Raw genomic sequence first — 49,198 nt, 5'->3', positions numbered from 1 at the left:
CTGGTCCTCGCCGGGGGCTCTGTCTATGGCCACGCCGTCCGCGGCGGCGAGGCCATAGACAGAGCCCCCGGCGAGGACCAGCGCGTCCACGGCCTCCACAAGCGTGTCAGGGGCCAGGGCGTCGGTCTCCCGCGTGCCCGGCCCGCCGCCGCGCACGTCCACGGCGCAGACCGCGCGCGCCTCCGGATAGAGGACGGTGACCCCGGTCCGGGCGCCGGCGTCTTCCGCCTGTCCGACCAGCAGGCCGGGCGTATCGGTAATCAGGTTTCTTGCGCCGGGCCGGGCCATACGGTTTCGCCCCTTTCATGACGGTGTCGCGCCGCTATGCTCGCCCTAAACCACAGGAGCCTTCAAGCATGATCCGTTTTTTCCTCTCCGCCGCTTTCCTCGCCGGCTGCGCCGCGCCGCAATCTGATGCTCAGGTCGCGGCCGATCCCGCGCCCGCGGAAACCATGGCGGACGGCGGCATGGTGGCCGCGGCAAACCCGCACGCGGTCGAGGCGGGTCTGGAAATTCTGCGCGCGGGCGGGGGCGCGGCTGACGCGGCGGTGGCCGTGCAGGCGGCGCTGGGACTGGTGGAGCCGCAAAGCTCGGGAATCGGCGGCGGGGGCTTCCTGGTCTATTTCGACGCCGCCACGCAGGACGTGACCGTCTATGACGGGCGGGAGCGCGCCCCGGCGGCGGCCACGGAGCGCCTCTTCTATGGCGAGGATGGCGAGTTGATGGGGTTCGTCGAGGCCTGGATGTCCGGCCGCGCGCCGGGCGTTCCGGGCGCGGTGGACGCCCTGCGTCTGGCGCAGGCCGATCATGGCCGGCTCGAATGGAGCGCCCTGTTCGATTATTCGGTCAAGCTGGCCGAGACCGGGTTCGAGGTTTCGCCGCGGCTGAACAATCTCCTCGTCCGTCTGGGCGAATTCGGGCCGCTGGACGAACGGCCGGGCACGGCCACGTATTTCTATGACGCGCGCGGCGAGGCGCGGCCTGTTGGCTATGTTCTGAAAAACCCCGACTATGCCTGGACGCTGCGGTCTATCGCCGACAATCCGCGCGCCCTGCTGGACAGCGATATTGCCGGAGACATCGTCACCGCCGCCCGGGGCGCGCCGCATGGCAGTCTGCTGACGGTGGAGGATCTGAACGCCTATGAGGCGCAGAAGGAAGACGCCGTCTGCCGCCCGTATCGGGTCTGGCTGGTCTGCTCCGCCCCGCCGCCGTCATCGGGCGGGGTGGCTATCAATTCGGCGCTGGAAATTCTGGAAAATTCCCCGATCCGCGAAAACGGGCCGGACACCGCCGCCGGCTGGCATTACCTGATCGAAGCGATGCGCCTGGCTTATGCGGATCGTGACCGCTATGTCGCCGATCCCGAATATGCCGACGTGCCGGTCGATGCGCTGCTGGACGAGGCCTATCTCGCCCGCCGCGCCGCGCTGGTCTCCGCTGACGCCGCGATCAAGGGCATGGAAGCGGGCGATCCTTTCGCCGGATCGGAGACCTATGGCGAGGACACGACCGAGCCGGCGCCCGGCACCAGCCATTTCGTGATTGTCGACGGCGCCGGGAACGTGGTTTCCATGACCACGACTGTGGAATCTGCCTTCGGCTCCCACATTTTCACCAATGGCTTCCTGCTCAATAACCAGCTCACCGATTTCGCGCGCGAGGCTTATGACGAGGAAGGCCGGCTGCTGGCCAATGCGCCGGCGGGCGGCAAGCGGCCGCGTTCCTCCATGTCGCCGGTCATCGTGCTGGATCGCGAAACCGGGGAGTTTGTTCTGGCGGCCGGGTCGCCCGGCGGCAATTCGATCATCGCCTATGTGCTGAAGACCGTGGTGGGCGTGCTGGACTGGGGCCTGACGCCGCAACAGGCGGCGGAGCTGCCCAATGTCATCGCGCGCGGGGAAACCGTGCGCATCGACGAAGGTTTTTCGCCGGAGATCGCAGAGGCGCTGCGCGCCATGGGACATCAGGTGGCGGAGCCTGAAGGCGAAATCTCGGGCATCCATGCAGTGATGAAAACCGATGACGGCCTGATCGGCGCCGCCGATCCGCGGCGCGAAGGTCAGGCCCGCACGCCTTAAGGCGCGGCGGGCGCGCGAACCGCGAAAACGCTGCCCGCCGGCCCGGTCGAGACCAGAACCACATCGCCGCCATTGGCGCGCGCCAGTTCGCGCGCGATGGACAGGCCCAGGCCCGCGCCGCCATTGGCGCCGGAGGCGCCGAACGGCCTGAACAGGGTCTTTTTCGCTTTCTCGGGCACGCCGCCGCCTTCATCGGCCAGCGTCACGACCCAGTCTCCGCCCTCCTGCGCTGCGCTGACCGTCATGACGGGCGTGCGGGCGCGCTCCATGGCGTGCAGGCCATTGCGTATCAGGTTCACCAGAATGCGGTGAAGATGATCGGGATCGAAACTGATCTGCGCGTCCTCAGGGATCTGGTTGCGCCAGACCATGTCCCGGTCGAACGCGCCGGCGTCCGACGCGGCGTCCTCCACGGAGGCTCTAAGCGCCAGGATGCCGGGGGAGGGCGTGCGCTCCTCTGCCTTGCCGTATTTCAGCGTGTCCTCGGTCAGAGAGACGCCGCGCGAGACGGAGCGGACAAGCCGCTCTCCCATTTTACGCACGCGGGGGTCTTCCTCATGCGCCAGCCGGTCCGAGACCAGTTGGGCGGAGGCGAGAATATTGCGGAAATCGTGAGAAATGCGCGCCACCGCCGCGCCAAGCGAGGCCAGCCTGTTGCGCTGGACCAGCGCATGGCGGAGGTCGGACTGCATGTCCGCGAAGGCGCGTTCGGCCTCGCCGATCTCGTCCCGGCGGGCGCTGGGGCGGGTGATAAGCCCGGCGTTCTGCGGGTCGTCGCGGAATCGCGTCATGGCCCGCGACAGCCGCCGGATCGGCCGTACCAGAATGAACAGAAGCGACAGATAGATCAGCGTGGCGGTAATCAGCGAGATCAGAACCGAAAGCCCCAGAATGCGCCAGGAATAGGCGATCAGCGCCTGTTTCAGCGGCTGGTGAAACAGCAGAACCTCGATGAATTCGGCGTCCGTGCCGCTGCGGGGGGCGGCCAGAATGCGCAAGGTCAGGTCTTCGGGCGCGGTCAGGGATCGCAGCGCGCCGCCCATGCCGTTCATCACGGTCTGGTCGCGCAGATCGACCGTTTCCAGCATTTCGGGCATGAAATCCTCGCGGCTGAGGATCAGCTCCCGCATGCCGTTGCGCTTGACCGCGATGGCCTGAACCTCGGCATACATCAGCAATTCGTCCGCCAGATCCTGCGTCACCATGCGGTCCGGCGCGGCCTCCACGGCCAGCGAGGCGGTGATCGCCGCCTGGGCGCGTTCATTCATCCAGTCCAGCCGGAAGGACGCGGCGGAGGGAAAATAGATCAGGATCTCCGCCAGCATCACGAAGGCGATGGTCAGGCCCAGCAGGCGGGCAGGCAGGCCCAGCCACAGGCGCGGCGGCTCCTGCAGGCGGTCCTGGTCCTGAGGGTCAGGGGAATCGGCGGCCTGTCTGTCCATGCCCGGTCCGTTTTTCGTGTGGCCGCGCAGCTTACTGGAAAACCGTAAGAAATCGAGCCAGACGCTTCGCCCACGGGCCGAACACCGCGTCCTCGTAATAGGCGCCGGCGGCGCGCTTGGCCGCCTCCCCACGCGTGGGATAGGCGGGCACGTATTCGGTGAGGGAGCGCACATTGCCGCCCGCTGCGATCACCGCCTGCACGGTCTGCAGCATGTCCGCCGCCCCTTCGCCCAGAATCGATGCGCCCAGGATTTCCCCGCCCTTGCCGACAACCAGTTTCACCCCGCCCTGGACGTCGCCTTCCGCAATGGCGCGGTCATTTTCGTCGAACGCCCATGAAACGGCGCGGACCTTGCCGCCATGTTCCTCGCGCGCTTCCTCTTCGGTCGGGCCAAACCATGCGAATTCCGGCTCCGTGTAGAGCGCGCGGGGGATGATGGCGCTTTCTGCCTTTGTTCGCTGCGCGAAATAGAAATTCCGGATCAGCACGCTGGCGTGCCAGCCGGCGGCGTGGGTCAGCATGTCCAGCCCGGCGGCGTCGCCGGCCGCGAAGACGCGCTTGTTCGTGGTGCACAGCTTGCCGTCCAGCACGAAACCGCGCCCGTCCGTTTCGATCCCCGCCGCTTCCAGTCCCAGATTTTTCGTGCGGATGCGGCGGCCTGTCGACACGAACAGGCGGTCGCCTTCGATAACGCCGGCGGCGTCGGTCTCGACCCGGATCGTATCGCCCTCGGCCGAAATGCATTCGGCTTTGGTCCGGCTGTGAATCGTTACGCCTTCCTCGCGCAGCCGGCCCAGCAGGGCGCCGGCCTGGTCCGGATCGGCGCCGGCCAGAGGCTCCTCCGCCTCGATCACCGTCACCTCGGCGCCCAGACGCCGGAACGCCTGCGACATTTCAAGACCCGCCGCGCCGCCGCCCAGAATAACAAGGTGGCGGGGCCGCTCGGTGATTTCGAACAGGGTCTCGTTGGTCAGATAGGGGGCCGTATCCAGCCCCTCGACCGGCGGAATGAAGGGATCGGCGCCGGTCGCCAGCACGAATCGTTTCGCTTTCACGCGGAAACTGTCCGATTCCATGCAGTCACTGGCCGTGAAGGCCGCGCGTTCCCGCACCACGGTCACGCCCATCTTCTCGAACCGTTCCTGCGAATCGTTGGGCGCAATGGCGGCGATGGCCTTGTGCACATGCGCCATGACTGCGGGGAAATCGATCTCCGGTTCGCCCGCTTTCACGCCCAGCGCGCCCGACCGCCGGATATCTTCCGCCCGCCTGGCGGCGGCCAGCAGCGCCTTGGACGGCACGCAACCGGTATTCAGGCACTCCCCGCCCATCTCGCCGGCCTCGAACAGCACGACCGACAGGCCAAGGCGCGCCGCGCCCGCGGCGACGGAGAGGCCCGCCGCGCCGGCGCCGACAACACAGAGATCAGCTTTGAGCGTTTTCTTTTCCATGGCGCTGGAGATAGGCCGAGCGCATGCGGAAAACCAAGAGGCCGCCGGTCAACAAACCGATCACAATTAGGGGAGCGAGAATGCCCGGACGCGCCAGAAGCGTCAGGTCGAGGTCTTCTCCCGCGGCGATGGCTTCGCCCGCGCCCGCGCCCAGCGCGACCAGCGTCAGCGTGGCCGGGACCAGGCCGATCAGCGAGGCGGCGAAATATTTCGGCAGCGGCACCCGCGCCAGCCCCGCCGCCATGTTCAGGAAGAAATAGGGGATCACCGGCAGGAAGCGGAAGGTCAGGATGGTCATGAAAGCGTTGTCCTCCAGCATCCCCATAACCTTCTTCAATTTCGGCCCGCCGCGTTCCTCGATGGTTCGGCCGACCGCCGTGCGCGCGGCGAAATAGGAGGGCAGGGTCCCCAGAACCGCGCCGGTCATGGCCAGCGCCGAGCCATAGAGAAAGCCGAAGAAGAACCCCGCGGCGGTGACCATCAGCGCCGCGCCGGGCGGCAGCGTGGCCGCAACGACCGCGTAGACCAGCACGAAAAGCACGGCCAGAATCACCGCCGTTCCGGGGCTGGATTGCCATGCGGCGATGGATTCCCGGTGCCCGCGCAGCGCATCCAGCGTCAGCTGGTCGCCCAGCCCCAGCGCCCAGGCCGCTATGCCCGCGCCCAGAAGGATGATAAGCGGCGCCAGGCGCCAGAGCAGATTACGCCCCATAAGGTGTTCTCTATCGCGTTGTTGTGCGGTTGAAGCCTTGACCCCGTGCGGGATGAGGGCTATCTGCCCCGCTTTCAGAAAACAAGCGGCGCAACACATTGAACCGCGGAGGCCAGAGCGATGAAACGTACTTTTCAGCCGAGCAAGATTGTTCGCAAACGCCGTCATGGATTCCGTGCGCGCATGGCCACCAAGGCCGGCCGTCTGGTTCTTGCCCGGCGCCGGGCCAAAGGCCGCAAGAAGCTGTCCGCCTGAGCGGAGAGCCTGCGCCTCTCGCCGCCTTGCCGCGGCTCACTTCCCGTAAGGAATTTCTCTATGTCGCGCGCGGATCGCGCGATGTCCGCCCCTGCGTGATGATCCAGGCGCGGCGCTCTGACGCTGCCGGCGAGGGCGCGCGCATGGGCTTTACCGCCACCAAGAAGATCGGCGGCGCGGTTATTCGCAACCGCGCAAAGCGCCGGCTGCGCGAAGCGGCGCGCGAACTCCTCCCTCAATATGGACTTGCCGGGTGCGACTATGTCTTTATCGCCCGCGGCAAAACGGCTGACTGCGACTGGTCAGCCTTGCTTGACGATTCGAGAAACGCATTGATAAGGCTCGCGCGAATTCTTTCGCGCGATCACAATTAGGGCTCCGTTCGAGGATTTCGGGCGCGAGCGGAGCGAACTTTCATGAACGACCAGAAGAATCTCATTGTCGCCGTCGGCCTGGCCGTCGTCATCCTCGTTATTTACCAGATTTTCGTTCTGGGGCCGCAATCCGACCAGCGCCGCGCGGCGCTGGAGGCGGAGCGCAGCGCGGCGAGCGAAAGCGCGCCCACCGTCTCCGCTGACGAGATACCCTCCGGTCCCGCCGCCATGCGCAGCGTCGAGGAGGTGAGGGCGGATTCAGAGCGCGTGGCGATTGATACGCCCAGCCTGCGCGGCTCGCTGTCGCTGTCCGGCGCGCGGATCGACGATCTCTATCTGAAGAACCACTACAACACCGTCGACGCCAAGGAAGAGCAGGACGCCAGCGAGCAGGTGGAGCTGCTGGTGCCGCGCGGCGCCGACCACGCCTTCTACACCTATCTCGGCTGGGCGACCGTGGAGGGCGGGCCGCAGGGCCTGCCGGGTCTGGATACGCCCTGGCGGCTGGTGGAGGGCGAAACCCTGACCCCGCAGACGCCGGTGACGCTGGAATATGAAAGCGGCGGCCTGAGCTTCCAGCGCGTGATCAGCGTGGACGAGAACTATATGTTCACCGTCCAGCAGCGCGTGACGAACAATTCCGGCTCCGCCGTGGTGCTCAGCCCCTATGGCCAAGTGCGCCGTCATGGCCTGCCGGCCAATTTCGCGCCCTTCTATATCCTGTTTGAAGGCGGGATTGGCTCGGTCGGCGGCGAGCTGAAAGAGAAAAAATACCAGAAGCTGGCCGACGGGACGACGGTTGCCGGCAAGGGTCAGAACGGCTGGGTCGGCATCACCGACAAATACTGGCTGGCCGCAGTGATCCCGCCGCAGGGCGAGACGTTCGATCTGGAGCTGGACGCAATCAGCCCGGCCGGCTCGGACATCTTCGAATCCAGCTACCGCATTCAGGCTTTCTCCCTGGCCCCGGGCCAGAGCCGCGATGTCACCTCGCGCATTTTCACCGGCGCCAAGGAATATGACATCCTCAACGAATATCAGGGGCAGGGCGTGGACCGCTTTGTCTGGGCCATCGACTGGGGCAATTTCTGGTTCCTGACCCGGCCCTTCTTCTGGAGCATCGACAATATCTACGACCTGGTCGGCAATTTCGGCGTCGCGATCCTGATTTTCGTGGTGCTGATCAAGCTGATCATGCTGTTCCCGGCCAACAAGGCCTATGCCTCCATGGCCCGGATGAAGGCGCTGCAGCCCAAGATGAAGGAGCTGCAGGAGCGCTATAAGGACGACCGGCAGAAGCTCAGCCAGGAAATGATGGCGATGTACCGGCGGGAGAAGGTGAACCCGGCCGGCGGTTGCCTGCCCATGCTGATCCAGATCCCGATCTTCTATGCGCTCTACAAGACGATTTTCGTCACGATCGAGATGCGCCACGCCCCGTTCTTTGGCTGGATCCGCGATCTTTCGGCGCCGGACCCGACCCAGATCGGCAATCTGTTCGGCCTTCTGCCCTATGACGCTTCCGCGATTCCGCTGATCGGGGGACCGATCCTGTCCATCGGCATCTGGCCGATCATCATGGGCCTGACGATGTGGGGCGTGCAGTCGCTGAACCCGCCGCCGGGCGACAAGATGCAGGCGCGGATTTTCGCCATGATGCCCATTATCTTCACCTTCATCCTGGCGCGTTTCGCCGCCGGTCTGGTGATCTACTGGGCGTGGAACAACCTGCTGACGCTGATCCAGCAATATTTCATCATGCGCCGCCACGGCGTGGAGACACAGGCCGACAAGCTGCTGGCCCGCCTCCGCGGCCGCAAAGCGGAGAATGAAGGCTGAACGCGCCCGCCTTCAAACCCGAATTCGAGCCCGCGCAGATGCAGGCGGGGGAGCGCCTGTTCGCGCGCCCGATCGATTTCGTGCGCGGCGTGACGCGGCTGGAAGACCTCCCGCATGAGGAATGGCCGGAAACCGCGTTTGCCGGGCGCTCCAATGTCGGCAAGTCCTCGCTGCTGAACGCGCTGACCAACCGCAAGAGTCTCGCCCGCACATCCGGCGATCCGGGGCGCACGCGGGAGCTGAACTTCTTTGACGCGGGCGGCGAGCTGTTCCTCGTTGACCTGCCGGGCTATGGCTATGCCCGCGCCCCGAAGACCGAAGTGAAGCGCTGGACGGCCCTGACCCGCGACTATCTGCGCGGCCGCCCGACTCTGAAACGCGTTTTCCTGCTGATAGACTCCCGCCACGGCATCAAGGCGGTGGATGAGTCGATCATGGATGTTCTGGACGAAGCGGCGGTCTCCTATCAGCTGGTGCTGACCAAGACCGACAAGCTCAAGCGCCCGGAAGTGGACAAGCGGCTGGCCGAGACCTCGGCGAAGATCGCCCGGCGCCCGGCCGCGCACCCCGTCATCCACGCCACCTCGTCCTCCAAGACGCTGGGCCTTGGCGAATTGCGCGCGGAGATCGCCGCGCTGGCGATCCAGTGATCCGTTCCGCGCTTCTCGCCCTGGCGCTGTCCGCGGCGGGCGGCGGCGCGGCGAATGCGTGGGACCTTTGCAACGAAACCAGCTTCATCCTTGAGGCCGCCGTCGCCTATCAGGACAGCGGCGCCATCATGACCGAGGGCTGGTACCGCATCCGCCCCGGCGAATGCGTGGAAGGCGGGCCGGAGGACGTCATCGGCCCGCGCTTTGTCTATGCCCGTTCGGCGCTGGCCCATCGCGGCGGCCGGCGCGAATGGCAGGGTCTGGAGGCGCTGTGCGCCGATAGCGGCGATTTCCTGCTGCCGGGCGACGCCAATTGCGAGGCGGAGGGGCTGGAAACCCTGTTCTTCAACGCCGTCAGCCCCGCCGCCGAGGATTCCACCTTCGTCGAGCCCGCAGATTATGGCGACAAGGCGGAGCTGGCGGGCTTCCAGCGGCTGGCCGGGGATGCGGGCGGCGATTTGAGCATGGAATCGCTTTCCGAGAGCCGCGCCGTGCGCGCCGCGGAAACCGTGCTGGCCAATGAGAAGGGCGCGCGTCCGGAGGACCGCGCCGCCTGGATGGACTGGCTGGAAACCGTTGCCCGCGAACAGCGCGAGGCGGAAGGCCTCAGCATCTGCAATCAGGCGGACCGGACCATCTGGACCGCCTATGGGCGCGAGGACGAGGATACGGGCCGTTCGCGCGGCTGGTGGTCCATCGCCCCCCGGGCCTGCGCCAAGGTGCTGGGCGAGCCGCTGCAGGCCGCCGGCAAGTATTTCATCTATGCCGGCCTTCCCGCGGACGACCCGGCGGCTGACGACCACATGCTGCTGTCCGCGACCGAGGCTTTCTGCCTGGCCCCCACCCGGTTTTCCATCAATGGCCGGGAGGAGTGCTCCGACCGCGGCTATGACGAGGGCCGCTTCATGCGCGTCGCCACGGGCGAAGACCGCGGCGTGACCATCACGCTTGGCCCCGGCGATTTCGAAGGCGCGGAGGAGCCGGAAGACCGCCCGGCGCTGCGCCGGTGAGCGCCCCCGATTTCAGCCATGTCGAGGCTTGGGTCTTCGATCTCGACAACACCCTCTATCCCAGCGAATGCGATCTGTTCGCCCAGATCGACGTGCGCATGCGCGACTGGGTGGCAGATTTCCTGAAAGTTTCGCCGGACGAGGCGCGCATTATCCAGAAGCGTTATTACGCCGATCACGGCACAACGCTGAAGGGCCTGATGGCCGTGCACGGCGCCGATCCGGGGCCGTACCTGGACTATGTGCACGAGATCGAGCTGGACGTGCTGGAGCATGACGCCCTGCTGGCCGAGCGCATCGCCGCGCTGCCCGGCGCGCGCGTCGTGTTCACCAACGGCTCGGTCCGCCATGCCGAACGCGTGCTGGAGAAGCGCGGTCTGGCCGATCTCTTCGACGCCATTTTCGACATTCAGGCCGCCGGTTTCGAGCCTAAACCCGCCCGCATCGCGTTCGACCGCATGGCGAAGGCCACCGGCGTAGCGCCGCGGCGCGCGGCGATGTTCGAGGATCTGGCCCGCAATCTGGAGCCCGCCGCCGAACTCGGCTTCACCACCGTTCTGGTGACTACGGGTAAGGACTGGAGCCATGAGCCGGAGGGCGCGCGCCCCGCCGCCGCGGGCGAGGCGCCGGACTTCGTCGACCACGTCACCGACGACCTGACTGCGTTTCTGGGCGATCTGAAGGTCAGGAAGGCGGCTTGACCGTTCGGCCCCCCTCGGCCAAACCCGCATCCATGACGCTCGACGACATCAAACCCGTAATCGAAGACGCCTGGGAACAGCGTTCGGACCTGAAACCGAACCAGCCCGGCGAAATCCCGACCGCCGTCAATTTCGCGCTCGCGCGCCTGGATTCGGGGGAGGCGCGCGTCGCCGAACCGGACGGGCAGGGCGGCTGGACCGTCAATGAATGGCTGAAGAAAGCCGTGCTGCTCAGCTTCCGCCTTTCGCCGATGCGCGTGATCAATGGCGGCGCGGGCGGCGGCGTCTGGTGGGACAAGGTCCCCTCCAAGTTCGAGACATGGGACGAGGCGCAGTTCAAGCACGCCGGCTTCCGCGCCGTGCCGGGCGCCATCGTGCGCCGCGGCGCGCATATCGCGCCGAACTGCGTGCTGATGCCCAGCTTCGTGAATATCGGCGCCTATGTGGATGAAGGCGCGATGATCGACACCTGGGCCAGCGTCGGCTCCTGCGCCCAGATCGGGAAGGGCGTGCATCTGTCCGGCGGGGCCGGCATCGGCGGCGTGCTGGAGCCGCTGCAGGCCTCCCCCACGATTATCGAGGACAATGTCTTCATCGGCGCCCGCTCGGAGGTCGCCGAAGGCGTGATTGTCCGCAAGGGCGCGGTGCTCTCCATGGGCGTCTTCATCAGCGCCTCCACGAAGATCGTCGACCGCGAGTCGGGCGAGATCTATCGCGGCGAGGTGCCGGAATATTCCGTCGTCGTGCCGGGCAGCCTGCCGGGCAAGGATGGCGGCCCGTCGCTCTCCTGCGCGGTTATCGTCAAGCGCGCCGACGAACAGACCCGCGCCAAGACTTCCGTGAACGAGCTGCTGCGCTCCTAATCGTAAGGCGTCCCGTCCTTGCGCGTGTAGCCGCCGGTTCCGCTATAGCGGCCGGGTTTGAACTTCATGTCGATGTCGGAATATTCGCCGTGATCGCTGTCATCGCGCGACCCGACGATCAGCAGGACGGCGTCGCGGTCCGACAGGTTCTTCAGGACATGGCCGTTCCGGACGCCCCCTGCCCATCCCGCGCAGTCGCCGGCTTTCAGAACCTGCTCGCCGTCATCCTCGACCAGCGTCACCTCGCCCTCCAGCACATAGGCGAACTCGTCTTCCTTCGCGTGCCAGTGGCGCTGGCTGGACCATACGCCGGGCTTCAGCGTGACCAGATTCACCCCGAACTGGGTCAGGTCCGCCGCCGCACCCAGCCGCACCCATTCCCGCCCCAGGCACGGTTCGTTGAAGGGCGCGGGATAGGTGGAGCCGCCGCCCGCGGGCGCTTTATCCAGGTCGATTTTGGGCATGAAGTCGCTCCCTTGCCGGCGGAAACCGCGATATGCACTGCAACAACGCGCCCGCATCATTTGAAACGCGGGGCGCGGGACGCCTATACCAGAGCCCGTGACCGATATGACACCCGAAATTCGCGACGCCCTCAAATCCGCCCTCGGCCCGAAAGGCTGGACGGAGGACCCGTCAGAGATCGCCCCCTATATCGAGGACTGGCGCGGCCGCTATCAGGGCGAAACCCCGATCATGCTGACCCCCGGCTCGACCGATGAGGTCGCGGCGGCGGTGAAAATCTGCGCGGAAAGCGGCGTCGCCATCACCCCGCAGGGCGGCAATACCGGCCTTGTCGGCGGCTCCACGCCGAAGGGGGAGGTTCTGCTGTCCCTGCGCCGGATGAACGCCATCCGCGAAACCGACCCGCTGAACGACGCCATCACGGTGGAGGCCGGCTGCGTGCTGACCGCCGTGCAGGACGCCGCCGAAGAGGCGGACCGGCTGTTCCCCTTGAGCCTTGGGGCGGAGGGCACGGCGACCATTGGCGGGCTGATTTCCACGAACGCCGGCGGCGTCGCCGTGCTGCGTTACGGCATGATGCGCGATCTGGTGCTGGGGATAGAGGCGGTGCTGCCCGACGGGCGCATCTGGAACGGCCTGCGCGCCCTGCGCAAGGATAATACCGGCTATGACCTGAAGCAGCTTTTCATCGGGGCGGAGGGCACGCTGGGCGTGGTTACCGCCGCCACGCTGAAAGTCTACCCGCGCCCCGCCGCCCGCGCCGTCGCCTTTGCGGGCGTGGGAAGCATAGGGGACGCGGTGAAGCTGCTGGGCATGGCCAAGAAGGCCTCGGGCGGCGCGGTCACGGGTTTCGAGCTGGTGCCCCGCAACGGCGTGGAGCTGGTGCTTCAGAAGATCGACGGCACGCGCGACCCCTTAAGCGAGCCGCATCCCTGGTATTGCCTTGTCGAGATGAGCTTCGGCCGCAAGGAAGGCGCGGAAGAGACCATGGAGGCGGCGCTGGCCGAGGCGTTCGAGGCGAGCGTGGTGCAGGACGCCGCCATCGCCAAGAACGAGACCGAAGCGCAGGATTTCTGGCGCATCCGCGAAACCCTGCCCGAAGCCGAGAAGGTGGAGGGCGGCTCCATCAAGCACGACATTTCCTCCGCCGTCTCCCTGATGCCGGAGCTTTATGAGCGCGCCGCCGAAAAGGTGAGGGCGGTCACGCCGGACGCCCGCCTGATCGTGTTCGGCCATGTCGGCGACGGCAACCTGCACTTCAATGTCCGCCCGCCGGAGGGCGAGGACGACAAGGCCTTCTTCGAGGAATATGGCGAGACGGTCCGCGCCGCCGTGCATGAAGCGGTGGGCGAGCTGAACGGCTCCATCTCCGCCGAGCATGGCATCGGCGTGATGAAGCGGGACGAGCTGCCCGCGCGCAAATCGCCGGTGGAGATGGACATGCTGCGCGCCGTGAAACGGTCTCTGGACCCGAAGAACATCATGAATCCGCGCGTCATGCTGACCGATTAGGCGGTCCGGTTTCACAATTCCCGCGCCCGCCCTATCTGGATGGGTGTTCAGAATCGGTCCGCAGATTGTAAGAAAAGACGCATGATCATTCTTCTCTCCCCCGCCAAGTCGCTCGATTTCTCCGCCCATGGCCTGAAAGTGAAGGCTTCGAAGCCGCCCTTTCCCGACCGCACGGCGCAAATCGCCAAGGCGGCGTCGAAGCTGACGCGCCCGAAGATCAAGAAGCTGATGAACCTGTCGGACGATCTGGCCGACCTGAACTATCAGCGTTTCCAGAGTTTCGAGGCGGACCGCGACGCCAATGCGCCCGCCGCCCTGACCTTCGCGGGCGACGTCTATCGCGGCCTTGATGCGCGGTCGCTGAACGCGGACGACATGACATGGGCGCAGGACCATGTGCGCATCCTGTCGGGGCTCTACGGCCTGCTGCGTCCGCTGGACGGCATTCAGCCCTACCGGCTGGAGATGGGCACGAAGCTGAAAATCGGCCGCAAGGCGAACCTCTATGAGTTCTGGGGCTCCGATATCGCCAAGGCGGTGAACGACGCCGCGAAAGACGACGTGATCGTGAACCTCGCCTCCAATGAATATTTCAAATCGGTGGACCGCAAGGCGTTGAAGGGCCGCGTCATCACGCCGGTCTTCAAGGAAATCACGGACAAGGGCGACCCCCGCGTCATGGCGTTCTATGCCAAGTATGCGCGCGGGGCGATGACCCGCTGGATCATCGAAAACCGTATCGACGACACGGCCTCCCTGACCAATTTCAAGGGCGAGGGCTACGCCTATGACAAGGCGCTCTCCAGCGATGACGAATGGGTGTTCACCCGGCCCAAGCCCGCGCCGAAGAACGGCTAGGGCAAGGCCCGCCCGCGCTCCACGCAGTCTTCAGGCGGAATGCCCGGCAAGCCGATCGCCAGATCGGCGCGGGCGGTGCGGTAGCGCGCGGTGCGCACGTTCTCTTCCCAGCGAATCTGGCCGGAATTGCGCAACGCCTGCTTCGCTTCCTCTTCCAGCCGCGCCGCCAGGGCGTCCGTCTCGCTGACGCCCGCGTCCAGCCATTTCTCCACTTCGCCGCGTTCGCGCGCCGCGATCATCAAACCGGCGCAGTAATACAGGTCATCGGCGGCGGTACGGCTGGGCGGTTTTTCGACCAGCCTGCCGTTCTCGTCGACCGCCGGGCCGCAAGCGGTCAGCAGGGCGAGGGCGGCCAGAAACGCTGTGCTCCATAATCTCATGGCAAATTCCTGCGGCGTCTTGAACCGCGGCGGTTTCGCATGGCGGCAATCTCGGTCATAGAGTAAGCCGCGCCGCACGGTTCAGGAATAACAAGGAGGCACATCGCCCATGTCAGCGTCCAGAAGTCTCGACGGCCAGACGGCCCTGATCACCGGATCGACCAGCGGCATCGGCCTCCAATTCGCGAAAGGCCTCGCCGAGTCGGGCGCGAACATTGTCCTGAACGGCCTTGGCGATGAAGCGGAAATCGAGAAGACGCGCGCGGAGCTTGCCAGCGAATGCGGCGTCGAGGTCCGCTATCACCCGGCCAATATGCTGGAGGCGGACGAGATCGCCGACATGGTCGCGTTCGCGAAATCGGAATTCGGGCGGCTGGACATCCTCGTCTGCAATGCCGGCATCCAGCATGTCGAGAAGATCGAGGATTTCCCGAAGGAGAAATGGGACGCGATCATCGCGATCAATCTGTCTTCCGCCTTCCACGCCATCAAGCACGCCATGCCGGTGATGAAGGCGCAGGGCCGGGGCCGGATCGTGAACCTGGCCAGCGTACACGGCCTGATCTCCTCGCCCTTCAAGTCCGCCTATGTCGCCGCCAAACACGGCATGGTCGGCCTGACCAAGACCGTGGCGCAGGAAGGCGGGGAGTTCGGGATCACCTGCAACGCCATCTGCCCCGGCTATGTAAAGACGCCGCTGGTCGAGGCGCAGATTCCGGACCAGGCCAAAAGCCGGGGGATCAGCGAGGAGGAGGTCGTCGAGAAAGTCTTCCTCGCCGACACCTTCACCAAGAAATTCACCGACTATGACCAGCTGGTTGGCCTGTTGCGCTATCTCGTCTCGGATGCGGGCGCGTCCACCACCGGCGTGGCGATTCCCGTCGATGGCGGCTGGCTGACGCACTAGGCCGGTGGCGGCGAACGGCCCCAGACCCGTCTGCCTCGCCCTGCAGGGCGGCGGCGCGCACGGAGCTTTCACCTGGGGCGTTCTGGACAAGCTGGCCGAGGATGGCCGCCTTGGCGTCGCCGCCATGTCGGCGACCAGCGCCGGCGCGGTCAATGCGGCGGCCTGGGCCAGCGGCTATCATGCCGAAGGGGCGGAGGGGGCGCGGGAGCGTATGCGCCGCGTCTGGGGGCAGATCGCCAGCACCTCCAACGTCTTCGCCCCCAACACCATGGGCGGGCCGTTCCAGCGCATGATGTTTGGCTGGATGGACGCCTTCACGCGCCTGACCAGCCCGTACAATCTCAATCCGCTGGGCCTGAACCCGCTGCGCGACATTCTGGAGGAAACGCTGGACGTGGAAGGCGCGCGGGCCTGCGCGGACCTGAAACTCTTCATCGCCGCCACCAATGTCAGCACCGGCAAGGCGCGCATCTTCCGCAAGGACGAACTGACGGTGGACGCCATCCTTGCCTCCGCCTGCCTGCCCTTCCTGTTTCAGGCGGTGGAGATTGACGGGGAGCATTACTGGGATGGCGGCTATACGGCGAACCCGGCGCTGTGGCCGTTCTTCTACGAAGACACGCCCAGCGACATCGTCATCGTCCATATCAACCCGATGAACCGGAATGAGGGACCGCCCACCACCGCCGCCGACATCGTCAACCGCGTCAACGAGATCACCTTCAACACCTCGCTCCAGGCGGAGCTGCGCGCCATAGATTTCGTGAAGAAGCTGCGCCGGGAGAAATGGCTCTCCGGCGACGTGGATAAGCGCTATCGCGACATGCGCATCCATTCCATCCGCGCGGACGCGGCGCTGTCCGGTCTGGGCGCGGACACCAAGTACCGCACCGACCGCGGCTTTATCGAGGATCTGTTCGCCCGCGGCCGCGACACCGCCGCGCACTGGCTGGACGAGTGTTTCGACCGTATCGGCAAGGAATCCAGCATCGATATCCGCTCGGAATATCTCGACCGCTGAACGCGGGCTTTCAGAAATCCTCCATGTCCGGAATGCGTCCGAAGGCGATCTTGGCGCCGGCATAGCCGCCCGGCGGTTCGGCGCGCGGACCGACGCTGAGAACACAGCTCTGATACCGCTTGTTCAGCTTGTCCATCGCCCCGGTCGCCGCCTCCCAGCGATGCCGCTGGCTGCGCGCCTCCGGCGGTTCGAACAGGTTTTCGATCCGCGCGTCGGCCGGGATGATCCGGTGCAGCATGACATGCACCTTCTTGATCCGCCGCGTCCGGTGCGGCCCCAGCGCCTCGGCGAACAGCCCGTCCAGCGCCCGCAACACGCTGTGATCGTCGGAGGCGGCGTCGAAATGCGCGTCCGCGCCCCAGCGTCCGGCTTCCTCGTCCTCCCATGTCAGGGACAGGCTCAGGGAGCGTGCGTAATAGCCCGCCCGGCGCATCCGCCGCGCCGCCTTGGCCGCCAGCAGCCGCGCGCAGGCCCGCGCCCGGCCCGGCCCGCGCCAGTCGGGCGTCAGGATGCGGCCATGGCCGAACATCATGCGCTGGGTGTCGGGAATTTCCACGTCGAACCCGCGCAGCTGCGCCCAGAAGCGTTCGCCGTTCACCGATCCCCACAGCGCCCGCGCATGCTTGGGCGAGAGGTTCCAGAGCGCCTCCACGCTGTCCACGCCGGCCGCCAGAAGCCGGCGCTGCATGCTTTTCGCGATGCCCGGAAGATCGGTCAGCTGCAGCGAGAATAACGGCCCCGGCAGATCCTGCGCCCGCAATATGACCAGACCGTCCGGCTTGTTCATCTCCGCGGCCACTTTCGCCAGGAACTGATTGGTGGAAAACCCGATGGAGCAAGTGACCGCCGGGCCGATATCGGCGGCCAGCCGCGCCTTCAGCGTGGCGGCCAGCCGTTCCGGCTCCCGCCGCTCCCAGCCCAGCAACGCGCACTCCACCTCGTCCACCGACCACACTTTCCGGATCGGCAGGATGGCGCCCACGCTGGCCAGAATGGCGTTGTGGACCATCACATAGCGGTCATGCCGCGCCGTGCGCAGCGCGATCCCGGGGCAGAGCTGGCGCGCCTCCCGCACGGAAACGCCGCGCGTGGCGCCCGCCGCCTTCGCTTCCTTGCTGGCCGCGATCAGGCTGGTGCCGTCCGTGTCCAGCGGGATCACGCCCACGGGGCGCCCGCGCAGGGCCGGATCGTCCTGCTGTTCGACGCTCGCAAAGAAGCTGTCGAAATCCATGTAGAGCCGTTCGAGCTGATCGGGCAGGCGCATGACAAATCCTCCGTCATGCAGAACAAAACAGGAACGAAAATGAGTCAAGCGATATGCGCCTTCCCGCTTGGACGCGGGGCGGCGGACGGGCTATATCTCGGGGGAAATCCAATCCATCCTTTGTTCGGGGGCTCTCATGGCCGCGATTTACGCCATCCTTCTCTTTGTTGCCGTTTTCGCAGTTCTCAACGTGATCCAGTCCGGCCGCATCGACTGATCGAACGGCGTCCGCCGGCATGTCTCTTCCCATCCTTTTCGCGCTGTTGCTGGGCGGTTTCGTCCTGCTTCTGGTCACGGCGGACTACCTGATCCGCGGCGCCGCGGCGCTGGCCCGGAAATGGGGCGTGCCCAAACTGCTGGTCGGCCTGACCATTGTCGCCTTCGGCACCTCGGCGCCGGAGCTGGCGGTCAGCGTGGACGCGGTGCTGGAGGGACAGCCGGACGTCGCACTCGCCAATATCATTGGCTCCAACATCGCCAATGTCCTGCTGATCCTGGGCGTGCCGGCGCTGATCTTCGGGGCTATCGGCGTCACCACGCCGGGCCTGCGGCGCAACGCCATCGTGGCTTTCGCCGCCACCGTTCTGCTGATCGGGCTCAGCTGGGACGGGCTGGTCATTCTCCGGGATGGGCTGATCCTGCTCGCCGTCCTGATCCTGTATCTGCTGTGGCTCTATCGCGACGCCCGCAAGCCGGAAATCGCCGACCCGCAGATCGCGGAACTGACCGATTTCGAGGAAATGGAGGCGATGCCCCATTCCTGGCTGCGTATCGCCGGGATGATCCTGATCGGCGTTATCGGCCTGCCGCTGGGCGGGGTGATGATCGTGAAGGGCGGCATGGGCGTGGCTTATGCGGCCGGCGTTCCGCCCGCCGTTGTCGGCCTGACCCTATTTGCGCTCGGCACCTCCCTGCCGGAGCTGGCGGCCAGCGTCATCAGCGCCGCGCGCGGCCATGCGGAGGTCGCCATCGGCAATGTCCTCGGCTCCAATTTGTTCAATATTCTGGCGGTCGGCGGGATCGCCTCGATGGTTGGCGATATCCCGGTGACCCAGCAATTCTTCACCGTAGAGTTCTGGCTGATGCTGGGGACCACCGGGCTTCTGGCGCTGCTGATCTTCATGCGCACGAAGCTCAACCGCTTTATCGGTTTTGCCATGCTGGCGGGCTATGCGGGCTATATCTACTGGCTGGCCCGCTTGACTTTGGGCTGATTTCCGCGCGAAACGGCGCGCTTCGCACATCGTTATCAGCTGTTCGCGCCACCAGCCATGACCCAAAAGCGCATAGAAATCTCAAAGGATTTCAAGTTCGAGGCCGCTCACTATTTCGAGCACAAGCCCGACGGCCATCCTTTCAAGAACCTGCACGGCCATTCCTTCGAAGGCTCGGTGACTCTCTCCGGCCCGCTGAAGGACGATTCCGGCTGGGTGAAGGATTTCTGGAAGATCGAGGAAACCGTCGGCGCCGTGGTCTCGAAACTCGACCACACCCTTCTCAATGACGTCGAGGGACTGGACCGCGTCTCGCTGGAAGCAATCGCGGCTTGGGTCTTCGACCGTCTGGAGAACGACCTGCCAGGCCTTGTCGCGGTGGAAATCCGCCGCCCGTCCTGCGGCGAACGGGCGGTGGTGAAGCTCGGCTAGCCCCTAGACCTGCGGCGCGTCTTCCCAGCGGCCGCCGGCTTCGGCGTATTCCTGCGTGCCTTCCTGATAGACCGTGTCGCCGTCCCGCGTCTCGCTGGCCGGGATGTCTTCCATCTGCTTGATGCGCTCATAGATCGGCGCGAAGTCCTGCCCCGTGGTCTCGTCCAGCAATTGCTTGAACGAATCGATCACGAAATAGGTCTGCTGGAAGTCGTCATAGCGGTATTCCGTCTTCATGATGCGTGGAATGTCGAACGCGATGCGGTTCGGGCTGCGCGCCTCCAGAGAGAAGACGGATTCGGCGTAGGAAGAGACGATGCCCGCGCCATAGATCTTCATGTCGCCCGGCTTGCCGATCAGGCCGAACTCCACCGTGTACCAGTAGAGCCGCGTGATGTTCTCCAGCGTGCCGAACTCCATGGCGCGCAGGCCGCCGCGGCCATAGGCGGCCATGTAGTCGCCAAACTCCGGCAGGGCCAGCAGCGGCGCATGGCCGAACACGTCATGGAAGATGTCCGGCTCCTGCAGATAATCCATCTCTTCCGGCTTGCGGATGAAACGGCCCACGGGGAAGCGGCGATTGGCCAGGTGGGTGAAGAACGGCTCGTCCGGGATCAGGCCGGGCACCGGCACCAGATTCCACCCGGTCAGCGCCTCCAGCTTGGGGTTCAGCTCCCGGAAATCGGGGATGCCGCCCTTGTCGATGCCAAGCTGTTTCAGCCCGTCATAGAACTCGTCGCAGGCGCGACCGCCCAGCATGCCGGTCTGGCGCTTGTAGAGCTTCTCCCACATCTCGTGCTCGCCGGACGTGTACTCGTCCCAGCACTGATCGATGGAATAGTCGTCATTGACCTTTCCCTGCTCGACCTGGCGCTGGACGACGGGATCGGATGTCGGAACGCGGAGTTCAACCATGCGGGATCTCCTTTAAAGGGCGTGAAAATTCTTATCGGCGCGAATCTACGCGGCATGTATGGACGATAAAAGGCCGCGCGGGCAGCTTTCGCCTGCGCTTGAACCGCGCGGCGCAAGCCCGTAAGCACGCTTCTTTCGCGCATTCTTGTCAGGAACAACACCTCGCCCATGGCTCAAGTTTCCATCCAGATACAGGCGCTGAAGATTGTCGCCTCCATTGGCGTCTGGGCGCGGGAGCGCACGACCCCCCAGCCGATAGAGATCGACATTACCGCCTGGCTGAACGCCGCGCCGCAGCATGACAAGCTGGAGGAGACCGCCAGCTATGACGATATCGCCAAGGCCGCGCAGATGGTGGCCGACCGCCGCCATCACGACCTGATAGAGACGCTGGCCGTGGATATCTGCAAGGAAGTCGTGGCGATGGGGGCGGTGGAAAGCGCCGAAGTGCGCGTCACCAAGATCCCGCAAACCGTCAACGCCGAAGCCCTGACGGCGACCGCCAAGCTCTAGTCTTCGTCCCCGACCAGATAGGATACGTCCCGCTGGCGCTGCGACAGGTGTTCGCCGCCATCGATGGTGATGACCTGTCCGGTCATGGAGGGCGTGGCCAGGATGAACTCGATCGCCCGCACGTGATCTTCCGGCTCTGCGCCGCCCTGCATCGGGTTCATGCGGTGCGCCTTCTCGAACTGCGCGTCGCTCTGGCCCGGCGCGGGCAGGGTCAGGCCCGGCGCGATGGCGTTCACCCGCACCGCCGGGGCCAGCGACATCGCCATCGTCTTGGTCGCGCCCAGCAGGGCGTATTTGGACAGCGTATAGCTGAAATGATCCGGGTTCAGGGCGAACAGCTTCTGGTCCAGCAGATTGATCACGCAGCCCGAGGCGCGCTGCGTGTGCGCTTTCGCCATTTCGCTGGCCAGCAGCACCGGCGCCATCAAATTCACTTTCAGATGCGTCAGGAACTGGTCCGGCGCCACGTCCTGCGGCGTGTCGGCCTCGAAAACAGAGGCGTTATTGATAAGCGCGTGGACAATCCCGATATCGGAGATGAAGGCGCGCGCAGCCTCGACATCCTCGAGGTCGAATCCGGCCAGATCGGCATGTCCCCCCGCATCCCTGATCTCGTCCCGGACCGCGCGCGCCGCTTCGTCCGAACTGTTGTAGTGAACGATCACCCGCCACCCGGCGCGGCCAAGACCAAGTGCGATCGCCCGCCCGATACGCTTGCCAGCGCCGGTAACCAGAGCGACTTTGTCTGCCATGAGCGGCGCCCCTGAATCCGAAAACAAAGATCGCGCGGGTGATGACGCAAAGACGCCGCGCACGCAAGCGCGTGGCCCCGGCGTCATCGCCGACTATGTGCGCCGCCTGCCGGGAAAACCGGGCGTTTACCGCATGCTGTCGGAGACCGGCGACGTCCTCTATGTCGGCAAGGCGCACAATCTGAAAAAGCGCGTGTCCAGCTACACCAAATATGCCGGACACTCGAACCGCATCTCCCGCATGATCCACGAAACCGCCTCCATGGAATTCGTCGTTACGGCGACGGAGACCGAGGCGCTGCTCCTCGAAGCAAACCTCATCAAGCGCTACCGGCCGCGCTACAACGTGCTGCTGCGGGACGACAAATCCTTCCCTTACATCCTCGTGCGCCGCGACCATGAAGCGCCGCAAATCCTCAAGCATCGCGGATCGCGCAAGAAACAGGGCGACTATTACGGCCCGTTCGCCAGCGCCGGCGCGGTCAATCGCACGCTGGACATTCTGCAGAAGGCCTTCCTGCTGCGCACCTGTTCGGACAGCGTCTATGACAGTCGTTCGCGGCCCTGCATGCTGCACCAGATCAAGCGCTGTTCCGGCCCCTGCACGGGGGAGATCAGCGAGGCCGACTACAACAAGCTGGTCGAGCAGGCGAACGACTTTCTGAGCGGAAAGTCGGTGGAGCTGGTCGCCGAGCTTCAGAAGAAGATGGCCGCCGCCGCCGAGGACATGAATTACGAGCAGGCCGCCCAGTATCGCGACCGCATCCGCGCCCTGTCCGCCGTCACGGAAACCCAGGGCATCAATCCGCAGGGGATCGAGGAAGCGGACGTCATCGCCCTGGCCATGGAAGGCGGGCAGTCCTGCGTTCAGGTCTTCTTTTTCCGCGCCGGGCAGAACTGGGGCACGCGCTCCTATTTCCCGCGCCATGACAATGATGCGGAGGCGGGCGAGGTTCTGGGGGCCTTCCTGGCGCAATTCTATGACGACAAGCCGGCCCCGCGCCTGGTCCTGGTCAATCACGATTTCGAGGAACGCGGCCTGCTGTCCGAGGCGCTGACGGTGCGGTCCGAGCGCAAGGTGGAAATCCGTCCCGCCCGACGCGGCGAGAAGGCCAGCGTTCTGGGGCAGGCGGAGAACAATGCGCGCGAGGCGCTGGTCCGCAAGATGGCCGAGACCTCGACGCAGGAGAAATTGCTGCGCGGCGTGGCTGAGGCCTTCGATCTGGACGCGCCGCCCAAGCGGATCGAGGTTTACGACAACTCCCACATCATGGGCACGAATGCGCTGGGCGCGATGATCGTCGCCGGGCCGGAAGGTTTCGAGAAAAGCCAGTACCGCAAGTTCAACATCAAGTGGGACGAGACCGAGCCGGGCGACGATTACGCCATGATGCAGGAAGTCCTGACCCGCCGCTTTTCCCGCCTGATGAAGGATGAAGAGAAGGGCTCGGGCAACCGCCCGGACCTTGTCCTGATCGATGGCGGCCGCGGCCAGCTGTCCTCCGTGACAGAGGTGATGGACGAGCTGGGCCTGGCCGACATCCCGCTGGTCGCCATCGCCAAGGGGCCGGACCGCGACGCGGGGCGGGAGACTTTCTTCATGCGCGGCCGCCCGGCGATGAAGCTCGAACCCGGCAGCCCGGTGCTCTATTATCTCCAGCGCCTGCGGGACGAATCCCACCGTTTCGTGATCGGTGGCCACCGCGCCCGGCGCAAATCGGCCGCCAGCCAGAACCCGCTGGACGAAATTCCCGGCGTTGGCGCGTCGCGCAAGAAGGCGCTGCTGGCGCAATTCGGTTCGGCCCGCGGGGTCAGCCGCGCCGCGCTGGCGGATCTTGAGAAGACCCCGGGCGTTTCAACCGCGCTCGCCCGCAAGATTTATGACTGGTTCCGCGAATAAAGGACCGCCTTTTGACCTCGCTTCCCAATATTCTGACGCTTGGCCGCGTGGCGCTCGCCCCGCTGGTCGCCGCCCTCATCATCGCCGGCTTGCCGGCCGCCGCCGTGTCGCTTTTCATCCTGGCGGCGCTTCTGGATCTTCTGGACGGGAAAATCGCCCGCGCCATGAAGACCGAATCCGCCTTCGGCGCGGCGCTGGACCCCATCGCCGACAAGATCCTGGTCGCGCTGGTGCTGCTGGCGCTGGCCGGCTCCGGGATGCTGCAAACCTGGCACCTGATCCCCGCCGGCATGATTCTGCTGCGCGATATCCTGATTTCCGGCGTGCGCGAATACGCCGCCAGGGCGGGCGTTTCGCTTGCCGTCACCGGGCTGGCCAAATGGAAAACCACGGCGGAGTTCGTGGCGCTGGCCTTGTTGATCGTCTCGCCCATTGATGGCGGCGGCGGGCTCTATATGGGCGGCCTCGCCGCGCTGTGGCTCGCCGGGGCGTTGTCGGCCTATACCGGCGCGCAATATCTTCTCTCCATGAGGAAAGCCGGATGAACCAGGACAGCCGGGAAGACGCCCGCAAGGGCTCGCACCTCCTTGTCGTCGATGATGACGACCGCATCCGGTCGCTTCTGAAGGATTATCTCGGCAATAACGGCTACCGCGTCTCCACCGCCGCCAACGCGGCGCGCGCGCGGTCCCTGATGCTCAGCCTCGATTTCGACCTGCTGATCCTCGACGTCATGATGCCGGGGGAGGACGGGTTCTCGCTGACCAAGGGCGTGCGGGAGAAATCCCACGTGCCGATCCTGCTGCTGACCGCGCGCGGCGAATCCAACGACCGGATCGAGGGGCTGACCGCCGGCGCCGACGACTATCTCGCCAAGCCGTTCGAGCCGGAGGAGCTGCTGCTGCGCATCGACGCCATATTGCGCCGCGCCCAGCCCGCGCCGAAGCCGGAAACCGTGCGCTTTGGCGATTTTCGTTACGCGTTGGAATCGCTGGAGCTGGCGCGGGAGGATGGCGAGGACTCGGTGCGCCTGACTCAAGGGGAGGCGGCGCTGCTGACCGCGCTGGCCGCCAATCCCGGCAAGCCGATGGAGCGCGAGGCGCTGGCCGCCCGCACCGGCGCGGGTTCGGGCCGCGCCGTTGACGTGCAGGTCGCCCGCCTGCGCCGAAAGATCGAAGCCGACCCCCGCGCCGCCCTGCACCTGCAGACCGTCCGCGGCGCCGGCTACAAGCTGATCGCCGAGGCGGAAGAAGAGGGCGGTTGAGCTACAGCTTCAGCCGCCCGTGGGTCAGGTCGGAGTAATCCTGCGCCAGATCGCGGATCAGCTGGCCGACCTCGAACTCCACGCCCGCCATTTCCCGCACCGGGGTAATCTCCACCGCGGTGCCGGTGACGAAACAGCCCTGAAAATCAGACAATTCCTCCGGCCGGATATCGCGCCGGTTGACCTTGACGCCCCGCCGCTCCGCCAGCGCGATGGCCGTGGAGCGCGTGATGCCGTCCAGGATGCAGTCGCCCTTGGGCGTGTGCAGCTCGCCATCCTTCAGGAAGAAGATGTGCGATCCCGTGCATTCGGCGATCAGGCCGCGCCAGTCCAGCATCATGGCGTCGGAAAAACCTTCCCGCTCCGCCGCGTGCTTGGACAGGGTGCAGATCATGTACAGGCCCGCCGCCTTCGCCTTCACCGGGATCGTTTTCGGATCGGGCCGCCGCCAGTCGGACAGCGTCACGCGGATGCCTTTCTCCCGGTCCTTGAAATAATCCCCCCACGGCCACGCCGCGATGGCCACGCGCACGTCATCGGGGTCGGCGGTGACGCCCATCTGGTTGCTGCCGCGCCAGATGACCGGGCGCAGATAGGCCGTCTCCAGCCCGCATTTTTCCAGTGTTTCGCGCTTGGCCGCCTCGATGTCCGCGCCTCTGAACGGGACCTTCATGTCCAGCAGTTTCGCCGAATTCAGCAGCCGGTCCGTATGGGCCTGGCTCTTGAAGATTTCGCCGTCATAGGCGCGCTCGCCCTCGAACACGGACGACGCATAGTGCAGGCCGTGGCTCAGCACGTGAATCTTCGCGTCTTTCCAGTCGACGAAGGATCCGTCCATCCAGATCACGCCTTCGCGCTGGTCGAAAGGAACGACGCTCATAAACTCTCTCCGATTCCGGCTGATAAAGCGTTAGGCTAGCATCAATGAGCCCGCTCAAGAAATATCTCCCCAAGGGGCTGTACTGGCGATCCTACCTGATCATCCTGCTGCCGATCGCCATCATGCAGACTCTGGTCGTTTTCTCCTTTTTCGAGGAGCACTGGCAAGCCACCACGGCCCGCCTGTCGGAAGGCGTGGCCGGCGATGTCGCCTTCCTCGTGCGCATCCATGAAGACGCGCCGGAGGAGTTTCCACAATGGGCCGCGCGGGCGGAGGAAGCGACCCAGATTTCCGCCGTGATTTCGCGGGGCGAGGAATTGCCGGACAATGTCCGCTCCTCCTTCTTCTCCGCGCTGGACCGCGCCTTGCGCCGTGCGCTGGCCGGGCGGCTGGACCAGCCTTTCTGGTTCGACACCACGCGCTATCCCAACCATGTCGATATCCGCATTCAGGTGGATGAGGGCGTCATGCGCATCATCGCCCGGCGCGATCAGGTCTTCGCGCCCACCGGCTATATCTTTTTAGTCTGGCTGTTCGGGGCGACGGTGATCCTGGCGCTGGTCTCCATCCTGTTCATCAAGAATCAGGTCCGGCCGATCGAGCGTCTGGCCCAGGCGGCGGAGGAGTTCGGCATGGGCCGCGATCCGGAACGCTTCAAGCCCGCCGGCGCCAGCGAGGTCCGCCGCGCCGCGCTCGCCTTCATTCAGATGCGACAGCGCATCCGCCGCCATCTGGAACAGCGCACGGCGCTTCTGGCCAGCGTCAGCCACGATCTCCGCACCCCGCTCACTCGCCTGAAATTGCAGCTGGCCCTCATGCCCGAAGGCCCGGCCCGCGAAGCGGCCCGCAAGGACGTGAAGGAGATGGAAGCGATGCTGGAGGAGTATCTCTCCTTCGCCAAAGGGCAGGGGGTGGAGGACGCCGCCCCGGCCGATCTCGCCGCGCTGCTGCGTCAGGCCGCGGATGACGCAGCCCGCGGCGGCATGGATGTGGCGGTGGAGGGCAGCGACGAAGTCAGCGCGCCGGTGCGGGAGCTGGCGATCAAGCGCGCGGTCGGCAATCTCATCGCCAACGCCGCCGCCCATGCCGATACGGTCCGCCTGTCCCTGAAGGCGGGCGAGGGGGCAGTGGAAATCCTGATCGACGATGATGGTCCCGGCATCCCGCAGGACATGCGGGAGGAAGCCTTCACCCCCTTCAACCGGCTGGACCCCGCGCGCAACCAGAACCGCAACGGCGTCGGACTCGGCCTCGCCATCGCGCGCGACATTGCGCGCGGCCATGGCGGGGACCTCTATCTGGATGATTCGCCGCTGGGCGGCCTGCGCGCCGTGGTGCGCCTGCCGGTCTAGCGCCTAGCGGCCCAGCTCTTTCGCCTTGCGGGCCGCCGCGTCCACGGCGGTGCGGACCAGCCGGGGCAGGGTGTCGGTGTTCTGCGAGAGAACGTCCAGCGCCGCGGCGGTGGTGCCGCCGGGGGAGGTGACCTCCTTGCGCATATCCGCCGGGTCCTTGCCCTCGGCCTGCATGAACAGCGCCGCGCCGATCACGGTCTGCTGCGCCAGCTGGCTCGCCAGCTCCTCGGGCAGGTCCTGCGCGCGCGCCGCGCCGGCCAGCGCCTCGGCGAACAGGAAGATATAGGCCGGGCCGGAACCGGACACCGCGGTCAGCGCGTCCAGCTGGTTCTCGGTTTCCACCTCGGCGACGAAACCGCCGGGCTCCAGTACGCTGCGCGCCTTGGCTTTCTGGTCATCGGTGACATTGTCCGCGCAGACAAAGCCGCACACGCCCGCGCCGATGGCGACCGGCGTGTTGGGCATGACGCGGATCACGCCGCGCTCGCCGAACACCGCCTGCAGGGAGGCAATGGTCCGGCCCGCCGCGATGGAAAGGATCACCGCATCTTCATTGATCTTGCCGGCCACCGCGCCGCCGACCTTGTCCATCATCTGGGGCTTCACGCCCATCATGACGACATCGGCCTCGACGCCCTCGGGCCATTCGGCCTCAAGCCGCGCGCCGTGCTTTTTCACCGCGGCCTGCGTGCGCTCGCCCGGATTGGGGTCCACGACCAGAACTTCGGATCCTTCGAAACCGGCTTCCAGCCAGCGCTCCAGAAGCGCTCCGCCCATCCGGCCGGCGCCGATCAGCGCCGCGCGTACTCGTTTTGCCATTTATGCCTGACCAACTGTCTCGAACATTGCCGCGTCCGCGGCTTCCTTCGGAGACTTACCCGCCCAGATCAGGAAATTGAAGGCCGGGAAGAAACGATCCGCAGCTTCGGTGGCCGCCGCGATCATCGTGGAAACCTGCAAAGGCCCCGCATTCTGGCCGATCAACGGCAGCGTGCTGCGATACACGATCGCCTGCTCTTCTTCCCATGAATCGAAGTGGCCCAGCGGCAGGCGCTCGTTCACGCGCGCCATCAGGTCGCACAGATCCGCGCGCCGCGAAGGCGGGGTCTTGATGTCCAGGCCCAGATGAAGGTGCAGCGTCTGAACGTCCGGCCGCCACGCAAACCACAGCTGATGGTCGGACCACGCCCCGGCGATGGCGAAATGCACTTCCAGCATGTCCCGCTCATACGGGTGCTGCTCTTCCATCAGAACCTGCTCGACAATGTCCAGCGGTTCGTCGCTGGCGAATGTCTGTTCGATGGTCTGGTCCATGTCGCTTCCCCCAGCTCGGCAGGGCTCGAATCGCCCTGTAGGAGAAACGGTATGGGTCCGCCGGAGCGCGCGCAACATATTGCGCCGCTATGGCCTGTGGACACTAAGTCTAGATGTCAGTCGGTTTTCGGCTTGCGCGCCGCGGAGGCCTTGCGCGGGCTGGCTTTCTTCGCTGTGGACATTGCTTTTTCCAGCGCATCCACGCGTTCGCGCAATGCAGCGGCTTCCTCTTTCGCCTCCAGCGCGGCCAGCTTCATGGCCTCGAACTCCTCGCGGCCCACAAGGTCCATGTCCGCGATCACCCGGTCCATCTGGCCGCGCACCACGGCGCGCATTTCGTCGCCGGCGCTCTTGGCCGCTCCGGCCGCATTGGTCATCAGGTTGGCGAAATCTTCGAAAACGGGATTCTTGCTTTGCATGGGTGAAAACTACTCCCGCGCGGCGTTCCGGTCCACATGGCGCGGCGCCGCGCCTTTCGCCCCGGTCCGCTTTCCGCTAATCCCGGCCCAACACTCCGATTGCCATGGGGCGACACGCATGATCGAAGCCGGCCTGCCTTTTCCCGAGTGGCTCCAGCCCAATATTTTCACCATCGGCCCGGTGGAGCTGTTCGGCCGCGAATGGGCGTTCCCGCTGCGCTGGTACGCGCTGGCCTATATCGCCGGCCTGCTGCTGGGCTGGCGCTATGTGCTGATGCTGGTGCGGCGCGACCGGCTCTGGACGCGCGAACCCGGCGCAAAGGGCAAGTCCCCCATATCGCCTGAGGCGGTGGACGACATGTTCATCTGGGCGGTGGTCGGCGTTATCGCGGGCGGGCGGCTTGGCTATGTCCTGTTTTACGATACCAGCCTGATCTGGACGAACCCGTTACAGATCCTGATGACCTGGCAGGGCGGAATGAGTTTCCATGGCGGCCTGATCGGCGTCGGCCTCGCCATCTGGTTCTTCGCGCGCTCGCGCGGCATCGGCGTCCTGCGGCTGGCCGATCTTTTCGCCGCCGCAACGCCCATCGGCCTTTTCTTTGGCCGCATCGCGAACTTCGTGAATGGCGAACTCTGGGGCCGGCAGACCGATCTGCCCTGGGCGATCCGTTTCCCGGCGGGCGACTATGTCCCGCGCCATCCCAGCCAGCTTTACGAGGCGCTGATGGAGGGGCTGATCCTGTTCGCGGTGATCTTCGCCGCCACCTGGCGTTTCAAATCGCTCAGCCGCCCCGGCATGAATACCGGTCTGTTTCTTGTCGGCTACGGCGTCTCGCGCATCCTGCTGGAATTCGTGCGCGCGCCCGATGAACACATGCAGGCGCTCTATGACCAGTACACGTTCGGAATCACCATGGGCATGATGCTGTCTGTTCCCATGGCGCTGGCCGGGCTCTGGCTGATCCGTCTCGCGTTCAAGACGCCGGCCGCCCGCGCCACGGCATGACGGAAATCCGCGAACGCCTGATCCGGCGCATCCGCAGCGAAGGTCCGGTCTCCATCGCCGCCTATATGGCCGAGGCGCTGTTCGACCCGCGGGAGGGTTTCTACGCCACCCGTGATCCCATCGGCGCCGGGGCGGATTTCATCACCGCCCCGGAAGTCAGCCAGATGTTCGGGGAGCTGATTGGCCTGTGGTGCGTGGAAGCCTGGCGCGACATGGGCGCGCCGGACCCGTTTCACCTGATCGAGCTTGGACCGGGGCGCGGCACGATGATGAGCGACGCCCTCCGCGCCGCCCGGCTGGACGAGGGGTTCGCCAGGGCCGCCCGCGTGCATCTGGTCGAGGCCAGCCCGGCCCTCAAGAATGTGCAGGCGCAAACGCTGGCCAGCGCGCCGTTTCAGATCGGCTGGGCCGATGCGCTGGAAGATGTCCCCGCCGGCCCGTCCATCATTCTCGGCAACGAATTTCTGGACTGCCTGCCTCTGCGCCAGTTCGTGAAGCATGGCGGCGAATGGCGCGAACGCCTGATCGGTTTTGCCCCCGATACGGACGACACGCTCGCCTTTGTCCTGTCGCACGCCCCGGCCAGCGCGCTGGAAATCGAACAGATCGCCGCGCCCCTGCGCGATGCGCCGGAGGGCGCGCTGGTTGAAACCCGCCCCGGCGATGCGTCTCTTGTGGATGTCATTGCCCGGCGGTTCCACGCTGATCCGGGCCGCGCCCTGCTGATTGATTACGGTCCGGCGGACAGCGAAACCGGCGACACGTTCCAGGCGATCAAAAGTCACGAGAAAGTCGATCCGCTGACCGATCCCGGCAAGGCGGACCTGACCGCGCGCGTCGATTTCGGCGCTCTGAAGCGCGCCGCGGAAGCCGCCGGCCTTTCCGCCAGCGCGCCGGTGGAGCAGGGGGCCTGGCTCACCGCGCTCGGCATCGAACAGCGCGCCGCCGCGCTCTCCATGTCCGGCAAGGCCGATCGCGGCCTGATCGTGCGCCAGCTTCACCGCCTGACCTCTGACGACCAGATGGGAACGCTGTTCAAGGCGATGTGCCTCAGCGCGCCGGAACTTCCCTCCGCGCCCGGCTTTTGATCTTTAAGTCCGTCCCGGCAATCACTAGCGTCAGGTCCATGACCCTTATCCCCATACAGGCCGAAAACCTCAGCCGCCTGCCCGGCGTCCGCCACGCCTTCTTCACGCGTGAAGGCGGCGTCTCCGAAGGTCTCTATAAAGGTCTCAATTGCGGCGTCGGCTCCAATGACGATGTGAAGGCCGTGGCGGAGAATCGCCGCCGCGCCAGCGAATGGCTGGGCGGGACCTCCGACCGCCTGATTACGCTCTATCAGGTCCATTCCGACATCTGCCTGCGCGCCGACGAACCCTTCGCGGATCGTCCGCAGGCCGACGCCACGGCCAGCGAAACTTCCGGCCTGATCCTCGGCGTCCTCACCGCGGACTGCGCCCCGGTCCTGCTGGCGGACGCGGAAGCCGGCGTCGTAGGCGCGGCCCATGCCGGCTGGAAAGGCGCGCTGGGCGGCGTGGTGGAATCCACCGTTTCCGAAATGGTCTCGCTCGGCGCGACGCGGGAGAAGATCGCCGCCGCCGTCGGCCCCTGCATCGCTCAGCCCAGCTATGAAGTCGGTCCCGAATTCAAGGAAACCTTCCAGAAGGAAGACTGGTCCTTCGACCGCTTCTTCACGCCGGGGCAGGGCGGCCGCTTCCAGTTCGATCTCAAAAGCTTTGTCGCCGAGCGCCTCGCCCAGGCCGGCGTCGGATCGATAGAAACCGCCCCGCACGACACCTATGCGGACCCGGACCGCTTTTATTCCTATCGCCGCGTAACGCATGAGGGCGAGGGCGATTACGGCCGCATGCTGTCAGCCATCATGCTGGACCCGGCATGAAGGGCCGCGTCCTGATCATCGCCGGCTCCGATTCCGGCGGCGGCGCCGGTATTCAGGCGGACATCAAGTCCGTCACCGCGCTGGGCGGCTACGCCATGACCGCCATCACCGCCCTGACCGCCCAGAACACGAAGGGCGTGCACGGCGTTCATCCCGCCCCGCCTGATTTCGTCGCGCAGCAGATCGCCGTCACCGCGGAAGACCTCGGCGCCGACGCTATCAAGATCGGCATGCTGGGCGTGAAGGAGATCGTGGAGGCGGTGGCGGACGCGCTGGAAACCGCTGCGCTGGACGCGCCTCTCGTTCTCGATCCGGTGATGGTCGCCAAGGGCGGCCAGAGCCTGCTGGACGAGGCCGCCGTCTCCGCCATGCAGGCCCGCCTGATTCCGGGCGCATCGCTGGTCACGCCCAACGCGCCGGAGGCCGCGCGGCTGACCGGCGAGGCGGTGGAAGACCTGCACGGCCAGCGCCGCGCGGGCGAGGCCCTCTTGAAGGCCGGCGCAAAAGCCGTGCTGATCAAGGGCGGCCACATTCCCGGCGACACCATCCACGATGTTCTGATGACCCCGGCGGGCGATCACATGTTCGACGGCCCCCGAATCGACACGCGCCACACTCACGGCACGGGCTGCACGCTGGCCTCCGCCATCGCCGCGCGGCTGGCGCAGGGCGATGACCTGCCCACCGCCGTCGATGACGCCCGCGCCTATGTGCTGCGCGCGATAGAGACCGCGCCCGGTTACGGTGCCGGGGCCGGCCCGCTCAATCACGCCTGGCCCTGTTCCGGGTCCGATCTCGGGCGCGGCTAACCCAGCACCGTCGCCAGCGCCCCGGTCACCCGGTCGATATCGTCATCATTGGCGTGCAGATGCGGCGTGATACGCAGGCGCGGCCCGCGCTGGGAGATATAGACATTCTTCTCCGCCAGTTGCGGGATCAGGGTCTCCGGCGCGCCGTCCGGCAGGGCGGCGGTCAGGTAGTGGTTGGCCCGGTCCGGCGCGCCGCCGCAATCCAGCCCCGCTTCCTCCAGCGCCCGCGCCAGCGTCGCGTTGAACGCGCCCAGCGTCTCGCTCACCGCCTCCGGCGTCCACTCGGCGATCTGGCTCAGCGCCGCCTCGACCATCGGCAGGAGCTGGAAGTTCGACCGCTCGCCCATGTCGAACTTGCGCGCGCCCGGCTCGTAATCGTCGGCGTAATTCGTCAGCCCGGCGAAATCCTCCGCCCCGCGCCGCACGATCCAGTTCTCCTCCAGCGCCTGTCCGCGCCAGTGCCGTTCGGCCACATATAGCGTCCCGGTGGAGTAGGGGCCCAGCTGCCACTTGTAGCAGGCCGCCACCGCGAAATCGGGATCGACCGCCGCCGCGTCGAACGGCAGCGCCCCCAGCGATTGCGTAAGGTCCAGCGCCAGCGCCGCGTTTGCCTCGCGCGCGGCGGCGGCGATCCTCTCCAGGTCCAGCCGACCGCCATCCACCCAGTGCACCTGCGGCAGGGCCAGCACGGCGCAGCCCCGGTCCAGCGCGTTCAGCACCGCGTCGGTCCAGCTTTCATTGGCGCCGCGCGCCGCCATCCGCACATTCGCCCCGCGCGCTGCGGCCAGCTTCCGCCAGACATAGATGTTGGAGGGAAACTGGTCGGCCAGCGTCAGGATCGTCTGCCCCTTCTCCACGGGCAGGTTCCGCGCCGCCGTGGCGAGGCCATAGGAAGCGGCGGGGACCAGCGCCACGTGATCGGCGCTCGCCCCCCACAGCTTCGCGGCCAGCCCCCGCACCCGCTCGCTGGTGGAGAAAAAGTCCGGCGGCGTGGTCTTCCACGGCGCGGCCCGGCTCTCCAGCCCTTCGCGCCCCGCCTTCGCCGCCGCGCTTAGCAGCGGCCCCATATAGGCGGCATTGAAATAGGCGACATCGCCCGGAACCTCGAAAACATGACGCTGATTGGAAAGCATGACGCCTCGCCTCTGCCGGAATTTGTGCTGCACCGCGTCAATCATGGTTGACCCGCGCAACTGCCTCGGTAAGCCTTTCCGCCATGACGAACAATCCAAAGCCGACCGTCAAACCCGAAGATCCGCGCTTCTCGCCCGGCCCCACGCGCAAGCCGAAGGGCTGGACCCTGTCGAAGCTGGAAAACGCCGCGCTGGGCCGCAATCACCGCTCGGCCCCGGCCAAGGCCAAGCTCAAGCGCGCCATCGACCGCACGCGCGAGGTGCTGCAGGTGCCGGACACGCACCGCATCGCCATCGTCCCCGGCTCCGACACCGGCGCGGTGGAGCTGGCCATGTGGGCCATGCTGGGGCAACGCGGCGTGGACGTCTTCGCGTGGGAGGCCTTCGGCAAGGACTGGATCACCGACGCCATTGAACAGCTGGATCTGGATGATCTGCGCACGTTCGAGGGCGAATATGGCGAGCTGCCGGACCTGTCCGCCGCGCAACCGGATCGCGACATCGTCTTCACATGGAACGGCACCACGGCCGGCGTGCGCGTGCCGGACGCGGACTGGATCAGCGCAGAGCGTGAGGGAATCACGATCTGCGACGCCACCTCCGCCGCCTTCGCCCAGCCGCTGGAGTGGGACAAGCTCGATGTCGTCACCTATTCCTGGCAGAAAGTGCTGGGCGGGGAGGCCGCGCACGGCATGCTCATCCTCTCCCCGCGCGCCGTGGAGCGGTTGGAGACCTACACGCCGCCGCGCCCGCTGCCCAAGCTGTTCCGCCTCGTGAAGGACGGCAAGCTGGACGAGTCCGTGTTCGAGGGTTCGACCATCAACACCCCTTCGCTGCTCTGCACCGAGGACTATCTTGTCGCCCTCGACTGGGCGGAAGCGCAGGGCGGCCTGAAAGCCCTGCACGCCAGGGCGACCAGCAACGCGAAGATCATCGACGACTTCATCGAGGCCAGCGACTGGTGCGTGCACCTGTGCAAGGTCACGGCGCTGCGCTCCAATACCGGCGTCTGCCTGCGTTTCGCGGACGGTTCGCTGGACCACGACGCGCTTCAGGCCGGCATGCTGAAGCGTCTGGCGGAAGAAGATGTCGCGGTGGATTGCGGCGCCTACCGTACCGCCCCGTCCGGTCTGCGCATCTGGACGGCGGCCACCGTGGACCCGGATGATCTGCACAAGCTGCTGCCTTGGCTGGACTGGGCTTATCGCGATACGGCGAAAGAACTGATGGGCGCCTGACCGGCGATTTCAACGCATACAGGTTTCCCGCGCGCGGGCGGCGGTGTATCTTCCCCCCGATTCATTTCTCGAGGGGGCTGGTCCACATGAAAACTCTGTTCTGCGCCGCCGCTGCGGCGGCCATTCTGATTGCGCCCGCCGCCGCGTCCGCGGATGAAATCCGTCTGGGCGCCGTGGCGCATGACATTGACGGGCTGGACGCCGGCGTCAGCGGCAAGGAAAGCGGCTCGGCGATCAACGTGGAATATATGTGGGATCGCTTCGACGGCCCCAACTGGCTCCTGTCTCCGCACCCCTATATCGGCGGCAATATCCATCTTGAGGGCAAGACCAGCTTCGGCGGCGCGGGCCTCAACTGGCGCGCCAATTTCACCGACAGCTTCTATGTCGATTTCGGATTCGGCCTTGTCGTCCATGACGGCGAGAAGGAAATTCCGGACGCCGAACCCGGCCTGTCGCCGGAGGAAAACGCCCGCCGTATCCGCGAGAATTCGGAGAATATCGAATTCGGCAGCCGCATCCTGTTCCGCGAACAGCTGGCCCTTGGCGTCCGCATGACCCCGACCTGGTCGGGAGAGGTGTTTTACGAGCATCTCAGCCACGGAAATATCCTCTCCGACGGCGCCAATGAGGGCCTGGACAATGTCGGCGTGCGGGTCGCCCGCCGCTTCTAACGGCTATGCGCGCTTGAGGCGAAGGGCCGGTCCGGGCTAGAGCGGCGCGGTTCAAGCACCGCACTCGGAGTTTTAGGTCATGGCCAATGTCGTCGTGGTCGGCGCCCAATGGGGCGACGAAGGCAAGGGAAAGATCGTCGACTGGCTCTCTCACAGGGCCGATCTCGTCGCCCGTTTTCAGGGCGGCCATAATGCCGGCCATACGCTGGTGGTCGACGGGACGACCTACAAGCTCTCCCTGCTGCCCTCCGGCGTGGTGCGCGGAAAGACATCGCTGATCGGCAACGGCGTGGTCATCGACCCGTGGGCCTTCGCCAAGGAGCTGGAGCGCCTGAAGGGCCAGGGCGTCAAGCCGACCCCGGAAACCCTTGTCATCGCCGAAAACGCCGCGCTGATCCTGCCCGTCCACCGGGACCTGGACGAGCTGCGCGAAAGCCGCGATGACGGCATGACCATCGGCACCACGCGCCGCGGCATCGGCCCGGCCTATGAGGACAAGGTCGGCCGCCGCGCCATCCGCGTCATCGATCTGGCGGACGAGGAATTCCTCACCAATCGCGTGAACGACCTGCTGCATCACCATAATGCGCTGCGCCGCGGCTATGGCCGGGAGGAATACGACCCGGCGGAGCTGGTCGCCGCCCTGATGGAGATCGCCCCCTCGATCCTGCCCTTTGTCGGCCCGGTCTGGAAAAAGCTGGATCAGGCCGTGCGCTGCGACCAGAAAATTCTGTTCGAAGGCGCGCAGGGCGTCTGGCTGGATGTCGATCACGGCACCTATCCCTACGTCACCTCGTCCAACACCGTCGCCGGTCAGGCCGCGGCGGGTTCGGGCGTCGGTCCCCGCGACCTCTCCTTCGTGCTCGGCATCGCCAAGGCCTATACGACCCGCGTGGGCGAGGGGCCGTTCCCGACCGAGCTGTCGGACGATATCGGCCACAAGCTGGGCGAGCGCGGCAATGAGTTCGGCACCGTCACCGGCCGCCAGCGCCGCTGCGGCTGGTTCGACGCGGTAATGGTCAAACAGGCCGTCACCACCACCGGCATTGACGGCGTCGCCCTGACCAAGCTGGACGTGCTGGACGGCTTCACCGAAATCAAGGTCTGTGTCGGCTACAAGCTGGGCGGCAAGCGCATCCGCCGCTTCCCCGTCAGCCGCGTCGATCAGGAAGCCCTGCAGCCCGTCTATGAGACGTTCGAGGGCTGGGACGGCTCCACCAAGGGCGCCCGCTCCTGGGCGGACTTGCCGGCCAACGCCGTCAAATATGTCCGCCGGATCGAGGAACTGATCGGCTGCCAGGTCTCGCTGCTCTCCACATCGCCGGAGCGCGAGGACGTCATCCTGATGAAGGACCCGTTCCGCGGCCGCTAGGCCGCGTTTTCTGCAACGCAAAGGACGGCGGAAACAATGTTCCCGCCGTCCCGGCTGTATCGGCCTTGATGGCGCAGGCGGTTACGCGCTGGCTTGCACCTTCCAGTTCGGTTGCAATTCTTCATGCGGCGGGCAGGGCGCGACCGCGCCTTGCGGCAGGCCGGCGAGTTCATTGGCGAAGCCGTGATTGACGTCGCGGTGATGGGCTTCGTCCGCTCTCACCACCAGCACCACGTCGCGCAGGCGCGCATCGTCCGGCAGGCCCCAGTAACGCTTGGCGATCTCCGGCGCTGGCACGTTTTCGCTGCGGCCCTCGTCGATCTCCGCCAGATAGTGGGTATAGCTGATGACGGCTTCTTCCTCGAAATAGCCGACCACGCGATGCGCCGTGCGCGGCGAGGCGAGATACAGCAGGAAGAAGAAATTATAGAACACGCCCTGCGCGATCAGCACCATCGCGCGTTCGAACAGGTTGGGCTTCGCGACCTCGATAAAGGTCATCAGGTGCATGCGCTCGTTTTCCGCCTCGTCCATCAATGTCTTGATCCAGCCGCGGTCGTCGCACATGCGGCGCAGACATTTCAGATGGTTCAGCGTCGCCCCGACCATGCCGGGCACGGCCGCCACGGTTTCCAGGACCACTGCGCGGTGTCCGTAACGCTTGGCGAAGAAGGTGTCGGCGAACAGGCGCAGCGCCTTGACGAAGCCGAACGCGACGCGGTCGCGCACGCCCTTTGCCTTGTGATGTACGTCGAGGTCGATGAAGGGTTCGGTCATGGAAGGACTCCGTTCTGGACCGGGATGGATTGGTGAAAGCGAAGCGTCAGCGGACGCCGTCGTCATAACCGCGCCGCGAACTGATGAAGACCAGCGCCATCAGGCCGCCGCCCACCAGCAGGGAAATCGCCACGCCGGCGGTCAGCGCCGCCCAGCCATGTCCGCTGATCTGCGTCGCGCCCATGCTGTTCCACATCCAGACCGCCATCGCGATTGTGGCGGCCAGGAAGCCGGACAGGGCAAGGATGAGAAGGTGAGCCGCTTTCATTTCGCGTCTCCTCTGAGAGGTGATGAAGGGCGGGCCGATCCCGGGGAATAGAACATCGCCATTTGCAGGCTCTGGGCGATGCGTTCGGCCCGGTCGATAAAGATGGCGGCCGCCTCGGCGCGGCATTCGCCTTTGACGGTGTCACGGAACAGCGCCAGCCAGCGTTCGAAATGGTCGGGCCGGGCTTCGCTAATTCTCTGGTGCGCGGGCAGGGGCTTTCCCTTGTAGCGCCCGCTCATCAGCAGCACCGAAGACCAGAAATCCGTCATCCGCTCCAGATGGGCGGGCCAGTCCGTCGGGGCGATGCGCCGCCCGAAAATGGGCGCCAGCTCCGCATCGGCGCGCACGCGCTCGTAAAAGCGGTAAACGACGCGGCGGATCAGACGCTCGCTGAAATCGGGATGCAGGGCGCTGCGTCCGGGGCGCGCGGGTTTCGCGGTGAATTCAATGGCGGGCATCGGGCCGCTCCTTTAAAGCGGTATTTGATATGCTTGTTTATCCTTATTGCGGACGCCGCAGAAAAGCAATACATAAAATACCTGTTTAAAGAGGTTCGATGCAGCTTACCCTCCATACTGATTACGCCCTGCGCCTGATGATCCAGCTGGCCATGCGCGCGCCGCAGCGCCTGACCCTGGAGGAAGTCGCGCGCGCCTACGGCATATCGAAGAACCATCTGACCAAGGTGGCCCAGACTTTGACCGAGCATGGATTGATCCGGAGCGTGCGCGGCCGGGGCGGCGGGCTGGAGCTGGCCTGTGATCCGGAAACGGTCACGGCCGGCGCGGTGGTGCGCATGACCGAGGAGAATCTGAACCTCGTCGAGTGTTTCTCGAGCCAGCGTAATACCTGCCCCATCACGCCCGCCTGCCGTCTCAAACAGACACTGGGCCGCGCCCTGAACGCCTTTCTGGATGAGCTGGACAAGGTGACCCTGGCCGATCTGGCCGAACCGCGCGGGGAGCTGATGGCGTTGCTGGCCCAACACGCGAAACAGGCTGAATCGCCCCCTTCAGACCCTCGCGGCTCAAAAGCCTGAAAAGTTTGCGCGTCCAGCGCGTTTCGCCGCCTTGCGGCGCGTTCAAGCCTGGGGTTAGCTTGGAGCCGATCAAACGCACCTAGCACCTGTCAGGGGAATTCCGTTGAAGACCATTATTTCCGGCGTGGCGCTCGCCGCGCTCTGCCTCGCTACGCCCGCCCTCGCTCAGGAATTCGAGAGCCAGGTGCCGGGCGAGTCCGTGCGCGATCTTCATGACCGCATGCTGACCATGGACACCCATGTCGACATCGACGGCAAATACGCCACGCATGAGCTGGACCCGGGCACGATGACCGCCGCGCAGGTGGACCTGCCCAAGATGCGCGCCGGCGGCCTCGATGCCGCGTTCTTCATCGTCTATGTCGGCCAGGACGAGGTCACGGAGGCGGGCTATGCAGAGGCGCGCGCCAAGGCGGAGGACAAATATGTCCGCATCCGCCGCATGCTGGACGCCTACCCGGATCAGGTGGAGCTGGCGCTGACCGCCGATGACGTGGAGCGCATCGCCGCCACTGGCAAGCGCGTCGCCCTGATCGGCATGGAAAACGCCTATCCGCTCGGCCCCTCGGTCGAGGATCTGGAGATGTGGCGCGACCGCGGGGTCCGCTATGTCAGCATCACCCATATGGGGCACAACCAGTTCGGCGATTCCTCCAATCTTCGCTTCGATCTGGGCGATGAGCCGGGCCAGAATGACGGCCTCACGGATCTCGGCCGCGAACTGGTGAAAGAGGCCAACCGCCTCGGGATCATGGTCGATATCTCCCATGTCGGGAAACAGACGACGATGCAGGCGATGGAGCTTTCCACCGCTCCGGTCGTCGCCTCCCATTCCGGCGCCAAGGCGGTTTCCGACAATCCCCGGAATCTGGACGATGAACAGCTTCGCGCGCTCGCCGAAAATGGCGGCGTGGCGCAGATGGTGGCCTTCGATTCCTACGTAAAGCGCCCCTCGGACGCGCGTATCGACGCGGAAGAGGCGATCCGCGCCGAGATGGGCATGGAAAGCTCGGCCGACCGTCAGGCCGCCAGCGAGGAAAAGCGCCGCGAATATTATTCCCGCATCAACGCGCTGGACGCGGAATTTCCGCCCGCCACCGTCGCGGACGTGGTCGACCACATTGACCACGCTGTCGAGGTCGCCGGCATCGACCATGTCGGCATCTCGTCGGACTTTGACGGCGGGGGCGGCGTCACCGGCTGGGACAACGCCGCCGAAACCCCGAACGTCACCGCCGAGTTGGTCAAGCGCGGCTATTCGGAAGAAGAGATCGAAAAGCTCTGGGGCGGAAACCTGCGCCGCGTCATGCGCGCCGTTGAAGCGGCGGCGGAGTAGGGCATGGACGACATCACCGTCTACGGCCTGAAAAGCTGCGACACCTGCCGCAAGGCGCTGGCCGAACTGGACGCAGCGGGCAAGTCCGTCACCTTCGTCGATATCCGCACAGAAGCGGATTTGAAGAAGAAGGTTCCGCTCTGGCTGGCCGCCGCTGGCCCGGACAAGCTGGTCAACAAGCGCTCCACAACGTGGCGCGGCATGACTGACGCTGAAAAGGAAGCGGCGCTGACCGAAGAGGGCGCGGTCAAGGTCCTCTGCGCCCTGCCCACCCTCATCAAGCGCCCGGTGATTGAGGACGGCGAGACCGTCCATGTGGGCTGGGCGAAAGCGCAGAAGGAATCGCTGGGACTTTCGCCTAAGCTTTAACTGGGTCCGCCGCGCGCAAATCAGGCGTTTCGCCTCGGGCTAGGTCGTGCAGGAAATGATTCCATTCCCGTTCTCCTGCAAGCGTGACGCGCAAGGCACGTCCCTGTTCGTTGCGCTTCAGCCAGCCTAGTGCCTGAAAACGGTGCAGCAGGGCTGCACCACTGCCGCCAGCGAGGTGCTCGGTGCGTTCGCTCCAGTCGAGGCAGGCCCGACAAACGGGCCTCCGGGCGCGAAACAGCTCCGATGTGTCCACGCCTAGGCCGTCCATTACGCTGCGACCGAAAGGGCTGAGGGATATGCCGTCAGAATCAACGGAGATCGCCCCTCCTGAAATCATGGCGCGATAAAGGGATACGCCCATTTCTCCAGCCAAATGATCGTAACAAATCCGAGCTCGTCGCAGATTTTCATCAGTTGGACCCGGCCGGAACGGCACATGGTTCAGCCTATGGGCAAGACCAAGCAAGCTTTCTAGAGCCTCTGCCACTTCAAACCCGGCCAGCCGAACATAACTGTGGCGTCCCTGCTTGATGCGGACGATCAACCCGCTTTCCGAAAGTTGACGAAGATGGGCGGAGGCGGTGGGTGCGGAAACGCCAGCGACCTGCGCTAGCTCGCCGGCCGTGAAAGCTTGGCCGCCCAGCAGCGCAGTCAACATCGCTGCGCGTGCGGGGTCGCCGATCAATGCAGCGGCGCGCGTAATATCCGGACCTTCAGCCATTGTTCTATTCTAGCAGATTCACGCCAGGCGATTGCTTCGTTGCTGCTCGAAACAAATGGCCTGATGCTCCGCCTATTCTCTGCGCCTTTCTCACAAAGCCGGGAGTCATAAAAAAATGAGCCTATTGTGTTGCATCCGCTACCGTATCGACCCGTTCCAGAAGGAAGCTTTTGAGGCCTATGCGCGCGAATGGCTGCAAATTATTCCTGAATGTGGCGGTCACCTCATTGGCTATTTCATGCCGCATGAAGGGACGAACGACGTCGCGCTCGGCCTGATCGAATTTGAAAGTCTCGCCGACTATGAACCCTATCGCGCCCGATTGCGCGCCGACCCGGCCGGCCGAGCGAATTTCGACTATTCCGAGATCCGCCGTCTGATCCTGCGCGAGGAACGCACTTTCCTGCGGAGGGTTGTCCGATGATCTTGGTCCTGTTCGAACTCAGTCCCGCCGACGGACGCGCCGGTGATTACTTCGATCTGGCTGCCGCGCTCAAAGCGGAGCTGGAGACGATAGACGGATTTGTGTCGATCGAGCGTTTTGAGAGCCTTCAGCGGCCCGGTCGTTACCTTTCCCTGTCGGCGTGGCGGGACGAAGCCGCCATAGCTGAATGGCGTAATAAGGCCGCCCATCGCAAGGCGCAGGCGGCTGGACGTTCCGGCATTCTTGGCGATTACCGTTTGCGTGTGGCTTGCGTGGTGCGAGAATATGGTTTGCATGACCGGGCCGCTGCTCCGCCCGATAGCCGCGCGGCGCATGAGTGAGCGCGCTGGCAGGCCAGCCTAGGCTTGAGCTTTACGCACCCGCCGTGATCTATGAACGGTCGGTTCCGTTGAAGACGAGGGAGAGGCCGCCATGTTCGACATCACCGTTCCTGAAACCGCGATTTTCGCCCGGCTCTACGGGCTATACCTGCTGGCCGGCGGTGTGGGCCTGTTGCTGGGCGGCGGGCGCTACATGCGCGCGATGGAGCAGTTCCGCGACAATGCCGCGCTGACCTATCTGGGCGGCGCGGCCGCCTTCGCGGTCGGCGGGGCCACCGTCGCCCTGCATAATATCTGGGCCGGCGCGCCATCCATTGCGATCAGCCTGATCGGCTGGGCGGCGCTGATCGAAGGCGCGGTGATGCTGGCCTTCCCCGGCCCGCTCATGGCCGCCGCTTCGGCTCTGGTCCGTTCGCGCGCCGCCATCTTCATCTTTTCCGCCATCACCATCCTGCTCGGCGTCTGGCTGCTGGCGGCGGGGTTCAACGCGGAAGTCTAGGCGCCGATCCGGTTCGCCAGCGCGGCGTGGCCGGCCAACATGCGGTCGCGCTCTGACCAGTCCACATCGGTGGAAAATTCGCCGCGCTTGTGCGTGCCGCCCAGAACGATGCCGCTCTGGCGCGGGAACATGTAGAGCGTGCCCTGGTCCGTGCCGGTCACATAGCCGTAATTGATCTCCGGCTGCGGCAGCAGCATGGTCAGCTGGCCCTGCACCGGGATCATCGCCTCGTCCCCGAACAGCGCCCGCGACCCCAGCCCCGTGCAGTTCATCACCGCCCGCTCGTCCAGCCGTTCGACATCCTCGATGCTCTCGAACCGCCGCCGCACGATGCGCCCGCCGGCGTTCTCCACATCGCGCATCAGGGCGCGCAGATAGATGTCCGGATCGATCATCAGCGTCTTGCGCGCCAGTACGGACGGAAAGCCGAACCAGCGGTCCGGGTCGCGATAGCCGTGAGAGCCGGGATACAGGTCCGCGCCCTCCGGCGGCGGCTCGCCGGGGCCGGACCGCACGCGGCGCTGGAGATAATATTCGTCGATCCAGCGCACGCCGTAGGACGGGTCGTTCACATAGTGCTGGAAAGTCCGCTGGGCGTAGCGCGCGGCATAGACGAATTGCGCCATGAAGGCGTCGCTGACCGAAGCCTCGTCATAGATTGTCGCCGGCCCCCACACCGCCGCCGCGATATTGGATGTCGTATAGGGCGGCAGGTCCTCGGCATAGATCGTCACCTCGAACCCGCGCCGCAGCAGCATCAGCGCGGTGGTCAGGCCGTTCACCCCGGCCCCCATCACCGCCCAGCGCGTCTCGTCCGTCGCGCCCAGCGCCTCGGTCACCGCCAGCGCCGCCGTGCCCCAGCTCAGCGTGATGCCGCAGCCGCCATGCCCGTAATTGTGAACCACCGTCTTGCGCCTTGTCAGGCGCTCGGCCGCCACCACGAAGCCCGCCGGGCGGTAGGGCCGCAGCCCCACCACGGTGCGGATCACGCGGTCCGGCGACACGTCCAGCTTCGGCAGGCGCACCGCCGGCGCCGGCGCTCCCTGCGCCCGGACCAGCCCCGGCGCCGCCGCCACGGCCGCCGCGCCGCCGGCCAGTTTCAACAGATCCCGCCGTCTCATAATTCGCGTCCCTCTCGCGCCCCGCCGCCGCGCAGACTATCATGCCCCCGCCGCGCCGAAAGGCCCGGAAACGCCGTCAGGGGAGGGGCGCGATCATGCCGCCAGGCCGCATACCGCTGTTCCAGTGGCTGAACTTTGTCTTCTACGCCCTGCTGGCGTTCGAGATGCTGCGCCTGTGGATCGCTCCGGGCGAGGGCGACGCGCCGCGCATCTACACGCTCACCATCCTGATGGCGTTCGAATTTGTCATGGTTCACTCCGGCGTCTTCATGGCCGTCATGCCGCGCCGCTGGTCGATGCTGGTCTTCGTGCCGTTCTACGGCCTGTTCGCGCTGGCCTTCACCGCCTCGGCCGGCAATCTCTCCATCCTCATCCTCTATCTCGCCGTTGTCGCCGTGCGCGCCCGCCACGCCTTTTCGGACGCGTCAGACGAGGTCCGCGCCCGCACCATCGCCACCTCCGCCGCTGCGGCCGGCATCTATTTCGTCTGTGTCTTCGTGTTCGCGATCGGCGCGGGTCTGGTGCCCGTCTTCGGCCTCACCGGCGACTATCTGGACGCCTCGGGCTATCGCGACCTGATGACCGCCGAGGGCATTTTTCCCGAAATGCCGCAGGTCCCGCTGGCCATGGGCGCGGTCTATTACCTCCTGCTGGCCTATGCCGAATTCCGCATTTCGCGCATGGACGCCCTGGGCGCAGGCCCGCTGGCCGAGATCGCCAGGGCCATGCCCGAGCGCATCCGCGCCCGCCCGCCGCGCGACTGATCCCCCTTTAGCGACTCGCCGCCCTCTGCTAGTCTCCGCTTCGATTAATCCGAGGGGCGCGGCGCCGCACGCCGCTGAGATGGGCCTGATGCTGGTCCAGCACCCTTAGAACCTGATCCGGTTCGCACCGGCGAAGGGACGGAACACTTCGGCGCCCGCAAACCCTTTCGCGCCGAACCGCCTTCTCCGGCTCCGGGTCGTCACGTTTGACGAGGAGCCACCCCATGAACAAACCCGTGAACCAGGCCGCGTTCGACACGCCCGAGGTCACCACCGGCCCGCTGCCCGCCAGCCGCAAGGACTATACGAACCCGGCCGCCGCGCCGCAGCTTCGCGTCCCCCGCCGCCTGATCGACCTCCACCCCTCCAGCGGCGAGGCCCCGTTGCCCGTCTATGACGCCTCCGGCCCGTATTCGGACCCGGATGTCGCGATAGATGTCGAGGCCGGCCTTCCCCGCCACCGCCATGACTGGATCGTCCAGCGCGGCGTCAAGGCCTATGAGGGCCGCGAGGTGAAGCCGGAGGACAATGGCGGCGCGAGCGGAAAGCACCTCGCCCGCGAATTCCCCGTCCGCAACGCCCCTTACCGCAAGCGCGGCGACGCCCCCCTGACCCAGATCGAATGCGCCCGCGCCGGCCTCATCACCGAAGAGATGGTCTTTGCGGCCGAGCGCGAAAATCTCGGCCGTCAGGCCGCGCTGGAGGATGCGAAGGCGCGCCTCGCCGACGGCGAGAGCTTCGGCGCCGAGATCCCCGAATTCGTCACCCCCGAATTCGTGCGCGACGAAATCGCAAGAGGCCGCGCCATCATCCCGGCCAATATCAACCACCCGGAGCTGGAGCCGATGGTCATCGGCCGCAATTTCCTCACCAAGATCAACGCCAATATCGGCAACTCCGCCGTGGCGTCCTCGGTGGAGGAGGAGGTGGAGAAGATGGTCTGGGCCATCCGCTGGGGCGCGGACACGGTCATGGACCTCTCCACGGGCCGCAACATCCACAACACGCGCGAATGGATCATCCGCAATTCGCCCGTCCCCATCGGCACCGTCCCCATCTATCAGGCGCTGGAGAAGGTGAACGGCGTCGCCGAGGACCTCACCTGGGAGGTGTTCCGCGACACCCTCATCGAGCAGGCCGAGCAGGGGGTGGATTATTTCACCATCCATGCCGGCGTGCGCCTGCCTTTCGTGCCGCTGACCGCCGGCCGCGTCACCGGCATCGTCTCACGCGGCGGCTCGATCATGGCCAAGTGGTGCCTGGCCCATCACGCCGAGTCCTTCCTCTATGAGAATTTCGCCGAAATCTGCGAGATCTGCCGCGCCTATGACGTCTCCTTCTCCCTGGGCGACGGCCTGCGCCCCGGCTCCATCGCCGACGCCAACGACGCCGCCCAGTTCGCCGAGCTGAAAACGCTGGGCGAGCTCACCGAAATCGCCTGGGATCATGGTTGCCAGGTGATGATCGAGGGGCCGGGCCACGTCCCCATGCACAAGATCAAGGAGAATATGGAGAAACAGCTCGAGGCCTGCGGCGAGGCCCCGTTCTACACGCTCGGCCCGCTCACCACGGACATCGCCCCCGGCTATGACCACATCACCAGCGGAATCGGCGCGGCGATGATCGGCTGGTTCGGCTGCGCCATGCTCTGCTACGTCACCCCGAAAGAGCATCTGGGCCTGCCCGACCGGGACGACGTGAAGGTCGGCGTCATCACCTACAAGATCGCCGCCCATGCCGGCGACCTCGCCAAGGGCCACCCCGCCGCCAAGCTCCGCGACGACGCCCTCAGCCGCGCCCGGTTCGAGTTCCGCTGGGAAGACCAGTTCAACCTCTCCCTGGACCCCGAAACCGCGCGTCAGTACCACGACCAGACCCTCCCCAAGGAGGCCCACAAGGTCGCCCATTTCTGCTCCATGTGCGGCCCCAAATTCTGCTCCATGAAGATCAGCCAGGAAGTCCGCGACTTCGCCAAGGCCAACCCGGAAGCGCTGGCGACAGCCGAACGCGCCGCCTCAGAGGCGGAAGCAGACGAGGGGATGGCCGGGAAGGCGGAGGAGTTTAAGGCGAAGGGCGGGGAGATTTATGTGGAGGCCAAGGGGTAACGCGTCAGGCTTCCCAACAACGCTAACAGACCAACGCCGGTATAATGCGCCGCTTCCTTCTCACGCTTCTGCTCTGCTGCCTGCTGGTCTGTGCGCTCTATCTGGGATGGGCGGCCGTGGCCTTGCCGGACCGATACGGGGCAGGGATGGGCTGGCGGCCCATCCTCTGGAACCTTGCCCTGTTCTCAGGCGTCACCGCCTTCTGGATGACGGCGCTCGGCTGGCCGCTTCACCGCCTGCTCGTCCGTTTGAACCGGACCGGTTGGCGCGCCTATCTGGCGACCGGCTTCGCGGCGGGCCTCGCCGTCACCCTCGTCTTCGCCCTGCTCTCGGTCCCGTTCAGCTATTTCTACACCGTGTCGATGAACAGGCAGATGGTAGTCATGAGCGTCATTTTCGGGCTGTTTGGTGGCGGCTGCGCCTTGATTGGCTGGTGCATCTATCATCGCCCGAAGAGAAAGACATATACATCACCCGAGGAGAAAGACATATAGACTTAGATAAAAGAAACCGCTTTTATTCTATATGCTCAAGCGAATTAAATTGAATAGGGTGCGAGATGAATTCAACGTTTCATGGCACGTAATTTCATTAGATATTCTTCGCCGTAATCGGTTAAACCCCAATATACGTTCTTATCAGTGGCAGAGCGTTTTGTTTGGCCTTTTTGGATTAAGTTTAAGGCGACAAGCTGAATTTTTATTTTATCGAAGTCTTCATTCTTAATCTGTGGACGAAGGCCTAGCTGGGCTGACCTCCCTTGGACATCTTTTTCACTCTCTGCGAAGGCGCATATTCGAGACTTAAAGGAGCTTTCACTAGCCTCTTGAAGAAGTGTGGGCGCGGCATTTGAAAATATTTCATCCCAGGTTGACTCTACGACATGTTCTCGTCCTTGTGAGGCATAACGGTTAGGTTCAATCGTAAGTATTACCTTATCAGCGCCATGCTGTAGGCTTTCGACATCAGCGGGTGGCCCTGATCTCTTCAGTTCTGCAAGCTCATCTCTAAGCCTCGCAAGCGCGGCTGGGTCAGAGGCTTGACTGGCCCTAACCCAGCCTTCACGAGGGTTTTTCTTAGTTTCCGTAACGAGTGCCTGAAGAACAACGGCCCTAAGAGTTTCTCTGTCTTTCCAAAATTTGACATGCCTACCATCGCAGACTTTAGCACGAAATTCATCAAGTTTTTTTCTTGATTCATCATTTTGATCGGTCTTGCCTGAGGGTATAGCGTTCGGGTTTTCATGTACAAAAGCTAAAACAGGAATTTGATTTTCTATCGCGTATTCAAATTCCATTTCAGTGTAACTTATACCTTCAGCATTTAAAGATCCGTATCTACCACCAACCACGATTATATAATAATCGCTATCGTCTATTACTGATTTAATTAGTTGCCATTGATCGTCGTCGGAAGCCGGAAATAATTCCATTCCGGCGGGGAAATGATCAAGAGATAAAATAGCTTCCTGTATTGCTTTCCTCTCATCAATCAAATCGGCGAAAGTAGAGCTTACAAATACTTGGTATCTTTTGTCCATTCGTCTCAATCGCGTTGGCTGCGTTAGGGGAAAGATTATCCATGATACTATCTTTATTGGTCAACCAATAAAACGAATTGCCTTGGTCATTATGAGGTCTGATTTTTTCGGTGATGGAAAGAATAGGTCGACGTAGTGCGTGTTCTCCGCTCATACACCCTCCATCGCCACGTCCCGCGGCTGTCCTTTTGCTTGTCCTGCTCGCCGCCTGCACCACTGCACCCGAGATTTAACGACGCGCATTGACTTCTGACCGCCGGCCCGCATCCCGTGAGGCATGACGCAAAACATCCTCCTCCTCGGCGCCGGCCACGCGCATCTGGAAGTCGCCCGTCGCGGCGGTGAATTCGCCGCGGCCGGCCACAGCCTCACCCTGATCGGCCCCGGCGCGTTCTGGTATTCCGGCATGGCGACCGGGATGCTCGGCGGGGCCTGGGGCGCGGCGGCTGACCGGCTGGACCCCGCGCCGCTGATCCGCCGCGCGGGCGGGCGCTTTGTCGCCGGGACCGCCGCGGCCATCGACCGCGCGGCGAAGACCGTCACGCTGGGGACCGGAGAGACGCTCCCCTACGATTTCCTGTCCCTGAATATCGGCAGCATCACCGCCGCCCCCTTCGCCCTGGACGCTCCCGGTGTCTGGCCGGTCAAGCCGATCGAAAATCTCGGCCGCCTGCGCGCCGCGCTGGAGGCGGGCGAGGGCGCGGAGGATATCCTGGTGATCGGCGGCGGCGCGGCGGGGTGCGAGTGCGCCGCCAATCTCCTCGCGTTCGCCCGCCGCACGGGCCGCGATCTCCGCCTCACGCTCGCAAGCGCCGCCCCGCGCCTGCTGGAGGACTGGCCGCCCGGCGCCGCCCGCGCCATGGCGGCTTTCCTCGCGCGCCACGGCGCGACCCTCCGCCTCAACGCCCCCGTCGCCGATCTCGCCCCCGGCGCCGCGCGCCTGAAATCCGGCGAAACCCTCCCCTTCACCCACGCCCTCATCGCCACCGGCCTGAAACCCCCGCCGCTGATCGGCTC

Annotated in this window: 56 protein-coding genes and 1 riboswitch; of the genes, 36 read left to right on the top strand and 20 right to left on the bottom strand. The window is 65.2% G+C overall.

What is annotated here, in order from left to right:
- Positions 1 to 288: P1 family peptidase (locus H2040_RS07315; RefSeq protein ID WP_287156392.1), on the bottom strand; the 288-nt coding region annotated here is incomplete at its 3' end.
- Between the two features lie 68 nt (positions 289 to 356).
- Between H2040_RS07315 and ggt the strand changes: the two genes are divergently transcribed.
- Positions 357 to 2,081: a gamma-glutamyltransferase gene (gene ggt, locus H2040_RS07310; protein WP_287156390.1), complete on the top strand. Its 1,725-nt coding sequence runs from the start codon at positions 357 to 359 to the stop codon at positions 2,079 to 2,081.
- On the opposite strand, the gene H2040_RS07305 is transcribed toward ggt, so the two are convergent.
- The 3 genes from H2040_RS07305 to H2040_RS07295 are packed head-to-tail and all read right to left on the bottom strand — an operon-like array spanning position 2,078 to position 5,688.
- Positions 2,078 to 3,523, bottom strand: coding sequence for a sensor histidine kinase (locus H2040_RS07305; RefSeq protein WP_287156388.1), 1,446 nt, complete (start codon positions 3,521 to 3,523; stop codon positions 2,078 to 2,080). The genes ggt and H2040_RS07305 overlap by 4 nt on opposite strands.
- 31 nt (positions 3,524 to 3,554) lie before the next feature.
- Positions 3,555 to 4,976 carry a dihydrolipoyl dehydrogenase family protein gene (locus H2040_RS07300; protein ID WP_287156387.1) on the bottom strand — a complete coding sequence of 474 codons (1,422 nt, stop codon included), beginning with the start codon at positions 4,974 to 4,976 and terminating at the stop codon, positions 3,555 to 3,557.
- Entirely contained in the window at positions 4,951 to 5,688 is a 738-nt protein-coding gene (locus H2040_RS07295; protein WP_287156385.1) for a TVP38/TMEM64 family protein, read from the bottom strand. The genes H2040_RS07300 and H2040_RS07295 overlap by 26 nt, the downstream gene beginning before the upstream one ends.
- A gap of 120 nt (positions 5,689 to 5,808) precedes the next feature.
- Between H2040_RS07295 and rpmH the strand changes: the two genes are divergently transcribed.
- The 7 genes from rpmH to dapD are packed head-to-tail and all read left to right on the top strand — an operon-like array spanning position 5,809 to position 11,380.
- On the top strand, positions 5,809 to 5,943 hold the full coding sequence (gene rpmH / locus H2040_RS07290) for a 50S ribosomal protein L34 (RefSeq protein ID WP_022697585.1): 135 nt from the start codon (positions 5,809 to 5,811) through the stop codon (positions 5,941 to 5,943).
- A 26-nt stretch (positions 5,944 to 5,969) separates the two neighbouring features.
- Entirely contained in the window at positions 5,970 to 6,317 is a 348-nt protein-coding gene (gene rnpA / locus H2040_RS07285) for a ribonuclease P protein component (RefSeq protein ID WP_022697586.1), read from the top strand.
- 42 nt (positions 6,318 to 6,359) lie between these two features.
- Positions 6,360 to 8,156 (top strand): membrane protein insertase YidC, encoded by a 1,797-nt coding sequence (yidC, locus tag H2040_RS07280; RefSeq protein ID WP_287156370.1) that lies wholly within the window; start codon positions 6,360 to 6,362, stop codon positions 8,154 to 8,156.
- Between the two features lie 38 nt (positions 8,157 to 8,194).
- Entirely contained in the window at positions 8,195 to 8,806 is a 612-nt protein-coding gene (gene yihA, locus H2040_RS07275; RefSeq protein WP_022697588.1) for a ribosome biogenesis GTP-binding protein YihA/YsxC, read from the top strand.
- Complete coding sequence (locus H2040_RS07270) at positions 8,803 to 9,816, top strand: DUF1036 domain-containing protein (protein WP_287156359.1); 1,014 nt, start codon at positions 8,803 to 8,805, stop codon at positions 9,814 to 9,816. The genes yihA and H2040_RS07270 overlap by 4 nt, the downstream gene beginning before the upstream one ends.
- Complete coding sequence (locus tag H2040_RS07265) at positions 9,813 to 10,517, top strand: pyrimidine 5'-nucleotidase (RefSeq protein ID WP_022697590.1); 705 nt, start codon at positions 9,813 to 9,815, stop codon at positions 10,515 to 10,517. Before H2040_RS07270 ends, H2040_RS07265 begins: the two co-directional genes overlap by 4 nt.
- Positions 10,518 to 10,549: 32 nt before the next feature.
- A complete protein-coding gene (dapD, locus tag H2040_RS07260; RefSeq protein ID WP_022697591.1) occupies positions 10,550 to 11,380 on the top strand; it encodes a 2,3,4,5-tetrahydropyridine-2,6-dicarboxylate N-succinyltransferase in 831 nt (276 codons plus the stop codon).
- On the opposite strand, the gene H2040_RS07255 is transcribed toward dapD, so the two are convergent.
- Positions 11,377 to 11,844, bottom strand: coding sequence for a cupin domain-containing protein (locus H2040_RS07255; protein WP_287156358.1), 468 nt, complete (start codon positions 11,842 to 11,844; stop codon positions 11,377 to 11,379). The two genes, dapD and H2040_RS07255, sit on opposite strands and share 4 nt — an antisense overlap.
- 106 nt (positions 11,845 to 11,950) lie before the next feature.
- Between H2040_RS07255 and H2040_RS07250 the strand changes: the two genes are divergently transcribed.
- Entirely contained in the window at positions 11,951 to 13,357 is a 1,407-nt protein-coding gene (locus H2040_RS07250; RefSeq protein WP_287156396.1) for an FAD-binding oxidoreductase, read from the top strand.
- 81 nt (positions 13,358 to 13,438) lie between these two features.
- Positions 13,439 to 14,215, top strand: coding sequence for a peroxide stress protein YaaA (gene yaaA, locus H2040_RS07245; RefSeq protein ID WP_287156357.1), 777 nt, complete (start codon positions 13,439 to 13,441; stop codon positions 14,213 to 14,215).
- On the opposite strand, the gene H2040_RS07240 is transcribed toward yaaA, so the two are convergent.
- Positions 14,212 to 14,595, bottom strand: a complete 384-nt coding sequence (locus H2040_RS07240) for a hypothetical protein (RefSeq protein ID WP_287156356.1) — start codon at positions 14,593 to 14,595, stop codon at positions 14,212 to 14,214. The two genes, yaaA and H2040_RS07240, sit on opposite strands and share 4 nt — an antisense overlap.
- 109 nt (positions 14,596 to 14,704) lie before the next feature.
- Here H2040_RS07240 and H2040_RS07235 point away from each other — a divergent pair, with 109 nt between their 5' ends.
- Both H2040_RS07235 and H2040_RS07230 read left to right on the top strand, forming a co-directional pair.
- Complete coding sequence (locus tag H2040_RS07235; RefSeq protein ID WP_287156355.1) at positions 14,705 to 15,502, top strand: 3-hydroxybutyrate dehydrogenase; 798 nt, start codon at positions 14,705 to 14,707, stop codon at positions 15,500 to 15,502.
- A gap of 4 nt (positions 15,503 to 15,506) precedes the next feature.
- The gene (locus H2040_RS07230; protein WP_287156353.1) at positions 15,507 to 16,523 is read left to right on the top strand and encodes a patatin-like phospholipase family protein; all 1,017 of its coding nucleotides are present in this window, start codon (positions 15,507 to 15,509) and stop codon (positions 16,521 to 16,523) included.
- Between the two features lie 10 nt (positions 16,524 to 16,533).
- Here H2040_RS07230 and H2040_RS07225 read toward each other — a convergent pair whose 3' ends face one another.
- Positions 16,534 to 17,787, bottom strand: a complete 1,254-nt coding sequence (locus H2040_RS07225; RefSeq protein ID WP_287156351.1) for a Y-family DNA polymerase — start codon at positions 17,785 to 17,787, stop codon at positions 16,534 to 16,536.
- 236 nt (positions 17,788 to 18,023) lie between these two features.
- Here H2040_RS07225 and H2040_RS07220 point away from each other — a divergent pair, with 236 nt between their 5' ends.
- Together H2040_RS07220 and H2040_RS07215 are read left to right on the top strand one after the other, a co-directional pair.
- Complete coding sequence (locus H2040_RS07220) at positions 18,024 to 19,001, top strand: calcium/sodium antiporter (protein WP_287156350.1); 978 nt, start codon at positions 18,024 to 18,026, stop codon at positions 18,999 to 19,001.
- 57 nt (positions 19,002 to 19,058) lie between these two features.
- Positions 19,059 to 19,433, top strand: a complete 375-nt coding sequence (locus H2040_RS07215; RefSeq protein ID WP_287156348.1) for a 6-pyruvoyl trahydropterin synthase family protein — start codon at positions 19,059 to 19,061, stop codon at positions 19,431 to 19,433.
- 3 nt (positions 19,434 to 19,436) lie between these two features.
- Here the strand turns inward: H2040_RS07215 and phhA are convergent, their stop codons facing one another.
- Positions 19,437 to 20,348 carry a phenylalanine 4-monooxygenase gene (phhA, locus tag H2040_RS07210; protein WP_287156346.1) on the bottom strand — a complete coding sequence of 304 codons (912 nt, stop codon included), beginning with the start codon at positions 20,346 to 20,348 and terminating at the stop codon, positions 19,437 to 19,439.
- Between the two features lie 168 nt (positions 20,349 to 20,516).
- On the opposite strand from phhA, the gene H2040_RS07205 reads away from it, so the two are divergent.
- Positions 20,517 to 20,861, top strand: coding sequence for a dihydroneopterin aldolase (locus H2040_RS07205; RefSeq protein ID WP_287156344.1), 345 nt, complete (start codon positions 20,517 to 20,519; stop codon positions 20,859 to 20,861).
- Here H2040_RS07205 and H2040_RS07200 read toward each other — a convergent pair.
- On the bottom strand, positions 20,858 to 21,613 hold the full coding sequence (locus H2040_RS07200; protein ID WP_287156342.1) for an SDR family oxidoreductase: 756 nt from the start codon (positions 21,611 to 21,613) through the stop codon (positions 20,858 to 20,860). The genes H2040_RS07205 and H2040_RS07200 overlap by 4 nt on opposite strands.
- Between H2040_RS07200 and uvrC the strand changes: the two genes are divergently transcribed.
- Genes uvrC through H2040_RS07185 form a run of 3 tightly spaced genes read left to right on the top strand, consistent with a single transcriptional unit; the run spans position 21,612 to position 24,777 of the window.
- Positions 21,612 to 23,513 (top strand): excinuclease ABC subunit UvrC, encoded by a 1,902-nt coding sequence (gene uvrC, locus H2040_RS07195; protein ID WP_287156340.1) that lies wholly within the window; start codon positions 21,612 to 21,614, stop codon positions 23,511 to 23,513. The genes H2040_RS07200 and uvrC overlap by 2 nt on opposite strands.
- An 11-nt stretch (positions 23,514 to 23,524) precedes the next feature.
- On the top strand, positions 23,525 to 24,058 hold the full coding sequence (pgsA, locus tag H2040_RS07190) for a CDP-diacylglycerol--glycerol-3-phosphate 3-phosphatidyltransferase (RefSeq protein WP_287156338.1): 534 nt from the start codon (positions 23,525 to 23,527) through the stop codon (positions 24,056 to 24,058).
- On the top strand, positions 24,055 to 24,777 hold the full coding sequence (locus H2040_RS07185; RefSeq protein ID WP_287156336.1) for a response regulator: 723 nt from the start codon (positions 24,055 to 24,057) through the stop codon (positions 24,775 to 24,777). The genes pgsA and H2040_RS07185 overlap by 4 nt, the downstream gene beginning before the upstream one ends.
- A 1-nt stretch (position 24,778) precedes the next feature.
- On the opposite strand, the gene H2040_RS07180 is transcribed toward H2040_RS07185, so the two are convergent.
- On the bottom strand, positions 24,779 to 25,657 hold the full coding sequence (locus H2040_RS07180; protein WP_287156334.1) for a branched-chain amino acid aminotransferase: 879 nt from the start codon (positions 25,655 to 25,657) through the stop codon (positions 24,779 to 24,781).
- A gap of 44 nt (positions 25,658 to 25,701) precedes the next feature.
- Here H2040_RS07180 and H2040_RS07175 point away from each other — a divergent pair, with 44 nt between their 5' ends.
- The gene (locus H2040_RS07175) at positions 25,702 to 27,009 is read left to right on the top strand and encodes an ATP-binding protein (RefSeq protein WP_287156332.1); all 1,308 of its coding nucleotides are present in this window, start codon (positions 25,702 to 25,704) and stop codon (positions 27,007 to 27,009) included.
- A gap of 3 nt (positions 27,010 to 27,012) precedes the next feature.
- Here the strand turns inward: H2040_RS07175 and proC are convergent, their stop codons facing one another.
- From proC to H2040_RS07160, 3 genes are all read right to left on the bottom strand, one after another.
- Entirely contained in the window at positions 27,013 to 27,828 is an 816-nt protein-coding gene (gene proC / locus H2040_RS07170) for a pyrroline-5-carboxylate reductase (protein ID WP_022697615.1), read from the bottom strand.
- Entirely contained in the window at positions 27,829 to 28,323 is a 495-nt protein-coding gene (locus tag H2040_RS07165; protein WP_022697616.1) for a type III secretion system chaperone family protein, read from the bottom strand.
- Between the two features lie 116 nt (positions 28,324 to 28,439).
- On the bottom strand, positions 28,440 to 28,742 hold the full coding sequence (locus H2040_RS07160) for an accessory factor UbiK family protein (protein WP_022697617.1): 303 nt from the start codon (positions 28,740 to 28,742) through the stop codon (positions 28,440 to 28,442).
- A gap of 118 nt (positions 28,743 to 28,860) precedes the next feature.
- On the opposite strand from H2040_RS07160, the gene lgt reads away from it, so the two are divergent.
- From lgt to thiD, 4 genes are read left to right on the top strand one after another with little or no spacing between them, the layout of a single operon-like run.
- Entirely contained in the window at positions 28,861 to 29,751 is an 891-nt protein-coding gene (gene lgt, locus H2040_RS07155; protein WP_287156329.1) for a prolipoprotein diacylglyceryl transferase, read from the top strand.
- On the top strand, positions 29,748 to 30,839 hold the full coding sequence (locus tag H2040_RS07150; protein WP_287156328.1) for a class I SAM-dependent methyltransferase: 1,092 nt from the start codon (positions 29,748 to 29,750) through the stop codon (positions 30,837 to 30,839). The genes lgt and H2040_RS07150 overlap by 4 nt, the downstream gene beginning before the upstream one ends.
- 38 nt (positions 30,840 to 30,877) lie before the next feature.
- Positions 30,878 to 31,651, top strand: a complete 774-nt coding sequence (pgeF, locus tag H2040_RS07145) for a peptidoglycan editing factor PgeF (protein WP_287156326.1) — start codon at positions 30,878 to 30,880, stop codon at positions 31,649 to 31,651.
- Positions 31,648 to 32,460, top strand: a complete 813-nt coding sequence (gene thiD / locus H2040_RS07140; protein WP_287156322.1) for a bifunctional hydroxymethylpyrimidine kinase/phosphomethylpyrimidine kinase — start codon at positions 31,648 to 31,650, stop codon at positions 32,458 to 32,460. The genes pgeF and thiD overlap by 4 nt, the downstream gene beginning before the upstream one ends.
- On the opposite strand, the gene H2040_RS07135 is transcribed toward thiD, so the two are convergent.
- Complete coding sequence (locus tag H2040_RS07135; protein WP_287156320.1) at positions 32,457 to 33,593, bottom strand: aminotransferase class V-fold PLP-dependent enzyme; 1,137 nt, start codon at positions 33,591 to 33,593, stop codon at positions 32,457 to 32,459. The genes thiD and H2040_RS07135 overlap by 4 nt on opposite strands.
- An 83-nt stretch (positions 33,594 to 33,676) precedes the next feature.
- Here H2040_RS07135 and H2040_RS07130 point away from each other — a divergent pair, with 83 nt between their 5' ends.
- The 3 genes from H2040_RS07130 to H2040_RS07120 all read left to right on the top strand — a co-directional run bounded on the left by H2040_RS07130 (position 33,677) and on the right by H2040_RS07120 (position 36,877).
- The gene (locus tag H2040_RS07130) at positions 33,677 to 34,831 is read left to right on the top strand and encodes a phosphoserine transaminase (protein WP_287156319.1); all 1,155 of its coding nucleotides are present in this window, start codon (positions 33,677 to 33,679) and stop codon (positions 34,829 to 34,831) included.
- A gap of 86 nt (positions 34,832 to 34,917) precedes the next feature.
- Positions 34,918 to 35,505 (top strand): acyloxyacyl hydrolase, encoded by a 588-nt coding sequence (locus H2040_RS07125; RefSeq protein WP_287156318.1) that lies wholly within the window; start codon positions 34,918 to 34,920, stop codon positions 35,503 to 35,505.
- A 79-nt stretch (positions 35,506 to 35,584) separates the two neighbouring features.
- The gene (locus H2040_RS07120) at positions 35,585 to 36,877 is read left to right on the top strand and encodes an adenylosuccinate synthase (protein ID WP_287156317.1); all 1,293 of its coding nucleotides are present in this window, start codon (positions 35,585 to 35,587) and stop codon (positions 36,875 to 36,877) included.
- Positions 36,878 to 36,958: 81 nt separating this feature from the next.
- Here the strand turns inward: H2040_RS07120 and H2040_RS07115 are convergent, their stop codons facing one another.
- The 3 genes from H2040_RS07115 to H2040_RS07105 are packed head-to-tail and all read right to left on the bottom strand — an operon-like array spanning position 36,959 to position 38,380.
- On the bottom strand, positions 36,959 to 37,654 hold the full coding sequence (locus H2040_RS07115; RefSeq protein ID WP_287156316.1) for an alternative oxidase: 696 nt from the start codon (positions 37,652 to 37,654) through the stop codon (positions 36,959 to 36,961).
- Between the two features lie 46 nt (positions 37,655 to 37,700).
- On the bottom strand, positions 37,701 to 37,922 hold the full coding sequence (locus H2040_RS07110) for a hypothetical protein (protein ID WP_287156314.1): 222 nt from the start codon (positions 37,920 to 37,922) through the stop codon (positions 37,701 to 37,703).
- Positions 37,919 to 38,380 carry a group III truncated hemoglobin gene (locus H2040_RS07105; protein ID WP_287156310.1) on the bottom strand — a complete coding sequence of 154 codons (462 nt, stop codon included), beginning with the start codon at positions 38,378 to 38,380 and terminating at the stop codon, positions 37,919 to 37,921. The genes H2040_RS07110 and H2040_RS07105 overlap by 4 nt, the downstream gene beginning before the upstream one ends.
- Before the next feature lie 98 nt (positions 38,381 to 38,478).
- Between H2040_RS07105 and H2040_RS07100 the strand changes: the two genes are divergently transcribed.
- The 3 genes from H2040_RS07100 (at position 38,479) to H2040_RS07090 (ending at position 40,666) form a co-directional block, all read left to right on the top strand.
- Entirely contained in the window at positions 38,479 to 38,961 is a 483-nt protein-coding gene (locus H2040_RS07100; RefSeq protein ID WP_287156309.1) for an RrF2 family transcriptional regulator, read from the top strand.
- 103 nt (positions 38,962 to 39,064) lie between these two features.
- Positions 39,065 to 40,297 carry a dipeptidase gene (locus H2040_RS07095; RefSeq protein ID WP_287156306.1) on the top strand — a complete coding sequence of 411 codons (1,233 nt, stop codon included), beginning with the start codon at positions 39,065 to 39,067 and terminating at the stop codon, positions 40,295 to 40,297.
- Between the two features lie 3 nt (positions 40,298 to 40,300).
- Entirely contained in the window at positions 40,301 to 40,666 is a 366-nt protein-coding gene (locus H2040_RS07090; protein ID WP_287156304.1) for an ArsC/Spx/MgsR family protein, read from the top strand.
- Here H2040_RS07090 and H2040_RS07085 read toward each other — a convergent pair.
- Positions 40,656 to 41,387, bottom strand: a complete 732-nt coding sequence (locus H2040_RS07085; RefSeq protein WP_287156302.1) for an ArsR/SmtB family transcription factor — start codon at positions 41,385 to 41,387, stop codon at positions 40,656 to 40,658. The two genes, H2040_RS07090 and H2040_RS07085, sit on opposite strands and share 11 nt — an antisense overlap.
- Positions 41,388 to 41,502: 115 nt before the next feature.
- Here H2040_RS07085 and H2040_RS07080 point away from each other — a divergent pair, with 115 nt between their 5' ends.
- The 3 genes from H2040_RS07080 (at position 41,503) to H2040_RS07070 (ending at position 42,651) form a co-directional block, all read left to right on the top strand.
- Entirely contained in the window at positions 41,503 to 41,811 is a 309-nt protein-coding gene (locus H2040_RS07080) for an NIPSNAP family protein (RefSeq protein WP_287156300.1), read from the top strand.
- Positions 41,808 to 42,152, top strand: coding sequence for an antibiotic biosynthesis monooxygenase family protein (locus tag H2040_RS07075; RefSeq protein ID WP_287156299.1), 345 nt, complete (start codon positions 41,808 to 41,810; stop codon positions 42,150 to 42,152). The genes H2040_RS07080 and H2040_RS07075 overlap by 4 nt, the downstream gene beginning before the upstream one ends.
- Positions 42,153 to 42,243: 91 nt before the next feature.
- On the top strand, positions 42,244 to 42,651 hold the full coding sequence (locus H2040_RS07070; RefSeq protein ID WP_022697630.1) for a hypothetical protein: 408 nt from the start codon (positions 42,244 to 42,246) through the stop codon (positions 42,649 to 42,651).
- Here H2040_RS07070 and H2040_RS07065 read toward each other — a convergent pair.
- Complete coding sequence (locus H2040_RS07065) at positions 42,648 to 43,772, bottom strand: FAD-dependent oxidoreductase (RefSeq protein WP_287156298.1); 1,125 nt, start codon at positions 43,770 to 43,772, stop codon at positions 42,648 to 42,650. The genes H2040_RS07070 and H2040_RS07065 overlap by 4 nt on opposite strands.
- A 95-nt stretch (positions 43,773 to 43,867) precedes the next feature.
- On the opposite strand from H2040_RS07065, the gene H2040_RS07060 reads away from it, so the two are divergent.
- From H2040_RS07060 to H2040_RS07050, 3 genes are all read left to right on the top strand, one after another.
- The gene (locus tag H2040_RS07060) at positions 43,868 to 44,536 is read left to right on the top strand and encodes a hypothetical protein (RefSeq protein ID WP_287156297.1); all 669 of its coding nucleotides are present in this window, start codon (positions 43,868 to 43,870) and stop codon (positions 44,534 to 44,536) included.
- A gap of 42 nt (positions 44,537 to 44,578) precedes the next feature.
- Positions 44,579 to 44,692, top strand: a riboswitch (TPP riboswitch).
- Positions 44,693 to 44,760: 68 nt separating this feature from the next.
- Positions 44,761 to 46,641 (top strand): phosphomethylpyrimidine synthase ThiC, encoded by a 1,881-nt coding sequence (gene thiC / locus H2040_RS07055; RefSeq protein ID WP_287156294.1) that lies wholly within the window; start codon positions 44,761 to 44,763, stop codon positions 46,639 to 46,641.
- 44 nt (positions 46,642 to 46,685) lie between these two features.
- Positions 46,686 to 47,135 (top strand): hypothetical protein, encoded by a 450-nt coding sequence (locus H2040_RS07050; protein ID WP_287156292.1) that lies wholly within the window; start codon positions 46,686 to 46,688, stop codon positions 47,133 to 47,135.
- Positions 47,136 to 47,206: 71 nt separating this feature from the next.
- Here H2040_RS07050 and H2040_RS07045 read toward each other — a convergent pair whose 3' ends face one another.
- Complete coding sequence (locus H2040_RS07045; RefSeq protein ID WP_287156291.1) at positions 47,207 to 48,181, bottom strand: DUF4062 domain-containing protein; 975 nt, start codon at positions 48,179 to 48,181, stop codon at positions 47,207 to 47,209.
- A gap of 277 nt (positions 48,182 to 48,458) precedes the next feature.
- On the opposite strand from H2040_RS07045, the gene H2040_RS07040 reads away from it, so the two are divergent.
- The coding region (locus H2040_RS07040; RefSeq protein ID WP_287156290.1) for an NAD(P)/FAD-dependent oxidoreductase at positions 48,459 to 49,198 on the top strand (740 nt) is incomplete at its 3' end.

Source organism: Euryhalocaulis sp., from assembly GCF_013911995.1.
GTDB lineage: Bacteria > Pseudomonadota > Alphaproteobacteria > Caulobacterales > Maricaulaceae > Euryhalocaulis > Euryhalocaulis caribicus.
Note: the sequence above shows the minus strand (reverse complement) of the source record. Positions and strands in the feature narration are given on the sequence as shown.

Bases quoted from the DNA above. Each gene is read 5' to 3' on its own strand.
- H2040_RS07150 (WP_287156328.1), top strand. From the start codon at position 29,748: ATGACGGAAATCCGCGAACGCCTGATCCGGCGCATCCGCAGCGAAGGT.
- H2040_RS07080 (WP_287156300.1), top strand. From the start codon at position 41,503: ATGAGCCTATTGTGTTGCATCCGCTACCGTATCGACCCGTTCCAGAAG.
- uvrC (WP_287156340.1), top strand. From the start codon at position 21,612: ATGAGCGGCGCCCCTGAATCCGAAAACAAAGATCGCGCGGGTGATGAC.
- H2040_RS07090 (WP_287156304.1), top strand. From the start codon at position 40,301: ATGGACGACATCACCGTCTACGGCCTGAAAAGCTGCGACACCTGCCGC.
- lgt (WP_287156329.1), top strand. From the start codon at position 28,861: ATGATCGAAGCCGGCCTGCCTTTTCCCGAGTGGCTCCAGCCCAATATT.
- H2040_RS07180 (WP_287156334.1), bottom strand. From the start codon at position 25,657: ATGAGCGTCGTTCCTTTCGACCAGCGCGAAGGCGTGATCTGGATGGAC.
- H2040_RS07065 (WP_287156298.1), bottom strand. From the start codon at position 43,772: ATGAGACGGCGGGATCTGTTGAAACTGGCCGGCGGCGCGGCGGCCGTG.
- H2040_RS07175 (WP_287156332.1), top strand. From the start codon at position 25,702: ATGAGCCCGCTCAAGAAATATCTCCCCAAGGGGCTGTACTGGCGATCC.
- H2040_RS07125 (WP_287156318.1), top strand. From the start codon at position 34,918: ATGAAAACTCTGTTCTGCGCCGCCGCTGCGGCGGCCATTCTGATTGCG.
- H2040_RS07160 (WP_022697617.1), bottom strand. From the start codon at position 28,742: ATGCAAAGCAAGAATCCCGTTTTCGAAGATTTCGCCAACCTGATGACC.
- yaaA (WP_287156357.1), top strand. From the start codon at position 13,439: ATGATCATTCTTCTCTCCCCCGCCAAGTCGCTCGATTTCTCCGCCCAT.
- H2040_RS07295 (WP_287156385.1), bottom strand. From the start codon at position 5,688: ATGGGGCGTAATCTGCTCTGGCGCCTGGCGCCGCTTATCATCCTTCTG.
- H2040_RS07110 (WP_287156314.1), bottom strand. From the start codon at position 37,922: ATGAAAGCGGCTCACCTTCTCATCCTTGCCCTGTCCGGCTTCCTGGCC.
- H2040_RS07300 (WP_287156387.1), bottom strand. From the start codon at position 4,976: ATGGAAAAGAAAACGCTCAAAGCTGATCTCTGTGTTGTCGGCGCCGGC.
- H2040_RS07085 (WP_287156302.1), bottom strand. From the start codon at position 41,387: ATGGCTGAAGGTCCGGATATTACGCGCGCCGCTGCATTGATCGGCGAC.
- phhA (WP_287156346.1), bottom strand. From the start codon at position 20,348: ATGGTTGAACTCCGCGTTCCGACATCCGATCCCGTCGTCCAGCGCCAG.
- H2040_RS07045 (WP_287156291.1), bottom strand. From the start codon at position 48,181: ATGGACAAAAGATACCAAGTATTTGTAAGCTCTACTTTCGCCGATTTG.
- pgeF (WP_287156326.1), top strand. From the start codon at position 30,878: ATGACCCTTATCCCCATACAGGCCGAAAACCTCAGCCGCCTGCCCGGC.
- H2040_RS07235 (WP_287156355.1), top strand. From the start codon at position 14,705: ATGTCAGCGTCCAGAAGTCTCGACGGCCAGACGGCCCTGATCACCGGA.
- H2040_RS07215 (WP_287156348.1), top strand. From the start codon at position 19,059: ATGACCCAAAAGCGCATAGAAATCTCAAAGGATTTCAAGTTCGAGGCC.
- H2040_RS07240 (WP_287156356.1), bottom strand. From the start codon at position 14,595: ATGAGATTATGGAGCACAGCGTTTCTGGCCGCCCTCGCCCTGCTGACC.
- thiC (WP_287156294.1), top strand. From the start codon at position 44,761: ATGAACAAACCCGTGAACCAGGCCGCGTTCGACACGCCCGAGGTCACC.
- H2040_RS07120 (WP_287156317.1), top strand. From the start codon at position 35,585: ATGGCCAATGTCGTCGTGGTCGGCGCCCAATGGGGCGACGAAGGCAAG.
- H2040_RS07060 (WP_287156297.1), top strand. From the start codon at position 43,868: ATGCCGCCAGGCCGCATACCGCTGTTCCAGTGGCTGAACTTTGTCTTC.
- H2040_RS07105 (WP_287156310.1), bottom strand. From the start codon at position 38,380: ATGCCCGCCATTGAATTCACCGCGAAACCCGCGCGCCCCGGACGCAGC.
- H2040_RS07250 (WP_287156396.1), top strand. From the start codon at position 11,951: ATGACACCCGAAATTCGCGACGCCCTCAAATCCGCCCTCGGCCCGAAA.
- H2040_RS07305 (WP_287156388.1), bottom strand. From the start codon at position 3,523: ATGGACAGACAGGCCGCCGATTCCCCTGACCCTCAGGACCAGGACCGC.
- ggt (WP_287156390.1), top strand. From the start codon at position 357: ATGATCCGTTTTTTCCTCTCCGCCGCTTTCCTCGCCGGCTGCGCCGCG.
- yidC (WP_287156370.1), top strand. From the start codon at position 6,360: ATGAACGACCAGAAGAATCTCATTGTCGCCGTCGGCCTGGCCGTCGTC.
- yihA (WP_022697588.1), top strand. From the start codon at position 8,195: ATGCAGGCGGGGGAGCGCCTGTTCGCGCGCCCGATCGATTTCGTGCGC.
- rpmH (WP_022697585.1), top strand. From the start codon at position 5,809: ATGAAACGTACTTTTCAGCCGAGCAAGATTGTTCGCAAACGCCGTCAT.
- proC (WP_022697615.1), bottom strand. From the start codon at position 27,828: ATGGCAAAACGAGTACGCGCGGCGCTGATCGGCGCCGGCCGGATGGGC.
- H2040_RS07225 (WP_287156351.1), bottom strand. From the start codon at position 17,787: ATGCGCCTGCCCGATCAGCTCGAACGGCTCTACATGGATTTCGACAGC.
- H2040_RS07185 (WP_287156336.1), top strand. From the start codon at position 24,055: ATGAACCAGGACAGCCGGGAAGACGCCCGCAAGGGCTCGCACCTCCTT.
- H2040_RS07255 (WP_287156358.1), bottom strand. From the start codon at position 11,844: ATGCCCAAAATCGACCTGGATAAAGCGCCCGCGGGCGGCGGCTCCACC.
- H2040_RS07075 (WP_287156299.1), top strand. From the start codon at position 41,808: ATGATCTTGGTCCTGTTCGAACTCAGTCCCGCCGACGGACGCGCCGGT.
- H2040_RS07200 (WP_287156342.1), bottom strand. From the start codon at position 21,613: ATGGCAGACAAAGTCGCTCTGGTTACCGGCGCTGGCAAGCGTATCGGG.
- H2040_RS07050 (WP_287156292.1), top strand. From the start codon at position 46,686: ATGCGCCGCTTCCTTCTCACGCTTCTGCTCTGCTGCCTGCTGGTCTGT.
- H2040_RS07135 (WP_287156320.1), bottom strand. From the start codon at position 33,593: ATGCTTTCCAATCAGCGTCATGTTTTCGAGGTTCCGGGCGATGTCGCC.
- H2040_RS07100 (WP_287156309.1), top strand. From the start codon at position 38,479: ATGCAGCTTACCCTCCATACTGATTACGCCCTGCGCCTGATGATCCAG.
- H2040_RS07165 (WP_022697616.1), bottom strand. From the start codon at position 28,323: ATGGACCAGACCATCGAACAGACATTCGCCAGCGACGAACCGCTGGAC.
- H2040_RS07115 (WP_287156316.1), bottom strand. From the start codon at position 37,654: ATGACCGAACCCTTCATCGACCTCGACGTACATCACAAGGCAAAGGGC.
- thiD (WP_287156322.1), top strand. From the start codon at position 31,648: ATGAAGGGCCGCGTCCTGATCATCGCCGGCTCCGATTCCGGCGGCGGC.
- H2040_RS07130 (WP_287156319.1), top strand. From the start codon at position 33,677: ATGACGAACAATCCAAAGCCGACCGTCAAACCCGAAGATCCGCGCTTC.
- H2040_RS07070 (WP_022697630.1), top strand. From the start codon at position 42,244: ATGTTCGACATCACCGTTCCTGAAACCGCGATTTTCGCCCGGCTCTAC.
- H2040_RS07205 (WP_287156344.1), top strand. From the start codon at position 20,517: ATGGCTCAAGTTTCCATCCAGATACAGGCGCTGAAGATTGTCGCCTCC.
- H2040_RS07220 (WP_287156350.1), top strand. From the start codon at position 18,024: ATGTCTCTTCCCATCCTTTTCGCGCTGTTGCTGGGCGGTTTCGTCCTG.
- dapD (WP_022697591.1), top strand. From the start codon at position 10,550: ATGACGCTCGACGACATCAAACCCGTAATCGAAGACGCCTGGGAACAG.